Raw genomic sequence first — 57671 nt, 5'->3', positions numbered from 1 at the left:
CGGAACGGCAGCCCCATGGCCAAGAGGAGCGTGAGCGTGGGCAGCAGCACGAGCCAGGGATGTTTCATCACCCACCGGGCCAACGCGTGCCACAGGCCGCTGCGCCCCGTGGCGCGTCCGAAGGGCAGCCGGCCCTTGTCCACCCGGGGCCCGAGCCACGAGAGCAGCGCGGGCAGCACGGTGAGGGCGAAGAGCACCGCGAAGGCCACGACGAGCGCGCCGCCCAGGCCCATGGCGCTCAGATATGAGCCGCGAAAGAAGAGCAGCCCCGCCAGGCCCACCGTGACGGCCAGGCCGGAGAACGCCACCGCGCGCCCCGCGGTGTCCAGAGTGCGCGTCAGGGCCTGCTCCGTCGACAGGCCTTGCGCCAGCTCGCCCCGGAAGCGGCTCACGATGAAGAGTGAGTAGTCGATGGCCACGCCCAGCCCGATGAGCGACACCACGTTGAGCGTGTACTGCGCCATGTTGGTGACGCGCGAGAGCAGCAGCACCCCCGCCACGCCGCAGAGCACGGCGAGCCCGCCCACCACCAGCGGCAGCATGGCGGCCACCACCGTGCGGAACACCCAGAGCAACACCAGCAGCGCCAGCGGGAAGGAGATGAGCTCCGCGCGCAGCAGGTCGTGCTCCAGCAGCTGGTTGAGCGCGGCGAGGAAGGCCACCTTGCCCGTCAGCGTGGTGTCGAGTCGCGGGTCCTCCAGGGCGGCGCTCACGGCGGGAAACGCGGCGGTGGCCTCTCGCTCGCCGCCCTTCAGGCGCACCAGGGCCAGCAGGTCGTGGCCCGTGCGAGACACGAAGCGGGCGCGGAACTCCGCGGGCGCGTCCACCGGCGACACCACGGCTTCGACCTCCGGCAGTCTCCGCACACGTGCGAGCACGTCCGCCACGGCCTGGGTGAAGCGCGGCTCGTCCGTCTTCCAGGTGTCGTGGTGGAAGATGACCGCCAGCGTCTGGTCCGTCGAGCCCGCGGCGGCGGGCCGGGCCAGCGCCTCCGCGCGCGCGGCCTCGATTCCGTCGATGGTGCCGGTGGTGAGGTGTCCTCCCTGGAGCAGCACCCAGATGGCCAGGGCCAGGAACACGACGGCGCCCCCCAGCACCCTGCTCCGGTGCCGATGCACGCCCCGGGCGAGCCGGGCGAACAGGGAGGGTGACGCCGTCGCGTTGCTCATGGCGCGGGGACTTCCTGGAAGGATGCGAGGATTTCCCGCGCCGTATCGACCTTGACGTTGCCGCGCTCCACCAGCAGCAGCGCCACCCGCTCCACGTCCACGCCGCGCGCGCCCGCCGTCACCGCGACACAGCGGGCATGCAGCGCCATGTGCCCCTTCTGGATGCCCACCGAGCCCAGCGCGCGCACCGCCGCGAAGTTCTGCGCCAGCCCCACCGCCGCGAACACCATGGCCAGTTGGCGCACGTTGTCGACGTGCAGGAGCTTGAGCCCGAGCTGCGCGCCGGGATGTATCTTGATGGGGCCGCCCACCAGGCCCAGCGCGAGCGGCAGCTCGATGCGGCCCACCAGGTGCCCCTGCTCCAGCGTCCAGCGGGACAGCGGCCCGTAGCGACCATGCCGGCAGGCGTACGCGTGCGCGCCGGCTTCAATCGCGCGCCAGTCCTGGCCCGTGGCGATGGCCACCGCGTCGATTCCATTCATCACGCCCTTGTTGTGCGTGGCCGCGCGGTAGGGGTCCGCCTCCGCGAAGCGGCTCGTCTGGAGGATGCCCTCGGCGATGTCCTCGCCGGGCAGGCCGAAGTCCGCCAGCGCCTCCAGGGGAATGCGGCAGGAGGCCCGAGCCAGTCGCTGGTCGGCGAGGTTGGACAGGATGCGCGCGAAGACCCGTCCCCCCGTGAGCTGCTCGATGAGCGGCGCGATGCCCTCCGCCATGGTGTTGATGAGGTTGGCGCCCATGGCCTCCTGCGTGTCCACCAGCAGGTGGACGACGAAGACGGGCTCACCGTGGGGCCCTTCCGGCGCGGGGAGGATGCGCACCTGCACGTCGCGAGCTCCTCCGCCCCGCTGCTCCAGCGCGGGGTGGAAGCTGTTGGCGAGCGTGAGGATCTGCTCCCGGCCCGCCAGCACTCGCGAGCGGGCGACCTCCGGCTTGCCGTAGCGGGTGAGCTGCACCTGTCCAATCATCATCGAGGCATCCGCGTCCGCGGTGAACCCGCCGGCCTCGCGCACCAGCTTCGCGGCGAAGGACACCGCGGCCACGACGGACGGCTCCTCCACGACCATGGGCACCAGGTGGTCACGCCCGTTGACGGTGAGGTTCAACCCCAGGCCCAGCGGCAGGGAGAACACGCCCACCGCGTTTTCGATCATCTGGTTGACGATGTCGAAGGTCGGTGCGCCCTGCGGCGTGAGCGCCCGCAGCTCCTCCGCCGTGACGTCTCCGCGCAGCGCCAGCTCCATCCAGCGCTCTTCCACCCTGCGGCGGTGGAACCCTGGCATGCGGGAGCACCGGGTGCCCGGCTCGAATTGAGAAAAGCCCTCGTCCACCCCTTCCGACATGCACGCCCCCCATGACTCCGCTCATCAATCACCATGGGAACTGGTGACGACGGACGGAGTTGGGCAGGGGCCCTGGGGCTTTCGGCCCGGGCGGGGTCCACGAGCGGACGGCGCGGACCGAGACCGTGGACCTCCGGAACATTCCGCCGCGTGCCCGCCCCTCCCTCGGGTACGAGCGGCGTGCTCAGTGGGCGAGCATCAGCCACAGGCCCACCAGCAGCATCCAGCCGAACACGAGCGCCTCCACCGTTCGCTGAATCAGCCCGCGCACGGGGGACTCGAAGGACAGCGCGACCATGCCCAGGAGGACGAGCTTGCCCACCGCGCCCGTCGGTGTGGAGAGGGACGCCAGCGCGGGCAGGTCCTCGAACACGCGCTGCAGCTCGGTGAGGCCGCCGCCCGCGCCGAAGTAGCCCAGGCCGGCGACCAGGTTGTGCATCTGGTTCTTCCACGTGCCCCAGAATGGCGCGCCCTCGTCGCAGGGGAACACCGCCGCGCCCACGTAGCTGACGCCCAGGAGCGACAGCAGCACCAGCCCGGTGATGGATTCACCCTCCGACGCGAGCCGCGCGTTCAGCACGGCGGCGAAGCCCATGACAGCGAGCCCCGCGGGCGCGAAGCCGAGCCACGCCACCCGCTTCGCCTCGGGGGCCCCTGACGCGCCCAGCTCGCTGATGGTGTGGCGCAGGTGGCTGTAGCCGGGACGGCGTCGCGCGAACCACCACGGCGGCACGGCGGTGAGCGTCGCGGCGAGCAGCGCCGTGAGAAAGACCTGAGGGCCCATGAATCTATTCCAAGGGGGCTGGGGGCCCGGTGAAAGGGGATTCGAGCCCTGGGGGTAGACCGATGCTCGGGACATCGTCAGATTGCAGGGGCTTTCGTCATGAGGAGGATGTCATGTCGCATCGCAGCCGACTCGCGGGCTTCATCATCGATTGTGAGACCGGGGACGTGCGCACCGCCGCCACCTTCTGGAGCCAGGCGCTGGGCCTTGGCGTGGGCGAGCTCGAGGTCGAGGGCCCCGCCGAATACGTGGGCCTCCAGAACGCTCCCGCGGGGCTGAACATCGAGGTGCAGAAGGTCTCCCACCCCTCGCGTGTCCACCTGGACATCGAGGCGGATGACCAGGACGCGGAGGCCGCGCGCCTGGAAGCGCTGGGCGCCAGGCGCATCGGCTGGGTGAAGCGCTGGTGGGTGATGGAGGCGCCCACGGGCCACCGCTTCTGCATCGTGAAGATGAAGAACCCGGACCAGGGCCCGCCACCCACTGTCTGGGGCTGAGTCGCGTTGGAGCGCTCGGGGACTCAAAGCGTGCCGGCGACACTGGCGCGCAGGCGGCGGAGCCCCTCGTCGATGCCGTCCAACGTGAGCGCGCCGTAGCCCAGCACCCAGCCATGGCGCGTCGGCGTGCCGGCGAAGTAGGGGGAGAGCGCCTCCACGCCAATGCCCGCGGCCCGTGCCTGCCCGGTGAGCGTCCTCTCCAGCCGTGCGCCGCCCCGCGCGAAGGTCGCGCTCACGTGCAGGCCCGCGACGGAGGGCAGCAGGCGCAGCCCGGAGCCGAAGTAACGCGCGAGCCCTTCGGTGAGTCGCGCGTGCCGGAGTTCATACTCGCGTCGCGTCTTGCGCAGGTGACGGGTCAGCATGCCGGTGTCGATGAAGCGCGCGAGGACTGCCTGGGCGGGGAGCTGGCTGTGCGAGTCCGTCACCTGCTTCGCCAGGCCCAGCGCCCGCTGGAGTGAAGGCGGCGCGACGAGGAAGCCCAGGCGCAGCGAGGGGAGCAGCACCTTGGAGAACGAGCCGACGTAGAGCACGCGCCCGGAGCGGTCCAGGGAGTGGAGCGTCTCCAGCGGCCGGCCGCCGAAGCGGAACTCGCTGTCGTAGTCATCCTCGATGACCACCGCGTCTCGCTGGCGGGCCCAGTCGAGCAGGGCCCGTCTTCGCGCCGGTGACATCGCGATACCGAGCGGAAACTGGTGGGACGGCGTGACGTAGACGAGCCGTGCGTCGTCCGGCAGCGCGCCCACGTCGAGCCCCTCCGCGTCGACGGGCACGGGCACGACGCGCGCCCCGAGCGACTGGAACAACAGGCGGGCGGGCGGGTAGCCCGGCTCCTCCACGGCGACGCAGTCCCCGGGCTCCAGCAGGACGCGCCCGATGAGGTCGAGCGCCTGCTGGGCACCGTGGGTGATGAGCACGTCCGTGGCGTCGGCGCGCACGCCTCGGGACACGCCGATGTGGCGCGCTACGGCCTCTCTCAGCTCGGGGTGTCCGGACGGGTCCGCGTAGGCCGCAGTCATCGCCGAGGCACGGAGCTGCCTCGCCATCAGCCGGCGCCAGGCCTCGAAAGGGAACAGCGCGGCGTCGGGGATGCCGACGCGGAAGTCATGGCGGGCAGGGGGCTCGGGCGGGCGAGGGGTGGGCAGCTCGCTCCAGAGGGCGCGAGGGCGAAGCTTCACGCCGGTGGAGGCCCTGCCTCGGGGAGTGCGCTCCCGAGGCGGCGCCTGGACGAAGCTGCCGGCCCGGGTGCGTCCCGCGAGCAGGCCCTCCGCGGTGAGCCACTCGTAGGCGACGCTCACGGTGTTGCGCGACACGCCCAGCCGCCGGGCCAGCTCGCGCGTGGGCGGCATCCGCTCTCCGCCGCGCAGGCGACCGTCGAGCATCTGCGCCCGAAGGCCCCGATATATCTGCCCCGCCAGGTCCCTGCGGTCCTTGAGGTCGACGTGAAGGTCCATGCCAGGGCCGTCCATAGATTGGCCCAATGAGATTCGTCAAACCTGGACCTGTCGGAGGGCCAGGGGTGGAGCACCCTGGGGGCACTTCTCAACCGCGCCCTGGAGCCCCATGAGCCACGCCACGCCGCTGCTTGCTTCCCTCCCCGTCGACCCCGAGCGCATGTCCTGGGTGCCGATGGGCCCGCCCGGCCTCTCCTTCAAGCCGCTGCGCTTCTTCAAGGATGACGCCGGCTGGATGTACCTCTTCCGGCTGGAGCCCGGCACCGTCATTCCCCGCCACCGGCACACGGGAGAGGTGCACGCCTTCAACCTCTCGGGGAAGCGCGAGCTGCTCGACACCGGCGACGTGGTGGGGCCTGGCGGCTACGTCTACGAGCCCGCGGGCAACACCGACAGCTGGCGGGTCATCGGTGAGGAACCGGTGGTGATTCTCATCAACGTGCGGGGCGCGGTCGAGTACCTGGACGCCGAGGGCCGCGTCACCCGGAGCGTCGGCTCCGCGGCCCGGCTGGAGACATACCGACAGTGGTGCGAGGCGAACGGCGCGGAGTTCCTGGCCACCCTGGAGTGAAGCGCTCAGTGGCGGACCTGGGCATTCACCGTGTCCAGCACCTCGCCGCCCTCGCCGGAGAAGACGAGCTTGGTCATCGCCAGGGCGAAGCCCGCCACCTGCTTCGCGGTGATTCGAGGCGGCATGGAGAGCGCGTGCGGGTCCGTGACGACGTCGACCAGGGCGGGCCCCGGGTGGGAGAGGGCGCGCTCGAAGGCGCCGCGCACGTCACCGGGGGCCTCCACGCGCTGTCCCATGACGCCCATGGCCTCCGCCAGCTTCGCGAAGTTCGGGTTCACCAGGTCCGTCTCCGTGTCCGGATAGCCCGACACCTGCATCTCCAGCTTCACCATGCCCAGCGAGCTGTTGTTGAAGATGACGACCTTCACGGGCAGGTCGTACTGCGCCAGGGTGAGGAAGTCGCCCATCAGCATGGAGAAGCCGCCGTCTCCGGACATGGAGATGACCTGCCGGTCCGGGTACAGGAGCTGTGCGCCAATGGCCTGCGGCAGCGCGTTGGCCATGGAGCCGTGCGTGAAGGAGCCGATGATGCGCCGCTCGGCCGTCGCGCGCAGGTAGCGGGCGGACCACACGTTGCACATGCCCGTGTCCACGGTGAAGACGGCGTTGTCGGCGGCCACCTCGTCGAGCATGGCGGCGACGAACTCCGGATGCAGCGGCCGGTGCGAGCCGACGTTGCGCACGTGGGAGTCCAGCTTGTGCCGCGCCTTGGCCAGCTCCTCCAGGGCGTTCTCCAGGTGTCGGCGGTCCTCCTTCTGCTCCAGCCGGGGCAACAGGGCGCGCAGCGTCTCCCGGACGTCGCCGCAGACGCCCAGGTCCAGGCGCGAGCGGCGTCCCAGGTGCTCCGGCCGCACGTCCACCTGGGCAATCTGGGGCTTCACGGGCATGAACGCGTCGTAGGGGAAGTCCGTGCCCAGCAGGAGCAGGACGTCGCACGCGTGCATGGCTTCATACGCGGCGCCGTAGCCGAGCAGGCCCGTCATGCCCACGTCGTAGGGGTTGTCGTACGCCACCCACTCCTTGCCCCGGTATGCATGGCCGACGGGGGCCTGGAGCGCCTTGGCCAGCGCGAGCACCTCCGCGTGGGCGCCCTTGCAGCCGCTGCCGCAGAACACCGTCACCCGCGAGGCGGAGTTGAGCAGCTCGGCGAGCTTGTCCAGCTCCGCGTCGACGGGGCGCACCACGGGGGGCACGGTGGAGAAGGTGGAGGGGACGTCGTCACCGGCGTCGAGCGCCGCGATGTCTCCGGGAAGCACCACGGCGGACACGCCGCCTTTCGCCAGCGCCGTCTGCGCCGCGAGCCGGAACAGGCGAGGGGTCTGCTTCGGGTTGGAGACCATCTCGCAGAAGTGGCTGCACTCGCGGAAGAGCAGCTCCGGGTGCGTCTCCTGGAAGTAGGAGGTGCCAATCTGGTCGCTGGGGATGTGTGAGACGAGCGCCAGCACGGGGGCGTAGCTGCGGTGGGCGTCATAGAGCCCGTTGATGAGGTGCAGGTGGCCCGGGCCGCAGCTCCCCGCACACACCGCGAGCTTGCCGCTGAGCTGCGCTTCGGCGGAGGCGGCGAAGGCCCCGGACTCCTCGTGCCGGACGTGGACCCAGCGCAGCTTGCCCTGGCTGCGGCGCACGGCGTCGGTGATGGGATTGAGGCTGTCGCCGACGACGCCGTAGATGCGCTCGGCACCCGCGTCGATGAGCGTCTGGACGAGCGCATCCGCCACACTGGAGTGACTCATGGGGATGAAGCTGGGCGGCGCCAGGCCTCCAGACAACCCGAGCCAGCGAGGAGGCAGGCGCTCTGCTGGTCGCCCCGGACGCGGGAGGGAAGCCCGCGTCCATACGACGCCAGGGCCTACTCGTAACAGCTGCTCGCGATTTCGCGCAGCTCGACGATGCCCCACTCGCTGGCGGGACACGCGTGGGCATATTCCAGGGCCTCGTCGCGCGTCTTGCAGTTGAGGAGGAAGAAGCCGCCGATGATTTCCTTCGACTCGGTGAAGGGGCCGTCGCTCACCGTGCGCTTGCCGCCGTGGTTCTCGATGCGTACCGCGTTGTCGTCGGACTTGAGCGCCTCGCCCGTGATGAGCACGCCCTGGGTCCGGAGCTTCTCCTGGAAGGCCATCATCCGAGCGTAGGCGGCCTGGCCCTCTTCCAGTGGCCGGGCCTGGCGCTTCCCCGGGGCCTCCATCATCAGCAGCATGAATGACATCGCGCTCCCTCCTTTTGAGAGCCGCGACTCTACGCCAGCCCCGTGACATGCCGTCGAGCCACCGCGGGGGGGGTTGCTCGCTCTCCAGCGCTTCGCCGCCAGTCGCACGGTGCGTTTTTCATTCGGGCGGACCGGCCCGCATTTCCTTGTCCGGTATCCGACGGGGGTGGACCGCCGTCGCACCATGGGTGAGAGAAGACCGCGCGACACGCAGGGTGTGCCTCGGTGGTTGACCGCGCGCGTCGGAGAGGGGAGCTTCCGGGGCGATGAGCGCTGGCCCCGACCTCTTCTCCGCCTCCGTCGACGTGAATCGCTTCGCTCCCCTCGCGGAGCGGATGCGGCCACGCACGCCCGATGAGTTCATCGGCCAGTCCCACCTGCTGGGCCCCGGAGGACCGCTGCGGCGGCTGATGGAGCGCAAGCAGATTGTCTCCTCGCTGTTCTGGGGACCGCCCGGCGTGGGCAAGACGACGCTGGCGCGCATGCTGGCCTCCAGCGTCGACGCGGAGCTGGTCATCCTGTCGGCCGTGTCGGACGGCATTCCGCGCATCCGCGAGGTCGTGGCGGAGGCCGAGCGCGCGCGCAACCAGTACTCGCGCCGCACGGTGCTCTTCGTCGACGAAATCCACCGCTGGGCGAAGAACGTTCAGGAGCAGGCGCTGCCGCACGTGGAGAGCGGCCTGTTCGTCCTGCTGGGCGCGACGACGGAGAACGTCAGCTTCGAGGTGCGCCCCGCGCTCGTCAGCCGGTGTCGTGTCTTCCAGCTCCAGGAGCTGACGCTCGCGGACATCCAGGGCGCGCTCCAGCGGGCGCTCACCGACGAGAAGCGCGGGCTGGGCAAGCGCAGGCTGGCGGTGGGCGAGGACGCGCTCGCGCTGCTGGCCCGGGGCGGGGCAGGGGACGTGCGCAAGGCGCTGGGCGCGCTGGAGATGGCCGCGGGGCTGACGGCGGACGGCGGCGAAATCACCCTGGACACCGCGCGCGAGGCGGTGGGCACGGGGCTCTCACGGCACGACAAGGACGGAGACCAGCACTACGACTTGCTGAGCGCGCTCCAGAAGTCCTGCCGGGGCTCCAACGCGCAGGGCGCCATCTTCTGGGCGGCGAAGCTGCTGCAGACCGGAGACGTGGTGTCGCTGTGGCGCAGGCTCAAGGTCATCGCCGTGGAGGACGTGGGCATGGCGATGCCGGAGGCCATCACCATCGTCCGCGCGTGCGAGGAGGGCTTCCACTCCACGGGCATGCCGGAGGGGCGGCTGTTCGTCGCGCATGCCGTCGTCCTGCTGGCCACCGCGCGCAAGAGCAACCGCGCCTATGCCGCGATGAACGCCGCGCTCGCCGCGCTGGAGGAGCACCCCAACGCGGCGCCGCCGTTGCCGTTGCGCAACGCGCCCACGGACCTGATGAAGGAGCTGGGGCACGGCAAGGGCTACACGCCGCCCTGGGACTTCAAGGACCACTACGCCCCGGGGCAGACGTACCTGCCCCCGCCGCTGGAGCGCTCCGTCTTCTACCGCCCGAGCAAGGAGGGCTACGAGGCGGAGATCCACGAGCGCATGAGCCACTGGTGGCGCGAGGACAAGGCCAGCCGGGACGAGTAGTCACCCCACGTGCTTGTCGGACTCGCTCGTCCGCATGTCGGGGCCGGTGGGCGAGGCCGGTCGCAGGCTTGCGGAAGTCAACGGGAAGCTTGTCCGTGTGGGCACCCCTCGCAACCCACGGCACAGTGTGGCCGTTGAGCACCTGTCGGCCCCGTGTGCGTTCTCTTCACGCGGGCGCGGGCTGTCCTTGCATCGCCGGACGAGGGTGCTCTATTCCGCCGCGTGACGGTCTCCGAGAAACATCGTGCCATCGAAGCGGTCTGGCGAATCGAGTCCGCGCGGCTCATCGCCGGTCTGGCGCGCATGGTGCGCGACGTCGGGCTCGCCGAAGAGTTCGCGCAGGACGCGCTGGTCGCCGCGCTGGAGCGCTGGCCCACGGCGGGCATCCCGGACAACCCGGGTGCGTGGTTGATGGCCACCGCCAAGCGGCGCGCCATCGATGAGCTTCGCCGGGGCAAGCGCGTCGAGCGCAAGCACGAGGAGCTGGGCCACGAACTGGAGTCGGACCAGGAGTACGGCGCGCCGGACCTGGACGCGGCGCTCGACAACGAGGTGGGCGACGACCTGCTGCGCCTGATGTTCATCGCCTGCCACCCCATCCTGTCGACGGAGGCTCGCGTCGCGCTCACCTTGCGGCTGCTCGGAGGCCTGACGACAGAGGAGATCGCGCGCGCCTTCCTGGTGCCGTCCACCACCGTCGCCCAGCGCATCGTCCGGGCGAAGCGCACGCTCTCCGAGGAGAAGGTGCCTTTCGAGCTGCCTCGGGGCGAGGAGCTCGCGGTCCGTCTGTCGTCGGTGCTGGAGGTCATCTACCTGGTCTTCAACGAGGGCTACTCCGCGACGGCGGGCGACGACTGGATGCGGCCGGAGCTGTGCGCGGACGCGCTGCGACTGGGGCGCATCCTCGCGGAGCTCGCGTCCCAGGAGCCGGAGGTCCACGGGCTCGTCGCGCTGATGGAGATTCAAGCGTCGCGCTCGCGGGCCCGGGTGGGGCCCAATGGCCAGCCCGTGCTGCTGCTCGAGCAGAACCGCGCGCTCTGGGACCAGCTCCTCATCCGCCGCGGGCTCGCGGCGCTGGAGCGCGCGGAGAAGCTGGGGGGGGCGCAGGGGCCGTATGCGCTGCAGGCCGCTCTCGCCGCGTGTCATGCCCGGGCGCGCCAGCCGGAGGACACGGACTGGGCGCGCATCGCGTCGCTGTACGCGGTGCTCGGGCGGCTCACCCCGTCGCCCATCGTGGAGCTGAACCGCGCGGTGGCGCTGTCGATGGCGTACGGCCCCGCCGCCGGACTGGCGGTGGTGGACACGCTGACCTCGGAGCCCTCGCTCGCCCACTATCACCTGCTGCCCAGCGTGCGCGGAGACCTGCTGCGCAAGCTGGGCCGCTTCGACGAGGCCCGGAAGGAGTTCGAGCGGGCGGCCACGCTCACGCGCAACGCGCGCGAACAGGCCCTGCTCCTGGAGCGCGCCGCCGCCTGCGCTCGCAAGGAGGCGTGAGCGCCAGGACGCGTAGTCTCGCGGCAATCTTCCGCGACACCTGGAGCCGAAGCGTTGACCGGCGTGCGCAAGCCGCCGTGCGTCCCGGGTGATGCCGCTCCAGCGGTGGCTGTCGGGGGAGTTGGACTACCCTGCGCGCATGTGCCGGAACATCAAGCCCCTGTTCAACTTCTCGCCCCCCGCCACGGATGACGACATCCGCGCGGCGGCCTTGCAGTTCGTCCGGAAGATCGCCGGGACGCGCAAGCCGTCCAAGCAGAACGCGGACGCGTTCGAGGTCGCCGTCGAGGACATCTTCCGCAGCTCGAAGCGGATGCTGGACGGGCTGGTGGCGACGACGCCCCCGCGAGACAGGGTGCGGTTCGAGGCACTGAAGAAGCTGCGCTACAAGAAGGCCGACGCCGGCTGAAGTCCCGCGCCGCCTTCGAGCAAGCGCTGACCGACTGTTCCCACGCAGTGCACACGACGCATGCGGCCGAGGCTGGCCCTTGCGTCCTGAGGTCGTCCGATGAAGCGGTCCTCGTGGTGGTCCGTGGTGGTTGTCGCCTCGTTGCTCGAAGTGGGTTGTGGAAGCGGGAGTCCGGAGGCGCCCGACGTTGGCGCGCCCGCGAGTGCCACCGGGGCGCTCGCATGCAACACGCGCATCACCTACGGAGACCGGTGGATTCATTCCGCGGGTCACCCCGGCTATGACGTCGCCGCGGACCTGGTGACGTGGGATGGCGTCTGCGTCAACGAGGGCACCAACTCCTACGCCGTGCTCTCCAACGGCTGGAAGCCGTACTTCACGGGCCACAACGGCTGTGTGATGGCGCTCGACACCACCTGTCCCGGCGCGGGGGCCTGCGCCACGCGCGTCACGTACGGCGCCGCCTGGATGCACCCGGCGAACCACCCCGCGCAGTACGACGACGTCGGGGGCCGCGTGTATTGGGACAGGGCGTGTGTGAACGCGTCCCCCAACTCCTACGCCGTGCTGTCGAACGGCTGGGGGCCCTACTTCGCCGGCGCGAATGCGTGCGGCATGTCCTTCCGCTACACGGGCTGCGGCGGCCTGTACCAGAACCCCGTCGTCGCCGTGGACTGCGCGGACCCGGGCGTCATCCACGACGGCACCCGCTACGTGGCCGCGTGCACGTCCGGCGGCGCGGCCAGCGCCTTCCCGCTGCGCGTCTCCACGGACCTGGTGACGTGGACGGGCGCGGGCTCCATCTTCCCCTCGGGGACTCGGCCGTCATGGGCCACTGGGGACTTCTGGGCGCCGGAGATCCACCGCGTGGGCAGCCGCTTCATCGCCTACTACACGGCGCGCCACTCGGACGGGAAGCTGTCCATCGGCGCCGCCACGTCCAACAGCGCGCTGGGCCCCTTCACCGATTTGGGCAGGCCCCTCATCCACGACGCGGGCATGGGCATGATTGACGCCACGTTCTTCACGGACACCGCCGGGACGGGGTACCTGGTGTGGAAGGCGGACGGGAACGCGGTGGGCCAGCCCACGCCCATCTACGGCCAGGCGCTCTCCGCGGACGGCCTGTCGCTGGTGGGCACGCGCCGCACGCTCATCACCAACAACCTCGGCTGGGAAGGCGGCGTGGTGGAGGCGCCCTGGGTGGTGGCGCGCGGCGGTTACTACTACCTCTTTTACAGTGGTAACGCGTACTACAACAGCACCTACGCCGTGGGAGTCGCCCGGGCCACCAGCCCGCTGGGCCCGTACACCAAGGCGGGCGCGCCCATCCTCGCGACGGGCGGCGGTTGGGTGGGGCCGGGCCACAACTCCGTGGTGAACGGACCGGGCGGCGAAACGGTCATGGTCTACCACGCGTGGAACAGTGCCCACACCGCGCGGGTCATGCTCGTGGACGCCATCTCCTGGCCCAATGGCTGGCCCGCGGTGCCGGAGGCTCCCTCGGCGGGCTCGCGTCCCCGGCCCTAGCCTGGGGGCAGCCTGAGGGGGCACGGTGCACCGTGCCCCCTTTGGGCGTCAGGACATCCCGGCGGAGGTGTTGAGCGAGGCCTCGGGGGCCTCGACCTTCTGGGGCCCCAGGGCGGAGCGCTGCAGCCAGCCCGCGAGGCCCAGCAGCACGAGCCCGGACGTCCGCAGCGTGCGCAGCAGCTCCGCGGCGTATGCCCCGTCACCGGGGAGCAGCGGGGCCAGCCACACGCGCGCGTCATAGAGCAGCCACGTGGCGCCGGACATGCCCACGGCCCACCACACCCAGGCCAGCTTCCCGCCGCGCAGCATGTACGCCACGCTCAGGATGGGGGCGACCAGGAAGATGGTCATCATGTCCGCCAGCGTCGACACCGTGCCGATGACCGCCGAGGGCAGGGAGATGGCGCCGGAGACGAAGTTGCGCACCTCCGTGAGGAGCGAGGGGGTGCCCACCGCCAGCGCGGCGAGGGTCGTCACCGCCCACAGCGCCTTCGTGCGAGGGCTGGACGGAGGCTGGAGGCCGGACTGCCGGTAGGTCATCGCCAGGAGGACGAGCGCGTAGACGGTGGCGTTGTTGGCCAGCACCACGGCGACCATGCGGTAGGGCAAGAGCGGCGACGCCGTGAAGGGGACGTCCGGCACCGTGTGCAGCCAGTAGCTGCGCAGCGCCGCGCTGACCAGGGACAGGGCGGCCCCCGCGGCGAGCCCGCCCCACACCTTGCGCAGGTAGTCCCCGGAGACGAACGCGCTCGCCGCGGCGAACGTGCCGGCGACGGCGAGCAGGCCGCTCACCCAACCCGCGACGTCATGCACCAGCCCCATCCGCTCGGGCGCCGCCGTCGCGACGGCGATGAGGTGGGCCAGCTGGAGCGCGATGACGGCGCCGAACCACGGCGCGACGGAGGAGGAGCGCGCGGTAGAGGAAGCGGGGCTCATCGCGCCTTCTCCAGCGAGGTGGCGATTTCCGCGAGGATGACCTTGGCGTGCAGCGCGCCAATGAAGGTGTTGAGCATCGGCTTGAGGCCTTCGAGCAGTTGCGGGAGTTCCTGGAGGGTGACCTGCTCCGGCGGGCGCTTCAGCGCGCGCAGCGCCGCCGTGTGGATGGCCATCTTCGCGGTGAAGCCTCCGAGCAGGGGTTCGAGGTGACGCACGAGAATGTCGTGCCAGCCAGCGGGGGCGGTCTGGGAGGACGAGGTGATAATCGCGAACACTCCTGGTGAGGACTTCCAGGGTAGAGCGAATCCCCAAGACATACGAGAGGGCCGTCCGAGCCTCCCGTCGATTGGCTCCTGTTGTACCTGGATTGCAGAGAGCACCTGTCTTGAGAGTGACAACAGGTGTAGCGGGTGAGGACGCCGCGTGCTGCGCCCGGCCGCCGGATGTCCAAGCAGGCATCCGGCGGCCAATGTGCGACGGACGGACGGACGGCTCAGGCCTTGATGTAGCGCTCGAAGACGAAGCCGAAGTCCTTCACCCAGTACTTCTGCTGCGCGCCGGCGAGCCAGGCGAAGGCGGCCTGGTTGAGCTCCTTGAAGGACTCGACGATGGGCGCGGGGCCGGCCTGTCCACGGCCGAGCGTGGTGGAGGCGACCTCCAGGCTCGTCTTCGCGTGGCTGAGCGCCAGCTCGTTCTCGTGCATCAGCTCCGAGATGCGGAACAGGGCCTTGTAGAGGTCCTTCACCTGCTCCAGGTGCTTCTTGTGCACGTCGATGGAGAAGTCCCGCGCGCCCAGGCGGAACTTGATTTCGACGTCCATGTCGATGGTGCCCGCCGTCTCCAGCATCACGTTCGAGATGGGGTTGGAGCTGTACGTGAAGCGGCGCAGCATGCGCTTCTTGCTCGCGGCGCTGGTGCCGTCGAGGTGGACGAGCGCCTTGTTGGTGAAGCAGTACTCGTCGGACTTGGACTTGATGATGAAGAAGATCTTCTCCTGGTCCTCGTGCATCACATAGTCGTCGGAGTCCACCTTGTCGTAGTCCGCCGTGGCGATGACGGAACCGATATCACTGAGGCCGAGCGCGTCTGCGGCGAGCTTCCCGAACATGTCGAATCTCCTGGGTGTGGTGTGCAGCGTGGTGGAACCGCGTGGCCCATGTCGGGCCCCGGGCGAGCATAGGGGACGGCCCCGTCACAGGTCGAAGCGGATTCCCTGCGCCAGGGGCAGCGCGTCGGAGTAGTTCAGCGTGTTGGTCTGCCGCCGCATGTATGCCTTCCACGCGTCGGAGCCGGACTCGCGGCCGCCGCCGGTGTCCTTCTCGCCACCGAAGGCGCCGCCAATCTCCGCGCCGGAGGTCCCGATGTTGACGTTGGCGATGCCGCAGTCGGAGCCGGAGGCGGACAGGAACTTCTCCGCGCTCTGCAAATCCCGGGTGAACACGGACGACGACAGGCCTTGGGGCACGCCGTTCTGGAAGGCGATGGCCTCATCCAGCGTCCGGTACGGCATGACGTAGAGGATGGGCGCGAAGGTCTCCGTCTGGACCCACGCATCCGTGGGCTTCACGCCGGTGATGAGCGTGGGCTGCACGAAGTGGCCGGGGCGCTCCAGCGCCTTGCCTCCGCTGACGATGCGGGCCCCGGCCGCGCGCGCCTGCGCAACGGTCGCCTCGAAGCGCTGCACGGCGGCCTTGTCGATGAGCGGGCCCATCAGGGTGCCCGGCTCCAGCGGGTCGCCGATGCGCGTCTCCACCTGGGCATACGCGGCGGTGAGCTTCCCCAGCACGTCGTCGAAGATGGACTCGTGGACGAAGAGCCGGCGCGTGGTGGTGCAGCGCTGGCCCGCGGTGCCCACCGCGCCGAAGACGATGGCGGGAATCGCCAGCTTCAGGTCGGCGGTGGCGTCCACGATGATGGCGTTGTTGCCGCCCAATTCCAGCAGGCTCCGCCCCAGTCGCTGAGCCACGCGCACGCCCACCTGACGTCCGACGGCGGACGAGCCGGTGAAGCTCACCAGCGCGATGCGCGGGTCCTCCACCAGGCGCTCGGCGCGCGCGGTGCCCGCGGCGTTGAGCAGGAAGAAGACCTCCGGGAAGCCGCCGGCCTTCAGCGCGGCGTTGCAGATGCGCGTGGAGGCGATGGCCGTCAGCGGCGTCTTGGGGGAGGGCTTCCAGATGGACACGTCACCGCACACGGCGGCGATGAACGCGTTCCAGGACCAGACGGCGACGGGGAAGTTGAAGGCGCTGATGATGCCGACGAGGCCCAGCGGATGCCATTGCTCGTACATCCGGTGGCCCGGGCGCTCGGAGTGCATCGTCAGGCCATAGAGCATGCGCGACTGGCCCACGGCGAAGTCGGCGATGTCGATCATCTCCTGCACCTCGCCGTCGCCCTCCGCCTTCACCTTGCCCATCTCCAGCGCGACGAGCGAGCCGAGCGCGTCCTTGTGCTTGCGCAGGGCCTCGCCACACAGCCGGATGGCCTCGCCCCGTCGGGGAGCGGGCAGCGCGCGCCACGCCACGAAGGCCTGTGCGGCGGCGTGCATCAGCTTCTCCTGGTCCTCCGCGCTCGCGGACGACACGGTCGCCAGGCGCTGGCCATTGGAGGGATTGAAGACCTCCAGGGCGGGCTCGGAGGCGGAGCCGGCCCACTCGCCGTGACCGAGATAGCTGCCAGGGTTGTGCTCGGTCAGGCCGAGCGCGTCGAGGGTGGGGTGGAGCATGGGCGACTTCCTACAACGTCGGTGGCTTCCTGGCGACCGGTGGCGCGGGGGGGCGCCCCGGCTGCGTGAGCACCCAGTCCACGAAGGTCCGCGCCGCGGCCCGGAGCCGCCGGTGGGACGGGTAGACGACGAAGTAGGAGTAGCGCGTGGGCAGCGGGGGGCCCGGCAGCCGGACGAGGCTCCCGTTGGCGAGGAAGGGCTCGGAGACCTTGTCGCGCGCGAGCGCCGCGCCCAGTCCGCGCGCGGAGGCGAGCAGCGCGTTGGTGGTGTCGCTGAACTCGTGGCGGACGTCGAGCCGCGCGCCGTGCACCCCGGCGGCGCGGAACCAGTCCTGCCACGACTGCCGCGCCAGGTCTCCCACGAGCGGCAGCTTCTGGATGTCCGCCGGGGCCGACACCTGCTCGACGCCGGGCAGGTCCGGGGAGGCCACCGGGAACATGGCGTCCGGCATCAGGTGATGGGCGGTCATTCCCGGCCAGTGGCCCAGGCCATAGCGGATGCCCAGGTCGGGCCCTCCCTCGTCGAAGCGCGTCAGCGCCATCTCCGTGTCGACGCGGATGCGCACGTGCGGGTGGGCCGACGCGAAGTCCGGCAGGCGCGGCAGGAGCCAGGTGTGGGCCAGCGAGTGCATGGTGGTGAGGCGCACGCGGTGGCGCTCCTCCCGGGTGTTGCCCAACTCCCGCACCACGTCGTCGATGTCCGCCAGCGCGCCCCCCGCGGCGTCGGCGAGCTGACGGCCTTCTATCGTCAGGGACACGCCGCGCGCATGCCGCTCGAAGAGGGTGACGCCGAGCAGTCCCTCCAGCTTGCGCACGTGGTGGCTGACCGCGCTGGCCGTCAGGTGCAGCTCCTCCGCCGCATGGGCGAAGTTCTGGTGGCGCGCGGCCGCCTCGAAGGCCGCAAGGGCCGGGAGCCAGGCCGAGGGAAGGGGCATGTGAGCCTCAAATCATACTTGTGGCTGCCCTCAAAACCATGAGGTTGCGGCAGGAGGGGGCCGAGAGCAGAAAGAGGGCAGACCGGCGTCAGACTCGTGCCTTGCGTCACCACCTGGTGGACCGTCCCATGAATTCTCCCACTCTTGTCCGTCCCGTCGTTCCCACCCTGTCCGGCGCCTGGCTCACCCCGCTGGAGCTGGGGTTGCTGGGGGCCATCTGGGGCTCCTCCTTCATGTTCATGCGCATCGCAGCGCCGGACTTCGGGGCCGTTCCGCTCGTCTCGGTGCGGCTGGTGCTGGGGTCGCTGGTGCTGATGCCGTTCCTCCTGCGCCACCGTGCGGCCTTTGTCCCCTCGCTCTGGCCGAAGCTGGCGCTGGTGGGTGCGCTCAACGCGGCGGTGCCCTTCGCCCTGTTCGCCTTCGCCGCCCAGCGCGCGCCCGCGGGCATCAGCGCCATCGCCAACAGCATGACGGTGCTCTTCACCGCCCTGGTGGCCTTCCTCTTCTACGGCGAGCGCATCGGCGGACGGCGGGCGGTGGCGCTCGTCATGGGGTTCGCCGGCGTGGTGGTGCTCGCCAGCGGTAGAATCGCCGGAAGCAGCCCGGGCCTCGCGGTGGCGGCGGGCGTGTCCGCGGCCTTCTTCTACGGCGTCTCGGCGAACCTGGTGAAGCGGTACCTCACCGGCCTTCCGGCGGGTGCGGTCGCGGCCGCCACGCTGGGCTGCGCGGCGCTGCTGACGTTGCCGTTCGCCGTGGCCGCCTGGCCGTCCCAGCCCATCCGGGGCGTGTCCTGGCTGTCGGCCGTCGCGCTCGGCGTGCTCTGCACGGGGGCGGGGTATGTGCTGTATTACCGGCTCATCCAGCGCATCGGCGCGCCTCGCGCCGTCACCGTGACGTACCTGCTGCCGCTGTTCGGCGTGGCCTGGGCGTGGCTGCTGCTGGACGAGTCGGTGACGCTCACCATGGCCGTCGCGGGCGCGCTCATCCTGGGCAGCGTCGCGCTGAGCCAGCGGAAGCCCTCCTGATGGAAGGGCTCCGCCGGCCCGGTGCGGAGTGGCTCAAGGACAGCCGGAGCTGACCTGGAGCGCGTCGTAGGCCATCCACCCGTTGCGCTTGGTTCCGGTGGTGGCCGCGATGACGTAGCCATACAGGAACTTCATCTCCCCCGACTGCTGACGGTAGCGGCCCGCGCTGTCCTGGACCCAGAGGGGGATGTCGATGGAGGGAACGCCATGCTCCGTGGGCACGTCCAGGCGCTGGAACTTCGTGCCCGCGGGGAAGTGGTCCACCGCCGGCCCGCCCAGCGCCATGCCCGGGACGTTGAAGGCCAGGTTGACCGAGCGCACGCCGTTGGCGCGCACCAGCGGCAGGTAGTCTCCCGCGCGCTCGTGCGTCGCGTCGCTGTCGTAGACGACCTTCTTGAGCTCCAGCACCGGGTCATGCGAGTTGCGCACGGCGTAGCAGCCCAGCTTGTCCAGGCCCGCGCCCAGGGCGGAGACGTGGCCGACCTTCTGCTCGAAGGACGTGCGGCCCAGGATGCTGGAGATGGGCAGCCACCCGGCGCTCGAGTTGGACGTCGACACCGCGAAGGCGTGCAGCTCCCCGGCGAACGTGCGCGTCTGGCCGTAGTTGAAGGCGGCGCTGGTGCGCGTGTTCGTCCCCACCACGGTGCCGTTGCCGTCCCGGATGGGAACCCCTGTCGAAAGGCCCCAGTTGTCGTCCGCCGGGTCGTTGGTGGGGACGCGGTTGCCCCCGCTCACCTGCAGCTTGCAGTTGTAGGGGCTCACCAGGCAGTAGCCGCCATTCACTCCGGAGAAGGCCGCCTGCTCCCGCGTCGCCAGCGCTCCTGCCGTGTCCTCGCCGTCGAGGGAGCTGGCACCTCCGCAGGCGGTCGTCGTACACAGCAGGAATCCGAGACTCGTGAAAATCAGTTTTCGCATATCAACCGGAAATAATGGAAAGTCCGTGTCGTCGTCAATGCGCGCTTCGTCGAGCGCGTACGTCATGCGGAGAAGTCAGACAGTGGACAGGTCGCGCCGTGTTTCATGGGCGCCAGGCTCGACAGGGGTCGGTGTATGGGATTGCGGCGAAGGTGGGGCGCTCTGTCATTGCGCGGGTCCTGGCGCTTCCCGCGCGAGGGGGTAGTCTCGCGGGGAGATGGCCCGCCCCACCGAAGTCCCTGTCCCCCCGCGCCGCTTCCATGACGAGCCGCTCGTCCTCATCCTGCGCCACCTGAGAGAGACGCTCGCGGAAGAGGGCGGGGTGCGCATCGAGGTGCCGGACCCGGACCTGGGCCGGGGCTCCTATCCAGGGGAGCGCGTGGGGCCGGGGCAGGGGCTGGTGCACCGTCCGCTGCGAAGCTGGTGTGACCTGGCGGAGGGCCTGGCGTGTCGCCTGCTCACGCCCCGCGGCGTGGACGCCACGCATGTCTCGCTCACCTTCGAGCCGCTGGGCCCGGAGGCCTCCTGGCACGCAGGCGGGACTCCCGCCGGGGAGGTGTCACTCCAGGAGCGCTACGGCGTGGACTCCGCCTTCGCGCGCGTGCGCAAGCTGGAGGACGCGGGCTTCCTGTTGCCCTGGCTGGAGGTGCTGGGCCGGGTCCGCCTGCCTGACGGCGCACGGGTGCTGGACCTGGGCGTCAATCGCGGAGATGAGCTGGCGGCCTTCGCCTGGCTGGAGGGCGCGCCGGACGTCACCTTCGTGGGGGTGGACCACAGCGCCAGCGCGCTCTCGGAGGCGCGGGCCCGCTTCCCCGACGCGCGTCACTCCTTCCTCGTCGCCGACCTCAACGCGCTTCCGGAGGGGCTGGGCCGCTTCCACCTGGTGGTCTCGGTGGGCACGCTGCAGAGCCCCGGCGTGGATGACCACGCGCTCCTGCGCACGCTGGTGCAGGAGCACCTGGAGCCCGAGGCCACGCTGGTGCTCGGCTTCCCCAACTCCCGCTTCCGCGACGGGGAGGTCATCTACGGCGCCCGCGTGCGCAACCTGCGCGAGCCGGACTTGTCCCTGTTGGTGAAGGACCTCTCGTTCTACCGCCGCTACCTGCACCAGCACGGCTTCCGCACGTTCCTGGGAGGTAAATACGACTTGCTGCTCACGGCGGTGCGCGGCCCGGGTCAATCCTCGGCCTGAACGTCCTCGGGCTGGACGCCCCAGTCCGCCAGCACCTGCGCCTCGTCCTCTTCGCTCTTCGTCTTCTTGAAGCGGGCATCGGACACGCCCTTCACCCGTCGCTCACACGCGGCCCACGTCGAGTGGCGCTTCACGCTGCGGCCCACCTGGCTGAGGTACGAGTGTGCCTTGGCCTTCTTGTCCCGCTCCTCCCGGGGCTTCTCCGGCGGCAGGGACGTGTCCTCGGGCACGTCGTACACGTCCACGTCATAGCCGGCGAGCGGGCCGCTGTAGAGCCGCATGCCCTTGCCGCGCGAGAAGGACACGGCGATGGCGTCCACCCGCTCGTTGCCCGGCACGCCCACGTGCCCGCGGACGTAGTGCCACTCCACGACGGCGGCCTCGCCCGAGTGGGTCTGCTTGCGCTGGGCCAGGAGTGCCATCAGGCGCTTCCAGTAGATTGTGTTGGCCACCTCCTTGCCGTCAGCCGTCTTCCAGCCGCGCTTGCTCCAGCCGAAGGCCCAGCGCGTGGCGCCCTGAATCACATAGGTGGAGTCCGTGTGGATGTGCAGCGGCCCCGGCGTCGCCTCCAGGTGGCGCAGCGCCTTGCCCACGGCCGTCAGCTCCATGCGGTTGTTGGTCGTCTCCGGCTCGTGGCCGCCCAGCTCCGTCACATGGCCGTCGGGCGTGGCGATAATGGTGCCCCAGCCTCCCGGGCCCGGGTTGCCGGAGCAGGCTCCGTCGGCGAAGACGAACGTGGCATTGCTCTTCATGCCACCACCCTAGGCGCCCCCGGGTTCGCCCTGCCAGGAGGACTCGCGCCGCCGGCGTCCTCGGGCTGACACGAAAGTCGTGATTCCGCGCACGGCCGGAGACTCCCTCGCTGGTACTTCGCCCTGGTACATGGCTTGCTCTCGGCCCCCCCGGCTCGGGCCCCATGGGCCGAGGGTGTCCGAGGGAAGGCCCGTCATCGTCATGCAGACCGCGCATCCTGCTTCGCCACCTCCTCCGAGCTCCTCCTGGCCCCATCCGTCGCGTGCCCGTGCGTGGGCCGCGCGCCTGGCCCTGCTGTTGGCGAGCGTCGCCTCGGTGGCCACGTCCATGTCGGGCCCGTCCCCCGTCGTCGTCGAGTCCGAGCCGGGCACGCTCCAATTGTCGGACGCGTCTCCCACCGCCCGCGCGGTCCTCCCGGTGAAGGTGCACGTTCCCAGGGGCTCCACGCAGACGGTCTGGGTGACGATGCGCGCGCCGCTCTTCGCGAAGTGGACCCCGGACGAGGCGGGCGCTCAGGAGCAGCCCGTCATCGAGGCGAGGCTCGTCTTCGGTCCGCGCGCCGTCACCCTGGCCACCTCCGCGCCCATGGCCGCTGGAGAGGCGGGCGCGGTGCGCTTCGAGGCCTTGTCGGATGGGGATGTCTGCCGGCTGGAAGAGCCGTGTGAGTGGGAGGCGGCGCTGGAGCTGACCCTGCAGGGCGCGGCCGAGAAGGACATCCGGGGCACCGTGGACGTGGAGTGGCGGGTGGTGGCCGAGGTGAGCATCGACGACACGGAAGACTCGGCGCCGGATGGGCTCGAGGTCATCCTGGGGCCCCGCTGAGCGGTGACTGTCTCCATCCCCACCGCCAGGACAGCGCGGCCCGTGCCGGGCGACACGCTCCTGCATCCGCTCGTGTTCGGCGCGGTGCTGGTGCTGGTGCTCAATGACCACGTGCTCAAGGCCCGCTGGCCGTCGTGGTGGACGGGGAAGCTGTCGGACGTCGCCGGGCTGGCCATGTTCCCGCTCCTGCTCCAGGGGCTCTGGGAGCAGTCCCGCTCGCGTGGGGGCCTGTCGTTCCAACCCTCGCGCGCGGTGCTGACCACGTGCGTGGTGATGACGGCGCTGGTCTTCACCGCCATCAAGGTGTCCGAGCCCGCCGGTGACTGCTGGCGCTGGGGGCTGGGCACGTTGCAGTGGCCGGTGCGCGCGGCGTGGGCCTGGCTGTCCGGGCGGGTGATTCCAGGCGTCGCGCCGGTGGCTCACACCATGGATGTCACGGACCTGCTGGCGCTGCCCGCGCTGTCACTCTCCCTGTGGCTGGGGCTGCGACGCGTGAAGCACCTTCGCTGAAGCGGAAGGTCAGAGTGAGCCGAGGAACGTGAGCAGGGCCTCCCGGTCCTCCAGCAGGAGCCGCGTGTAGCGCTCCTGCGCGGGCGCGGCCTCTCCGCCATGCCACAGCACGGCCTCCTCGAGGTTCCGGGCCCGGCCGTCATGCAGGAAGCGCGTGTGGCCGCTCACCGTCTGCGTCAGGCCGATGCCCCACAGGGGAGGGGTGCGCCACTCCTGGCCGGTGGCGAGCCCGTCAGGACGTCCATCCGAGAGGCCTTCTCCCATGTCGTGCAACAGCAGGTCCGAGTACGGGAAGATGCGCTGGCGCGACAGCTCCGGGAAGCCGGGGACCTCCTCGGTCTCCAGGGGCCGGTCCACGTGGCAGGAGGCGCAGCCGATGGCGCGGAACACCGCCTTGCCGCGCAGCACGCCGGGCGTGTCCCACTCCCTTCGCTTCGGCACGGCCAATAGCCGCGTGTAGAAGACGAGCCGCTCCAAATCGTAGTCCTTCACGTCGGGCAGGGTGGCGCCCGCGGGTGTGCCCCCGGGCTCCTGGGCGCGGGGATACACCTCGTTCGTCAGTCCCATGTCCGCCACCAGCGCGTGCGTCACCTGCTGGAGCAGCGTGGGCTGATTGGCCTTCCACCCGAAGCGGCCCATCCGCGTGCGGCGCTCCTTCACGTCCTCCACCTGGTTGGCGCGCCCGGAGATGCCGTCGCCGTCGCGGTCCTCGGGGTCCGCCAGCGCCAGCAGCGTCTCTTCGGGAATGGCCTCCAGCAACCCCAGCCCGAAGTTGGCCGGAGCCACGCGGGGCGAGAACGGTGTGCCGTCCTCCAGCGGGCCGCGCGTCAGGTCCTTGAAGCGGTAGCGGGGGCGCAGAAGGGAGTAGGGCTCTCCGGTGGAGAACGTGCCGCTCAGCTCCTCGTGGCCGACTTCGACGGTGCCCTCACCACGAGGCTGGCCGAGCTGATGGAGGTCGAGCTGCTCGCCGTACACCGGATGAGGTCCGGGGCCCGTGGGGGAGCCGAGCTGGAAGGCCATCGACACCAGGGGCTCGGAGGGCGACAGGGGAGGGCGTCCGCGCCCGTCCTTCACGTGGCAGCCCATGCAGGAGTTGGAGCTGAAGAGCGGGCCCAGTCCGGGGCCATGGCCGGGGTCGCTCCAGTCGCGGTCGAAGACCCTCTTGCCCAGGTGGAACTCCGGCCACCGGGAGCGGTCCATGTTCGGCGGCGAGCGGCCAAAGGCATTGCGTCCCGCGTCCGTCACCGTGGCGGCGCCACCGGGCAGCTCCTCGTCCGGCTCCAAGGCCAGGTCTAGCTGTCCCAGGACGAGGGGCGGGGGCAGGGGACGACGTCCCGTCTGCGCCCACACCGCGGTGAGCAGCAGGGCTCCAAGAGGGATGCCCAACAGGTACAGCCGCCGGCTCATCGGGGTGTCTCCAGGGAGGCGGGAAACGACACCGGGCGGGACAGGACGGCTCCCGCCCGGTGGGGCGCCCGTGCTCAAGGCACGGGCGGGACGACTACTTCGCCGCGGGCTTGAAGCCCTCGCTCAGGATGTTCATCCCCTGCGCGGTCGCCTTCACGTCGATGCCCGTGAAGCCGTTGTACGGGTAGTGGCCGTCCTCGATCTCCTCGATGAACTCCACGGAGTCGCCGGTGAGGACCTTGCCGTCATCCAGCGCCACCGAGAAGGTGGAGCCGTCGGTGCGCAGACGCCAGCCGCACGCGCCCACGTTGGCCGGCGCGGTGGGCGCCTCGCCGGTCTTGTTCCAGATGATGTCCAGCTCGAAGAAGTCCGCGTACGCAATCAGGAAGCGGATGAAGTCCCGCCAGTTGGTGAAGATGATCATCCGGTTGGCCGTGTTGGTGGACGTGCCCTGGAGCACACCCTCGCGGTACACGTTCATCCGGTAGTTGGAGCCGCCCGGCGCGCCGCTGAACGTCGGGGTGATGAACGCGCTGTTCGCCTCACGACCCGGCGTCACGCGCAGCGTGCTGACCACCTGGTCGCCCGAGCGCGCGTCCAGCTGCAGCACGCCCGAGGTGCTGCCGAACTTGATCTCCGACGCCTGCGTCCAGCTCGCCGCGCGGGCGAAGGTGCTGGAGACACCGTCCGTCTTCGCGCTGCGCAGGTTCGTCACGGCCAGGCCCTGCTCCGTCGACGCCAGCCGGGCATTGCCCAGCGCGCAGCTGTTGATACCGTCGAAGCGCTGCGTGCACTTCGACTCCGCACCAGCCTCCTGAGTGGCCACGTCACCGTCCGCCGTCGTGGGCTCCTCGCCCTGACAACCCGACATCACGCTCAGAAGCGCCGCCGCGAAAAAATGGCCCATCATCTTCAACCGCATGGATTTACCTACCTCTTGAATAGGGGGGTCTTCTCCGCCAGGAGATCGCTGCATCCGGTGCCGGCCCAGCCCGAATGCTCTCCTTCTGGCGGCGAGCCATCCCCTTGCACCCCGCAGGCCAGCGCCTGTCGGCATGTCTCGCCTCCTCTGTATCAGCAAGGAATTGAGCCATGCGCCCGCGCCCCTCTGTAACGTGTGCAGTCACAGCTCCGAGTTGAATGTATCGTTTCATGCTACAGCGTATTGACCGAGCGTGACATTGACACATCCCATGCGTGTGGTGCGTTCCCGGGCATGTCTTGGTATGGGGTGATTCCGATTCCAAGAATCATTGTCAAGATGGTGGAGGCCGCGAATTTGGACAAGTCGCGCCATCGGGCTTTGTGCGCCCTCCTTGCTAGGTCTGTTCTCCCGGCCAAGGGCGGACAACGCTGCTTTTACGTTGAGACTGGAAGGTGGGCCCTGGGTCGAGGCCGCCTGGACAGGAATAATGCGGAGCCGGTATAAAACTATCTGTCAGACCGGAGACACAGGTGATTCCACCAACCTCATACAGGTCCTGACGCTCTGAGAAGGGGGCATTCCCATGGCTCGTTCGTCGTTGTCCCGCGGTGTCCGTCTGCTCAATCGCGGCCTTTTCTCGTCTGTTCTCGCGGTATCCCTCTCGGCATGTGAGCCGGCGGGACAGGCCGAGCCTCTCAAGCCCGCTCCTGTGGAAACGGAAGAGGTGGGCGTCGACGCGAAGGCGCTGCTCGACCGCGTGGCGGCGTCCTCGCTGCGGCCGCTGTCCCATGAGCCGGTGCCGCAGGTGGTGGGCAGCCGCATCATCAACAAGGCCGCGGCCATCCGTCTGGGCAAGGTCTTCTTCTGGGATATCCAGACGAGCGGCGACGGCCAGACGGCGTGCGCGAGCTGTCACTTCGCCGGCGGCGCGGATGACCGTCGCGTCAACACCGTGCACCCGGGCGTCGACAACGTCTTCGACAGCATCTCCGGCCCCGGCGAGACGTTCACCCTGGCGAAGATCACCAGCGATGACCGCATCGGCTCCCAGGGTCCGCTGCGCGCGCTGTTCCTGGGGCTGAACCCGGACCCCTCCGTCGCGGCGGACTCCTGTCTGTTGCTGCCCGACGTCCCGTTCCACGAGCACCGGCTGGTGGGCCCGCGTCACAGCCCGACCGTCCTGGGCTCCGGCTTCTACCGCAACCAGTTCTGGGGCGGCGAGGCCAACCACTTCTTCAACGGCGTGAACATCTGGGGCTTCACCGGCAACAACACCCAGGGCTTCCTGGCGCGCATGGAGAACGCGTCGCTCGCGTCCCAGGCCACCGGCCCCGTGACGAACTTCTCCGAGCAGTCGTGCTCGGGCCGCAACCTGCTCGGCCCCGGCAGCCTGGGCGCCAAGCTGGCCGTGCGCCAGCCGATGCAGCACCAGCGCGTCTCCACCACGGACAGCGTGCTGGGTCACCTGGCCAACCCCACCGGTCCGGGCCTCCTCTGCAACGGCGCGCCGTGCACGTATGACCAGCTCATCCGCGAGGCCTTCGGCGACGCGCTGGCCAACATCTCCGTCAACGCCTTCTCGCTCATCTGGGGCGAGGCGCTCCAGGCCTACCAGGCCACGCTCATCCCGGACCAGACGCCCTTCGACAGCTTCCTGCAGGGCAACCTGGGCGCGCTGACGAACAAGCAGCTCAAGGGCCTCAACGTCTTCGTCGGCAAGGGCGAATGCGTCAACTGCCACACCGGCGCCATGCTGTCCGACGCCACCATGAGCTGGTACGAAATCGCCGGTCCGCTCAACCGCGACGGCGGCGACACGGGCTTCCACAACATCGGCGTGCGCCCCACCGACGACGACCTGGCGCGCGGCGACCTGGGCATCTTCGGCGGCGTGCCCAACTCCATCAGCCAGTCCCCGTTCGACATGGGCGCGTTCAAGACGCCCACCCTGCGCAACGTGGGCCTGACGGCGCCGTACTTCCACAACGGCGGCTACCCCACGCTCGACGACGTGGTGGACTTCTACGCGCGCGGGGGTGACTTCAACAACCCGGAGAAGTCGCTCGACATCAAGGAGCGCGTCTTCAGCGCGAGCGACCGTTCCGCGCTGGTGGACTTCCTCTCCAACGCGCTCACCGACTGCCGCGTCTACACGTACCGCGCGCCGTTCGACCACCCGGAGCTGCCGTTCCCCAACCGCGAGACGCTGCCCGCCACGGGCCGCGGTGGCCGCGGCGCCTGCCGCTAGGCCCGGCTCCACGCTGGTGCTGAATCAGAGCCACCCGAGGGGCACGTCAAGCCCCCCAGGTGGCTCTGTCCTTTTGCGCGGGATGTCAGGGCTCGCGCGAGAATGGATGGAAGTCTCGGCTCCCGGGGCTCGCTTGATGGTCCGGGGGCCCCGTGGAAGAGTTCCTGGCCTCGGTGTCAGGTCTGAACAACAGGTTCCTCCCAGGAGTTGTCGCATGAGTGAGCAAGCCGTGCCCATCGACCCGCATGAGACGCTGTACCTGCCCATGCGGCGCCGCTTCATGAGTGAGTACGTCCAGACGCCCGAGGGCACGAACGAGCTGCGCATCTATTACGGGCTCAAGGAGATCTCCATCGAGGAGGCGGACCTGCACTCCTTCGGTGAGAACCTGCTCAAGCAGGACCAGTTCATGGCGGCCATGGCCACGCGCTGGAGCAACGGCGAGCCGTATCCCTGGGAGCGCATCAAGGAGCTGCTCGAGCAGCTGCTCGCGGAGAACATCCTGTCGCGCGAGGCGCCGAAGCTGTCGCAGGAGACCGACTACCACAAGATGGTGATGGAGTCGGAGGCCCGCAGGCCCGCGCCCACGGAGGCCCTGTGGTGGAACCCCGACACGGAAGGGGTGCTGCAGAAGCTGGTGGGCCGGCCCATGGAGTTCGGCTTCCTGGAGGCGATGCTGCCCGTGCACCGCGCGGCGCACGCGGCGCTGGATGCCGAGGGGCGGCACATCGGCGAGAACAACGTCTTCCCGGACTCCATGCGCATGCGGATGGAGACGGAGTGGCGCATGTGCCCGTACCCAGGCAGCCGCTTCAAGGACGACGCGCTGATGAACGTGACGGCGCTGAAGTCCATGTCCAAGCACTGGAAGCCCACGCTCCAGGCGATGCTCATCCTGCGCGACGCGTTCCTGAAGCGCTATCCGCTGCTGCCGGACGGCCAGTGGCGCATCGGTGACTTGCACGCGTTCAGCTGCGCGGTGCTGGCGTTGCCGTCGTCGATGCTGCTGCGCGGCAAGGACCCCATCCCCAACGGGACGCTGGACCCGGTGCTGTCCTCGGTGTTCCGCGTCACCGACGGCGTGCGCATGGTGAGCATCTACCTGATGTTCCTGCCCGAGCAGCCCATGCCGTACGAGACGCCCATCAACCCGGCGTCGCTGCTGCACCTGACGGAGCGCGACAACCACTTCCTGTCCACGCGTGGCGTCTGCGCGGGCCCGCCGCACATGGTCGACGAGTTCTTCGCGACGATGCTGGACGGCAAGCCCATGGCGGGCGAGCCGCTGCCGGAGCCGTCGTGGCTGGAGGCGATTCCCGCCGCCATCGACTACGGCCTGCGCGGGCTGCAGCTCTACTCGCTCCAGTTCACCCTGTGGGCTCACATGTGCGCCACCTACGAGCGCATCCGTGACGCGGTGCTGCAGGCCGAAGCCCCGGCGGACAGTGGCTGGGGTCGGCTGCGCCAGCGCATCGAGAAGGACTGGAAGGTCATCCTCCCCACCCGGCAGAACACGTTGGTGCAGCGGGAGTGGGCCAAGGCCCGCTACGTGGAGATGTATGACCGCGCCCAGCGCGGCCTGCGTGGCTTCAGCGAGGAGAAGCTGCAGAACATCAGCGACGTCTTCTCTCCGCCGAAGGACGCGATGCACGCCCAGACGGTGGAAGCGCTGCGCACGCTGTTCCGCGAGCGCGCGCCGGTGCCCGAGGGCTCACGTCCCGAGCTCATCGACGCCGTCGTCGAGGCGCTGGCTGACTACCTCACCATCGAACGCTCCGCCCTGGGCACGCTGGAGAACGTCCAGCGCGAGGTGAACGCGCTGCTCCAGCGAGAGCATCCGGACCGGCACTTCACCAACCTGGACCTCTCCATCCACCACCGGCTGCGTTTCGCCACCATTGGCGTGCTGCCCTACCTGCTGGATGTCTTTCGCGAGGAGCTGGGGGTGGGCATCGAAAGCAATGTGTCGGCCGTCAAAATCACGCCCGGAACGCCCCGCGCTGTCGCTGCTTGAAATGACGCAACGTTTCACTCCCGGGCCTGGGAACATTCATCCATGTTTCAGGTCCGGGTAGCTTGACTCACTTGTTTCACCGACTTATATCGGTGAGCGCCGATGCGGCAGTTGTCGTGACTGTCGCATCTGGTGTCGCTGTCCCGAAAACCAGGAGCGAGCACATGCAGATCAAGACCAAGGTTCGTGGCGGTCCCCGTGCCTGCGGTGGCGTCCTCGCCGTCTGAGAAGTCTCGTAGCTGAAAATCTCAACATCACACCAGGAGCAAGCACATGAAGATCAAGACCAAGATTCGTGGTGGTCCTCGCGGATGTGGCCCCGGTGGTGTCAGCTACGAAGTGCTGGAGTAGTTCTCCCTGACGCAGCTTCACGACTCACACCAGGAGCAAGCACATGAAGATCAAGACCAAGGTTCGTGGCGGTCCCCGTGGTTGCGGTCCCGGCGGCATCAGCATCGAGTACGCCGAGCTGTGATTCATTGCTGATGGCTGGTCCTTCGGTCGTCAGTGGGCGGAGCTTCCGCCTGCTGGCGACCGTTGTCATTTCCGGGATGTGGCGCGCCGCGACGGCAGCGCCCGCCCGGGGACCTGGACGGCCCCACGGGCGAGGCCTCGCGTCAGGGGTGGGCGATGACGATGAGCGTGGGCGCCCGCGCGTTGACGCAGTTCATCACCTTGCGCATCGTCACCGGGTCCAACGCGCCGAACGCCTCGTCGAGCACCACCACCTGGACGCGCTGGAGCAGGGCGCGCGCGACGAAGATGCGGCTCTGCTCCCCGTGTGAGAGCTGCCAGCCGCGCTCGCCCACCATCTGCAGGATTCCGGCGGGCATGCGCTGCAGCAGGTCCCCGAGCCCCAGCTCCTCGCACAGCTCCCGCGCCAGCTTCATGTCGTCCTGCGTGTGAGGCCAGGAGCGGCCCAGGAGCAGGTTCATGGCCAGCGTGCCGGAGACCACGTGGTTCTCGTGGAACTGGGGCGCGCCCGCTATCTGCGCGCCCCAGCCGTCCGGTGTCCACGTGGACATGTCCAGGCCGCGCAGCAGCACCACGCCGGAGCCCTGGCGCCGCAGGCCCGTGAGGATGGAGGCGAGGGTGGACTTGCCGGAGCCGGACGGCCCCTCCAGCAGCACGCGCTCTCCGGGGCGGATGGACAGCGAGGCCCCCTCCAGCACCGCGCGCGGCGAGGTCGGGTGCTTGAAGTACACGTCGCGCACCTCGAGCAGCGCCTGGCTCTTCGACGGTGCCTCGGTAGAGGCGAGCGGCGCCACCTGGGGCACGCCGTCCTCGCCGTCCTTCGTCGCGCCCACGGCGCCGGCGAGCCGGGCCGCGTCCAACATGGGGCGCACGCCGGTGAACAGCACGCGCGAGCCGATGAGCGCCAGCGCGCCCACCGCCAGGGACATCACCGCGCGCGCCCCCAGCAGCGCCGCGCCCACGCCCACCGCGATGCTCGCGGTGGAGGCGCCGGCCAGCACGTTCGGCAGCGTGGCGATGATGGCCACCGGCAACACACCCCGGCGCGCGAGCGTCATGATTCGCGCGGTGCCCGAGTCCCAGCGCTCGGAGGCATCCGAGTAGCGGGCCACCTCCTGGTCCTCCTCCTCGTGCCAGCGCGACGGCTGCTCCTGCGCCAGCCGGGTGCGGTGGCCGAGCATCCGCTCGATGAGCGCGTGCGTCATCACCACGCGCGCCTCCGTCCAGCCCCGGAACAGCGCCGTCTGCCGGGCGATGAGCACGCCCAGCAGCGCGCAGAACACCAGCAGCGCCGCAAGCCCCAGCCAGCCCGCGGGACCGGACAGGGTGACGCTGGCCGCCAGCGTCAGGTCCACCACCGCGAGCAGGCTGGTGAAGCTGCCGGCCAGCACCATCTGCTCCATGCCAGCGCTCTCGAAGGTCCTCCCCACGTACTCGCCGATGCCGCCCCGGCGCGCCTCGTCCACCGGCAGCGAGAGCGCTCCGGCCAGCAGCCGCCGGCGCAAGAGCGCGGAGAGGTCCAGCGCCAGCGTGCCCTGTGTCCACGCCAGCGCCGCCTGCAGCGGCACCGCCGTCAGGCCCATCAGCGCCCAGGCCCACAGCCAGCCCTGGTCCAGCTGCCCCTCGAAGGCCCCCTGGCCAATCAGCCACCAGCCCGCGAGCACGCAGACCTGGATGAGCACCGCCAGCACCAGGAGGAGCATGATGCGGGGCGGAGCCGACAGCGCCTTCAGGTGGTGGAGCAGCCTGGCTCCGGGTGGCAGGCGCAGCGTGCGCGCGGCGACCAGGTGCGTGTTGGCCAGCTGCGCGCCCAGGAGCGCGCGGCGGGCGAGCGTCCGGTGCGGCTCACGCAGCCCCGTCCCCGCGAGCACCTTGTCCACGGTGTTCCCCTGCGTGCCCTCGACGAGCGCCTGCACGGCGGCGGTCAGCTCGTCCATGGGGACGTCGCGGACCGTCTCGTCGGGCGTGAGCACGCGCGCCGTCGCGCCGGACGCCGACACACGCAGCAGCGCGACGACCTGGATGCCCTCGGGGGTGAAGACGTCCAGCAGCGCGGGCGCGGCGCGCTGGATGGCCTTCGCCACCTCGCCATGACGCGTGTAGTGCAGGTCCAGCTCCAGCCCCTGGGCCTGGGCCGCCGCGTCCAGCCACTCGCCCAGCCGGTTCGGGTCCTCCGGCGCCGCGCCCATCAGCTTCGCCGAGGTGCGCGGCAGGGGCAGGCCCACCCGGCGCGCCAGCGCCTCCAGCGCCTCCGCGCCCCGCTTCATCGGCCAGGCCCGGCCCGCCAGCGGCCCCGCCTTGCTCCGGGTCGACTCCTTCGCCACGCCGCTCACGCCGCCCCCTTCCGCGACGCCTTCGCTTCGCTGGCGGGCTCTTCGTTGAGCAGCCCGTGGTCCAGCACCATGCGCCGCCAGCCGCCGTGGCCCGTCAGGTCCCGACGCATCTGCTCCTCCTCGTCGAGCAGCGAGCGGTACACGGAGTCCTCGCGCTGGGCGAGCCGCTTCGGATGGTCGTCCTCCACCAGCTGCCCGCCCTTGATGACGAGCACCCGGTCGAACGTCAGCGTCTCCGAGATGTCATGCATGATGCACAGCATCGTGGCGCCGGCCAGCTCCGCGCGGGAGCGCTCCAGCAGCGCCGCCCTCCGGTCTCTCTCCAGGCCGCGGAACGGCTCGTCGAAGATGGCCAGCCGCACCCCGGGACGCAGCAGCGCCCGGCCCAGGCGCACCCGCTGCCCCTGGCCGCCGGACAACAGGCTGCCGCCCTCGCCCAGCTTCGTCTGAAGGCCATGGGGGAGCTTGTCCAGGAACTCGATGAGGTCCGCGGAGCGCAGGGCCTGGCCCACGCGAGGCAGCACGTCCGCTGTCTCCACGCCGTACGCCAGGTTGTCCACCAGCGACTTGTTCCACAGCGTCACGTCGGGCTCCACCCAGGCCGTCTGCCGCCGCAGCCGCGCCAGCACCTGGCCCTCCAGCGGCGCGCCGTCCACCTCCACCCGCCCCGACGACGGCCGGTGCCAGCCCAGGAGGATGCCCACCAGGGACGACTTGCCCGCCCCCGAGGGGCCGACGATGGCCACGTGCTCCCCGGGCTTCACCGTCATGTCGATGCCCTGCAGCACCGTGAAGCCCGCGGCCTTCACCTCCACCTGCTGGAGCTTGAAGCCCACGCCTCCCGTCGCGGTCCTGGCGTCCACGTCCGCGGCCGTCTCCAGCCCCGCGCCCACCTCGTCGGGCGTCAGCAATGGCTCCATCAGGCGCGCGGTGAGCGACGACGCGGCGGGGTACTGGCGCAGCGCGTCCGCGAGCTGCTTGCCCAGGGTGGCCACCGCGAGCGCCCAGTAGACGAGCAGCAGCACCGCCCCCGGCTGGATGCCCTGGGACACGGCATGCAGGACGATGGCCACCGAGCCGCCCGTGGCGACCATGGTGGCGATGGTGTCGGTGATGATGCCCCGGCCTAGCAGCGTGCGCGCGGCGCGGACGAACTCGTGCAACGGCTCTTCATGAGCCCGGCGCAGCGTCAGCTCCGCGCGGTGGGCCCGCAGCGCCACCGCCCCGCGCATGGCGTCCAGGTAGAAGCGCGACAGCACGCCGTCGAAGTCGCGCATCCGCCGGTCCGCCTCCAGGAGCGAGCGCTGGGCCAGCAGCGGGACGGCGAGCGCCAGTCCACCGCCGATGATGATGAGCGGGGCGCTTCCAGGGGCCAGCCACGTCAGGCCGGCCAGCGTGACGAGCAGCTCCGAGGTGGCACGCAGCACGCCCACCGCCATGGTCGGCACGCTGCGCACCTGGTGGATGCCGTGGCAGCGCTGCGCCATGTCGGAGACCAGCCGGCTCTTGAAGTAGCGGTCTCCCAGGCGGGGAATCTTGTCGAGGAACGCCAGCCGCAGGCGCACCTCCAGCCGCCGGCCCAGCCGCAGCGTCCCCTGCGACAGGGGCAGCTCCATGGAGAAGAGCATCCCCATCAGCACCAGCAGCGTCACGATGCCCGCCAGCCGCTGCTCCTGGGTGGTGAGGTAGCGCCCCGCGTCGATGATGCCGCGCAGCAGGAGCGCCTCCAGGAAACCGCCCACGGCGGCCGTCAGGGCGATGGCCGCGAGCACGGAGGGCGCCAGCACGCCGTCCTTGCGCATCAGCGCCACCAGCTCCCTCAGCGGCCGTGTTGGAGGCTCGCTCAGGGCCGCCTGGAGCTCCGCGGACAGGGGTGGCTCGTCCTCGCCGCGCTCCGTCTTCTTTCCCCGGGCGAGGATGCCCACCACGCCGCGCAGGGTGACCTCCTCCGCGTCGGCGGGCCCCACCGCCGTCCAGTAGGAGGAGGGGATGACCGTCTCCGCGCGCCCCTCCTCGAGCGCGATGCGCACCTCGCGCAACAGCTGCTCCAGGAAGCGGGAGGAGGCCTCACCCCGCTGGACACCGCCACCGTCCACCAGCGTCTGCACCAGCCGCGTCGCCGCGTCCAGGCAGGCCACGCCCTTCCATGTCTCGTCCGCCAGGGCCTCCGCGAGCAGCCGCTCCGAGAGCGCCTTGTCGGCGAGCGCTCCCAGCCGCAGGCGCATGCCCGCGAGGAACTCCTCCGTGCCGGCCCACTCCCGGAAGCCCTCGGCGGGGACGGGCAGGGCGTGGACATAGAGCCGGTCCATCAGCTCGTTCACGGACACCCAGCGCCGTCCCAGCGCGGGGTCCATGATCTGCACCAGGTTGCCCCACCGTCGCCAGATGACGATGAAGTGCAGGTTGCTGTCGGCCAGGCGCACCACCGCGAGCGCGGGCAGCGCCTTCGTCTCCGGCAGGAGCACCTGGTCCAGGGGGAGGACGACCTGGGTGGCGTCCAGGCCCAGCTTGCCGGCCAGCTCCTCCAGCACGTCGATGGACGTCCCGTCGATGTCCGTCTGGCAGGCCTCGCGCAGACGGCCGTAGCTGACCGACACTCCGAAGCCGTCGAACAGCGCCTTCAGCGCCGCCGGACCGCAGTCCATGGCTGAGGTCTGGATGACCTCGGGAATGAGCAGCTTGCGTGTGCTCGCCATGGCTCAGTTCCCACCCCTCGACATCTCCAGCTCCCGGGGCGTGCGCGGCGGCAGCGGGCGCGAGCGCGCGGGCGCCTCCAGGCCCCGGCCCAGCGCCCGCAGCACCAGCCGCAGCGGCGTGGCCTCCTCCACGGCGATGTCCACCGTGCCCGGCAGCCCGTGCTCCATCGGGATTCCCACCGGCATCTCGTCCACGGACAGCTCCACGCGCACCAGCCCGTCGCGGGCCTCGCTCGCCACCGCCACCACCGTGGCTCGCACCATGCCGAACTCCGTCCAGGAGAAGCCCTCCAGCTTCATCCGCGCCCGCTGGCCGGCGCGCACGCGGCCCAGGGCCGTGGCGGGGGACAGCTGCGCGACGACGCGCACGTCCCCCCCCGCGACGACGGTGGCGATGCGGTCCCCGGCCCTCACCTGCGTGCCGACGCGCACCGAGCTGGTCTCCCCGAGGATGCCGTCCGCGGGCGCCTTCACCACCCGGCGCTCCAGTTCGTCGCGCAGCCGCTCCACGGAGGCGCGCGCCACGTTCTCCCCGGACTCCAGCTCCGCTATCTGCCGCCGCAGCGCCGCGACGCGGATGCGCCGCTCGGTGGTCAGCATGGTGCCGTCCATCTTCACGCGCGCCAGCGCCGCGCGCGTGGCCTGCTCCACCGCCTGCGCCCGCTCCAGCTCCGTGCGCACCCGGCTCCACTCCGACTCGCTCACCAGCTGCCGTGAGAAGAGCTGCTCGGTGCTCGTCTTCTCCTCCAGGGCCCGCCGCGCCAGCGCCTCCGCCTCCGCCAGCCGGGCGCGCGCCTCGTCCACGCCCGCCGCGCCGCGCTCCTGCTGGGACTGCAGCGCGCTCTGCTCGGCGTCCAGCTCCGCGCGCGCCGCCACCAGCTGCGGCCCCACGCCCTGGAGCAAGGCCTCGGCTTCCGCGAGCAGGCGCGCCTCCTGCTCATGCGCCAGCTCGAAGAGCACCTCGCCCGCGGTGACCTGCCGGTGCAGCTCCACCCGCGTCTTCACCAGCCGCCCCTCCACGGGCGCGTCGACGGCGTAGACCTCCCGGTGCACCTCCAGCCGGGCCTGCACGCTGGGCTCGTAGACGGTGATGCGCGCCCTGACGAACCAACTGCCCCAGACGATGAACAACCCCACCGGCAACAACCAGAGCGCCGAGCGCCCTCGTCCCCGTACCAACGCGCGCATGGTGCGCGGGAACATTCCTTCACCAACTCGCATGGACGAAGCCTACCTCATCACCGTTGTTCGACCGACTCCCCGAGCAGCCCCGGCGCGACGCCGGCGACCCGTCGCCCATCATCACCCGGCGGGCTGACGGCCGACTCCCATTCATGCGCACCACCGCGAGCCGGGGCCCTCCCGCCTGGCCTTGCTTTCCTCCACGAATGCACAGCCCTCCCGAACCTGGAGCCCTCTGTCCGGTGACGCGCCGCCCCGGCCAGTCAAGGGTTGTGCCGGTGATTCCAATTCAAGGGATAGGGCAAACCCATGCGTGAAAACATGTTTTAAAGGTATTGCGACGCGCGGCGTGATGCGGCCTCCACGTAGATGGAACCGTGAGCCGCCCGGCGCGTGTCTCACGGCGCCCCGCGTGCCCGGACTCTGTAGAAATACCCGACCTGGGGGATTTCAGGACCCAGGGTCATTCTCTCGTTTCAATAAAATGGGTGAAATCTACAAGTATGCGGATCTAAAGGGGATGACAGGTTTTTCGGATGAAGGCTTGACTCCGATTTTTCATCGATTTTTAATGATTCTACTCCCGGTGTGTATGGGCTCACCCCTGTACGGCCGGGAGAGAACGCGGTCTCAACAGGAGAAAGCACATCATGAAGATCAAGACCAAGGTCCGTGGCGGTCCCCGTGGTTGCGGTCCCGGTGGCATCAGCATCTATTACGACGACGTGCTGACGCAGATCCCGTAGTCCTCATCCGGGCGAAGTCCGCTCGGAATGGACACAAGGTCGCCAGCGGGCGGAACATCGCTCGCTGGCGATTTCTATTTGGAGGGCCCTCTCGCCGTGTGTCGTTGTTTCGCGAGGTTTGAGAGGGGTTGTGGCGTGTCAGGTTACAAAGACTTTCGTCGCAATCTTCGCGGCACGACTTGACTGGCCGATTACACCCGTCTTTAATGATTCTACTCCGGACGCGAAGCGATGAATCGAATCGCATGCAATGGCGGAAGGCTCGCCGCGTAGTTCCGGAGGTCTGGGAATAGCGAGCCGGGCGGAGGGTTTCGAGGGGACGGGTGAGCCCAGGTTCGCGACGGAAATCCAGCGGCGACGTTGAGACAGCGAGCGGCTCGAGGGTTTGAATGTCAGGGGGGTGTGCTTATTGTTCCGCGCGGTCCAGGAAACAAGCACACGCAGATCCCTTTTCAGGTGTCGTCCGTAGGGTCGGTGTTCCATTCTGGAACGCTGGTTTGTCCAAGGAGCTCATCATGCAGATCAAGACCAAGGTTCGTGGCGGTCCCCGTGGTTGTGGTGGCGTTCTGTCTCCCGTCATCGTCCGCACCCTCCCGTAATCGCTCCTGGCTGAAGCCAGGCGGTTCCGGTTGTTCCTTCATCGCGATCACTCACCAGGAGTACACATCATGCAGATCAAGACCAAGGTTCGTGGCGGTCCCCGTGGTTGCGGCGGTTCTCTCCCCGTGCTGACCGGCACGGTTCGCACGCAGATCCCGTAGCCGTCTCTTCCACCCGTTTCACGCTCGGAGAATACCCATGCAGATCAAGACCAAGGTTCGTGGCGGTCCCCGTGGTTGCGGCGGCGGCACCAAGCTCCCCGTGCTGGCCACCCAGCTGCCGTAGTCGTTTCCTTCACCCGTTTCACTCTCGGAGAATACCCATGCAGATCAAGACCAAGGTTCGTGGCGGTCCCCGTGGTTGCGGTGGTGGCGTCATCTCGATTCCCGTGCGCACCACGGGCGGCGTGATCAGCCAGATTCCGTAGTCGTCTCTCTTCAACCCCGTTTCACTCTCGGAGAATACCCATGCAGATCAAGACCAAGGTTCGTGGCGGTCCCCGTGGTTGCGGTGGTGGCGTCATCTCGATTCCCGTGCGCACCACGGACGTCCTCTCGCAGATCCCGTAGTCGACTGGTTTCACCAGACGACTTCGGCGGTTCCTCGTAGATTCCACTCAGTCTTCACCAGGAGCTCATCATGCAGATCAAGACCAAGGTTCGTGGCGGTCCCCGTGGCTGTGGCGGTACCCTGCCGTTCCCCGGCCCCATCCTGACCACGACGGACGTGCTCAACTAGTTCTCGTCGGACGCCTCACGGTGTCCGGATAAGACGTAAGTCGCCGGCGGGGGTTGTGTTCCCGCTGGCGACTGTCATTGCGGGCAATGCCAACCGCCTGGACGCTGCCTCCCGTGGGGGAAGCGCGCTAGGCTGGGCGCATGACCCTCCATGTCCAGTTCTACGCCTGGCAGGCCGCGATTGTCGGCAACGCCCGGCTGCGAGGTCTGGAGCTCCGGGCGCTGATGCTCGAGGACCCGTATGCCGGGGTCTTCCAGCGCGGACAGAAAGAGCCCTTTCGGGGCTTCAAGGTGGAGGGGGGCTTCGAGCCTTCCTTCGATGCCTGGTTCGACTCGATGAAGGCCCGCGGGCTCGTCGCCATCCGCTCGCTCGGGTACCACGAGCCGGCCGACTGGGTCCTCCACTCGCCGCCCCCGCCGCTTCCCAGGCTGCCGGAGCTGGTGCTCGTGTTCCCGGACCGCAACGTCTGGTACCGCCATGTCCACGCGTGGCCGGGACCCGACGGCAAGGTGAAGGAGCCCGAGGAGTGCTTCGAGGCGGTGCCGGAGGAGACGCGCTCCCCGGCCGTGCCGTCGGTGGAGGACGCGGAGCGGGAGCTGCTCGCGGCCACCCGGGCCTACGTCGACTTCGTCGGGCCGCGGGCCCGGTCGGATGACTCGACGGACATGTTCTACGCGACGATGGGGCGCACCGCCCTGGAGCGGCTGCTGGACGATGAGGCCCGGTTCCGCGAGCGCCTGGTCGTCCTGCGGGACGAGCAGAAGCGGGAGTACCAGCGCCGGGCCCGGGACTGGTGGCCGGTGCAGCCCGCGACCAGGGCCATGCGCCCGCTCTACCTGGCGAACGCGGCGAAGAACCTCCAGCTCGACGACTACCTGCGCGTCATGGAAGAGGCGGGGCTGTCCTGGCGGGCCGTCCGGCTGGCCTGTGCCGCCCAGGACCTGGTGCCCCTCAACATGCGCCACGAGCGCACGTCCGAGGAGACGCTGCCGCCCTACGTCAACACGCCGGGCTACGTGCCCATCGCCGAGCGGTTCGCCCTCGCGGCGGGGAACGCGCGCAACGCGGCGGTGAACGCGACGACATAGCCGCCGGACACCTCAATGGGGCAAGTCCCCCGAGGTGCCCGGAGGGGAGGGTGCGGCGCGGGAGAGTGCGTCCGGGAAGGCCCCGGCACGCCGGGTGACGCAGACGTGGAAGCCCTCCACCGTGCCGCAGGTGACGGCGTCCCCCAGGCGCTGGAACGCCTCCAGCCGGGCCGGGTCAACGACGTACACCGTGTCCGAGGTGAGCTGGCTCCGGGCGACGTCGGCCAGGAGCGACTCGCAGACCTCCGTGACGCGCGTCTCGCTGAGCCGGGCCGGGTAGCCGCTGTTGGTCGTCAGGCCCCGCAGGTACGCCAGGTCCCCGAAGCTCACATAGTCGCGCTCCACGAAGGCGCTCTTGACGCACGGCGACTCGGAGAGGTGCACGTAGGGCGGCACGAGGACGAGGTGCCGGTAGGACGCGTCGATGAGGGTCCACTCGGGCGCCTTGAGCCGGGGCCAGGGCGTGGGGGCGAAGTGGTTGCGCGTCCAGAGGTCCATGGTGTCCAGGGCCTGGAGCAGCACCGCGCCCAGGAGCAGGCCCGTGGCCACGGCGGGCCGCTGGCGCCAGCGCCACAGGGTGAAGGCGAGCAGGCCCGTCAGCACCGCGTAGTGCAGGGGCCAGATGAAGCGGCCCGAGGCGCGAAAGGGGCTCAACAGCGGCAGCAGCGGCGCCACGACCTTGCGAATCGACAGCAGCGTCACGCCCGCCACCGTCAGCACGGAGGAGAACGCCAGCAGGGCGAGCAGCGACAGCACGATGACGAGCGGAGCCCGGGCGCGCAGCTCCTCGCGCACCCGGGGAGCCGCGCTCCGAGACTTCCAGAGCGCCGCCACGGCGAGGGCGAGGACCCCCGTGCCCAGGTAGCCGAAGCCCTCGTACTGGCCGGGCCCGGTGGGCAGGCCCGGCAGCACGCGGGACCAGCCCATGGGGTTGACCAGGGTGAGCAGGTCGGAGCTGAAGTAGCCGAAGCCCGCGGAGCCCGAGCGCACGCCCAGGCCCACGTAGCCGAAGGCGACGAACAGCGTCGCCGGCACCGCGCACAGCACGGCCAGCGCCAGGGCCGCCGCGCGCCGCGACAGGTACTTCTCCTTCCATGTCACGGTGGCGAGCAGGGACAGGCCGAGGGCGAAGACCATCACCTCCAGATAGGGGTGGATGCCGGAGGCGAGCGCGTTGAGCAGGAGCGCCCACGCCAGCGACGTCCAGGCGTCGCGCGGGCTCGTGCGCGGGCGCAGGTTCAGCCAGAGCATGCCGGTGAGCAGCCACTGCGCGCACAGCGTGTCGTGCCCCGTCCGGTACAGCAGCACGGGCGCGAGGACGAACAGGGCGCCACCGAGGAAGCGCTGGAGGACGTTGGGCGTGAAGAGGCCCGTCAGCTTCGCGCCCAGCCAGCCCTGGAGCACGAAGCACAGGGCGAGCCACGGGCCGATGAACTGGAAGTCCCGGGGCAGCCAGCCCGAGAAGGGCTTGAGCGCGAGCGACACCCACGGGTTCGAGTCGGAGAGGGCGACCGTCATGGGCAGCGGGCGCAAGAGGCCCGGCGTCTCGCCGAGCGGAAAGCCCCAGGGCGCGTCGCGGAAGTGCATCCAGCCGAGCGCATGCTGCGCGAAGTCTCCGCCCAGCCAGTCCAGGTGGGTGGGATTCAGCGTGGGGCCACCGCCCACCGCCAGGTACCACAGCAGGCCGAAGGCCGCCGCCAGGAGGGGCGCCACCCAGGCCCGGAGGCCCTCCACGTCCGAGCGTGTGTCCGGACTCAAGGGACGCTTCCGCGCGGGGAGGGCGTCACGTCGGGGAGCGCCGAAGTCGGACTGCGAATCGCGGTTGTCACCACCTGCTCGGGGCTCCTGGCGTGCACGGACGGGCCGCCCACTCTAGCGGAGTGGGGGCCGGGTGCTTACCACAGCATGATGGCGGACTCGCCCGCGCGCTCCTCGTAGAACAGCCGCAGCCGGACCACGTACTCGCGCCCCCGGAACAGCTTCAGCTTCAGGGCCGCGTTGGTGCCCAGGCCGCTGTCGTCGTCGCCGGCGAGGAAGCGCAGCCCCGTGGCGCTCTTCTCGAAGAGCACCATCACCGTGTCGGAGACGCCGAACGTGCGCAGCTCGTACGTGCGCGTCTCCTGGGGCGTGAAGGTGAAGTTGCGCTGCTGGCCGGGCTTGAGCTGGAGGCGCACGGACTGGAAGGGCTGGAGCGCCGTGTAGTCCTGCTCGGTCAGGGCCGGGTAGAACGTCCGGGCCCATGCCTTGTCCTGGTCCGACAGCCCGCCCTTCGGGGTGAGGCCGCCGCGGAAGTACTCCAGGGGCTCCTTGATGAGGCCGGGCTGGAAGGGGTACTCCATGACGGAGTCCGGGTCCCAGGTGGAGCCCTCCACCGAGCTGGCGGCAATCTTGCGGATGATGTTGTGGAACGTCGTCTCGCGGCTCCAGCTGTTGGGAGGACGGGCCAGCGCGGCGTAGACGGCCTCTTCGTCCCAGACGATGCCCGCGTGCGGGTTCTGGTGCTCGTGCGGGAAGCCGAGCGTGTGGCCGATTTCATGGATGGCCGTGTCGATTTCGCGCGGGTGCTCCGTGAGGTCCCAGCCGAAGTTCATCGTCCTCGCGTCCGGCCCCTGGGCGAGGATGTCCCGTCCCACGTAGGACCAGGCGCCGTCGTCGCGCATGAAGCCGATGCGCACCTCGGCCTCGTCGCGGGAGGCCACCTCCTGGAACTTCAGGCCCAGGCCCACCTGCGTCCAGCGCTCGAAGGCGGCGCGCACGACGTCCTTCTCGGTGTCCGTGGTCGTCCAGGGCACGAAACGCGTGGTGCCGTTGGCCAGCCGCACCTCCTCACCATCCGTGGCCTTGTCGAAGAAGTAGTAGTGGAGGACCGTGCCATTGGCCCACTTCTGCTCGTTCATGCGGATGAGGCGAAGTCGCCGCGCGTTCAGGTCCGGAGGCAGCGGGCGCTCTGGCACCCGCGGCAGCGCGCAGTACGCGTAGCTCAGGGCCTGGGTGGCCTCGCGAGGTGACTCGCGGCCCGTCCTCCCCGCCGTCCTCGCGCGAGGCGCCGCCTTGCGGCCCCGGCGCACCGAGGGCCCGGACGCCGGCTCCGCCTTCGCCACGCGAGGCTTTGCCCGGTTCCTGCCTCGCGTCGTGCCCGCATTCTGTCTGCGTTTGTCCGTCATCGTGACTCTCCCCGGGCGGAGGGATGCCTTTTTCCGCCCGTGGGAGGGAGTGTCGCGGTGGGACGTGTGACGGCGTGGCGCGGGGGAGGGGGCTCGGCGATGGCTCGGCGCGAGGCACGCCGAGCCAGGGAGCAGCCGTGCGGCCTGGGGCCGTTGCGCCGTCAGCCCGCCTTGGCGAGCAACGCGGCGGCGGTCTGCGGCGGGACGATGTAGCCGGCGGCCATGAGAATCTCGGCGGCGGCCTCGGCGACTCCGGCCTGGACCGCGGTGGCCTGGGTGGGCTTGCAGAACACGCCGATGCCGAGCACGGGCCCATGCACGGTGAACTCCGCCACCTCGACGCCGGGGGCGGGCTTCGCCTGGACCTCCGGCACCAACGCCACGCGCTCCTCGAGCGCTTGCATGAGGCCCCGGATGTCACCGCCGTGCACCAGGGGGACCTTCACGACAATCTTGCGGTGCGGGTGGTGGCTGAAGTTGATGATGTTCTCGCCGAAGAGCCGGCCGTTGCCCACGGAGACGCGCAGGTTGTCGGACGTGTCGATGGTGGTGGCGAACAGGCCAATCTCCTGCACGATGCCCGTCGCGCCTCCGGCGGAAATCTCGTCGCCCACGCGGAAGGGCCGCAGCACGAGCAGGAAGATGCCCGCCGCGAAGTTGGAGAGCAGGCCGGACCAGGCCGTGCCGATGGCGAAGCCCGCGGCGGCCAGCAGCGCGGCGAACGACGTGGTCTCGAACCCCATCATCCCCAGGATGCCCAGCAGCAGGAGGATGGTCAGGGAGCCGGCGAACAGCGATTCGATGTAGCGGATGAGCGTGATGTCGAACTGACGCTTCTGCAGCGTGAGGTTCAGCACGCGTCGGAAGGTGTTGATGACGGCTCGACCCACGAACCACAACACCAGGGCCCCGACCGCCTTGAGGATGAAGGGGAAGGCCTCCGCGAGAGCCAGGGTCTTCAACTGCAGAATGATTTCGTCCATGACGTTCCTGAAGTGACGGGGAGTCCACGTGGGTGGAGCGCCAGCTTCGCGGGTGCACGTGTGCAGTCGCCGGGCCAGCGAAGAATCCGTGAGCAAGTCCGCGAATGTAAAGCCCCGCTCCCGATGAGGGCGCCGCGGACCCAGGGGCTGACACACCCGTGGACGCGTCAGCCGGGGGCGCTGACGCGTCAGCGGGGCGCTGACAGCAGGCGCTCCACCGCGAGCAGCACCGAGGCGGCGCTGGCCGGATTCTTCACGAAAGCCGCGGGGTTGAGGTTGGACAGCCGGCCCATCAGCGAGTCCGGTCCGCTCACGTTGACCATGACGGTGCGCGAGCCCGGGCGGCCCGCGGTGCTGAGCACGTCGAGCGCGGAGCCGGTGTCCACCACGATGATGGGTGCGGGCTTGTCGCTGTCCGTGACGACGCGCAGGCCCTTCTGATGGAACAGCTCCGTGACGAGCGTCATCAGCCGCGTGTCCGACAGCCGCACCAGCACGGGGACGCGCGTGTCCAGCTCCACGGCGGTGGCCGCCTGGGGCGTGGGGCCCTTGCCCAGCTCCCGCACGTCCTTGGTCAACAGCTCCATCACGTCTGTCTTCAGCACGCCGCGCACGCGCTTGAGCAGCGAGTCGTCCTGCGTGAGGAAGGACTTCAACCGGCGCTCGGCGTCCGGGGGGAGCTGGGAGAAGGCCACGCCCATGGCGTCCTCGCGGGACCAGACCACCTGTCCCAGGGCGCGCAGGGCCTGGTGGGGCAAGTCAGGCAGGGAGATGCGCAGCTCCAGGGTGCTGCCCGTCGGCAGCGCGCGCGTCGTCCGGATGGCCAGTCCCCCCGTGCCGATGTTCTTGCTGTACGCGCGCACCACGTCGTCCTGCGTGGCGAACGTCAGCTCCAGCACCGCGTCCGCGCGGGCGGGGCGCGTGGGGAGGGGACTGCCCTCGGGAGGCAGCGCGCCCAGCTCCAGGAGCACGTCGCGCAGCAGCTCCAGACGTTGTTCTTCATCGGGTCCGAGCGGCTGGGTCCGCTGTCTTCCGAGCAGGACCTTGTATTCCTCGAGCGCGTTGACGCGTGGACTTCCCATGGGGCCCCCCTGCCTGCCTGGACTTCCTCGCAGCCTGCCATGTCCACGCGAGGCCGCGCGAGAGGTCGGCTTCCACCCTGTCGTGATGAGTGCACCCTGGTATAGCGGGAGGCATGGATGTTCCCAGCGCAATCCCTCCTCGCCCGGGTCTGCTGACGAGCATGCTGCGCTGGGGCGCGGCGTGCGCCGCGATGCCACCGCTGCTCACCCCCGCGCTCCTCTTGGGGCCCGTGAGTCCGGGCGCGTCGGACGCGCTCATGCGTGCGTGGTGCCTCTGGGCGCGGCGCGTCTTCGGCGTGGAGGTGGAGGTGGTGGACCACAACGCGGGCCGGTACGACGATGCCGCGTATGTCTTCCTTCAACTGAACCAGACCAGCCTGGGCGAGACGTTCGTGACTCCCCCGGCGCTTCCAAGACCCTCTCTCATCTTCATGAACCTGGGGTTCGCATTGCTGCCCTTCGCGGGGTGGGTGCCGCTGGCGCAGGGCTCCACGGTGGTGGTGCGGCGGTGGCACGCGCAGGCGCGGCGCGCGGTGGACCGGGCCCAGGAGGCGCTGCGGCGGGGCGCCAGCTATTACATGTCCATTGAAGGACGGCGCAGCCCCGACGGCGCGCTGGGCGCGTACAAGAAGGGCGCGGCCGTGCTCGCGATTGGCGCGGGGGCCACCATCGTCCCCATGGTCTTCCACGGCGTGCGCGCGGTGCTGCCGCATGGCGAGTGGCGCGTGAGTCCGGGGCGGGTGCGCGTCGAGCTCCTGCCCGCGATTCGCACGGAGGGCCTGCGCTACGAGGACCGGGATGCGCTTGTCGAGCGGCTGAGGGGGCTCGCGGAGGCCCACGGGTTGGGTCGTCCGCCGGGCTGAGCCGCGCACGTCAGGGCCTGGCCGAGTAGGCTGGACGCATGGCCTACCAACGCAATCCAGTGAAGGCGCCCCGCGTGTCGGGGCTGGCGCTCAAGGCATTCGTCAACACCCTGGAGAGTGGGGTCGGCGCGCCCGTGCTGGAGAAGCTGGTGCGGGACAGTGGAATCTCGTCGTGGCGCGAGCTGTCCGCGGGGGACGCGCCGCCGCTCCAGTTTCCGCTGCCGCACGGCACGCCCGCCACGGAAGCCCAGTCCCCTCAAGAGCAGGCCGCGCGCGCCATCGCCGCGCAGGCCGTGACGCCGGAGCGCGAGACGGTGGCCTCTTTCGCTCGCGCCTACCGGGAGGGCGGCGTGGACCCCGTCGCCGTGGCGCGCCGGTTGAACGAGGCCATCGACCGGCTGGAGCGCGGCGAGGCGCGGACGGGCTGGTTCATCGCGCGCAAGCCGGACGAGGTGCTCCGCGCCGCCGAGGCCTCCGCCGAGCGCCTGCGCGCCGGACGTCCACTGAGTGTGCTGGACGGCGTGCCCGTGGTGCTCAAGGACGAGGTGGACCTGGCGGGCTTCCCCACGACGCTGGGCACGCGGTTCCGCAACCAGGTGGCCACGGTGGACTCCACGGTGGCCGCGCGCCTGAGGGCCGCGGGGGCGCTGCTGCTGGGCAAGGCCAACATGAATGAGATTGGCATCAACCCCATCGGGTTGAATCCGCACCACGGCGCCGCGCGCAACCCGTGGAACCGGGGACACATCACCGGAGGCAGCTCCAGTGGCTCCGCCGCCGTCGTCGCCGCGGGGCTGTGTCCGCTGAGCATTGGCGCGGACGGTGGAGGCTCCATCCGAATCCCGGCGGCGCTGTGCGGCATCGTCGGCCTCAAGGCGACGTGGGGTCGCATCCCCGAGACGGGCGTACCGCCGCTGTGTTGGAACGTGGGCCACGTCGGGCCCATGGGGCTCACCGTCGACGACGTCGCGGCGATGTATGCGCTGCTGGCCGGGCCCGATGGCAAGGATCTGGTTGCCCAGACGCAGCCGCCGCATCACCTGTCCGGTTACGAGCGCGCGGACCTGACAGGGGTGCGGCTGGGCATCTGCTGGCCCTACTTCGAGGATGCCTCGCCGGACGTGGTGGCGCGCTGCAAGGAAGCGGTGCGTGCCCTCACCGACGCGGGCGCGACGGTGGTGGAGATTCCCGCGCCGGACTTGAACACGGTGCTGTGGACGCACAGCTGCATCATCCTGAGCGAGATGGCCGAGTCGATGCTGCCGCACTCGCGCGCCAACGCGTCGGACTTCGGGCTCGACTCGCGGACCAACCTGGCCATCGGCCGGCACTTCCGCGCCACGGACCTGATTCATGCGCTGCGCCACCGCCACCGGCTGACGCGTGAGCTGCTGGCGGTCATGGCGGGCGTGGACGTCATCGTCACGCCGTCGACGGCGACCACCGCGCCGCTCATCCCGGAGGGGACGCTGCCAGATGGCGAGTCCAACCTGCCCGTGGTGGATGCGCTGATGCGCTTCGTGCGCGAGGGGAACCTGACGGGCTTCCCGGCGCTGTCCGTCCCGGCCGGCTTCGACCGCGCGGGGCTGCCGGTGGGCGTCCAGCTCATGGGGCGTCCGTATGAGGAGCACCTGCTGCTGCGCCTGGGCCGCGTGGTGGAGCGTGCGACGGAGGCGCGCACTCCCGCCATCCACGTCACTGCCTTGCGCTGAGCTGGAGCGCGGGCTGTGTGTCCGCCTCGCTCGATGGCCCGGGTGAGGCGGCGCGCCGCGTGAGCGAGTGTGACTCCGCGCCGCGTTGCGCTGAGGTGGAGCGCAGGCCGCGTGTGTCTGCCTCGCTTCGTGGCCTGGGCGGCGCGCTGCGTGGGTGCGTGTTACTTCGCGGGCCTGGCGCGTCGGCTCTCCCGCGTCGACATCTCCAGGGTGCCGTCAGCGGTGACGATGATGTCGCCGCCCGCGCAGGAGACGAACAGTCGGCCGTCTTCCATCGTCCCGGCCACCTTGGGAGCACCGGGCAGCGTTCGCCAGGGCTCGGCCACGTAGGAGTCTCCCTTGGGGATGACCCGGTAGAGCATGCCGTGATGACTGGAGAGGTGGGCCAGCCCCGCGACGGCGACGAGCGTGTCGCCGATGCGGTGGAGTGACCGGATGTTCTCCTTCAGCAGCACCGTGGTGGCGCCCTTCGCGGTTTGGTGGACCAGCTCGCCTCCCCACTCTCCCCGGTCCGAGCCCAGCAGGTAGCCGTTGGCGACACGCAAGCCGCAGCCCGCCCCCAGCTTCTGGGTGGACGCGCGCCTGTCCTCGCGGGCGGGAATCTTCATCGTGTACGACAGCGGCTTGAGGGCCTCGGCGGAGAGCTCATCGCTTCCCGGGAAGAAGGGCGGCTCGACTGCGTCAGGTGTGTCGTATTCCGAGTACCGGTAGGCGAGGAACTCCGAGGGGAAGTGTGTCTGCTCGGTGTACGTGGCCTCGCCCCGGATGACCTGGATGGCGTGCAGCGCCGCCTTGCGGACGTAGGGATACCAGTGCGTCTTCGCGACCCGTTCGAGCGGGTCGATGGCTCGCGGCTCCTTGAACCTTCCAAGCGCCTCGACCGAAACGAAGACCCGCCGCCAGTCCTTCGTGTCCTCGAGCAGGGAGATGAGCAGCTCGGTCGCCTCCGTGTACTGGAGGTAGCCCATGGCGCGAACCGCCGCGACGCGAAGCTCCCAGTTGGCGTGGGACTGCAGCTCGACCAGGACCGCGCCGGCCCCGCGTCCGTTTTCACGGAGCGCCGCCAGCTCCCGCAACAGGGGGATGCCAGGTGTGGTGCGCAGGTGCTGGGCGAAGAGCGCCGCCTTCAGCTCGGGGACGATGTTCGTGAGCGCCGCGCCAATGTCGTTGCGCAGGCGGGGTGTCTTGGCGCGGAGTTGCTCCAGCCGTGGCGCCACGGGTTGCGCCATGAAGCCCAGGCATCCCACCAGCCGTACGGCGTGGCCACGGTTCTTGATGTGGGGCTTCGCCGCCTCCGCCACCGCGAGGAGCGGCTCGATGGCGGCACCTGCCTCCTGCTCCATCTCCCGCATAATCTGACAGGCGCTGTCGACGAACGCCGGCTTGCGGGGACTGGCGGCGCGCAGTGACTCCACGAGCGCGAGGGCTCCCTTGCCTCCCGCCATGACGAGGGCGCCGGTGAGCTGATTCCGGGAGGAGGGATATTCATGGAGGGTCTCCACGAGCACGCTCAGGGCGCGCGGTGTCCCCACACGGCCCACGGCCCGTTCAATCCAGCCCGTGCCCCGCTCCCAACCTTCGATGAGCGCATCCAGGTGGTCGTCGGTGAGCCCGTCGATTTCGGACAGGGTGTAGGCCGCCAGCTCCCGCACGGTCTCCTTCTCGCTGGTGAGCATGGCGAGCAGCGGAGGAATGGCGGTGGCGCCATACGCCTGGATGGCCGTGGCCAGGGCCTGCTTGTCCTTGTCAATTCCTGAAGCTTCGCCTTCTTCTTCGTCCGGGCCCGCGACGTCCTGGAAGCGCTCCAGGAGGTCCGCGAGCGGCTCGCGCGCGCCAGTCGCTGGAGCGGTGCCAGTCGCCGGAGCGGTGCCCGGCGCTGGCGCGGTGCCGAGGGCCAGCGTGGTGCTGAGGGCGATGATGAGGGCGACGCTCAAGTCCAGACCTCCGAGACTCGCGGAGGGGTGCCAGGCCCGCCGCGATGGGCGAGGGCAGCCTACACCCGGAGCATGACGCTGGAGAGGCGGGACGGGCCCGCGCACGGCGGGGGCCGGTTAGCATGGCGGCATGTCGGAACGGGGAGACGCGGGGCGCCGGGCAGGGGACGACGGGCCCACGATGGACGGCAGCGAGGCGCTGGAGGAGCACCGCGCGCACGCTCCGGCCCTGGGGACGGCGGAGACGTCGTTGGGCGAGCGCTTCGACTCACTGGAGCTGCTGGGGCGCGGGGGGATGGGGGAGGTCTACAAGGCGAGGGACCGGCGGCTGGGTCGCTTCGTGGCGCTCAAGTTCGTGCGGGAGGCGGACCCGGACCGGACGATGCGCTTCCTCCAGGAGGCCCGAGCGCAGGCGCGCATCGTCCATCCCCATGTCTGCCGGGTGTACGAGGTGGGCCGCGTGGGGGCGCGGGACTTCATCGCGATGCAGCTCGTGGAGGGCACCCGGCTGGACAGCGTGGCGCCCGACATGACGCTGGCCGAGAAGGTCCAGGTGATGCGGGAGGTCGCCTCGGCGATGCACGAGGCGCATCGGCTGGGCGTCATCCACCGCGACCTCAAGCCCGCCAACATCCTGGTGGAGAGGCAAGAGGCGCGGCGCTGGTTCCCGGTGGTGATGGACTTCGGCCTGGCCCATGACGCGGACCTGGAGCAGGGGCTCACGCGGACAGGCGCGGTGCTGGGCACGCCGTCGTACATGGCGCCCGAGCAGGCGCGTGGAGACCGGACCGCCGTCGACCGGCGCACGGATGTCTACGGGCTGGGCGCCACGCTGTACGAGCTGTTGACGGGCGCGCCGCCGTTCCGGGACACCACGTCCGTGGGCACGCTGCACCAGGTGCTGCACGAGGACGTGGCTCCTCCACGCCTGCGCGTGCCGGAGGTGGCGGGGGACCTGGAGACCATCGTCCTGACGTGTCTCAACAAGGACCCTGCGCGCCGATATGCCTCGGCGCGCGCGCTGGCGGAGGACCTGGACCGGTACCTGGATGGGGAGCCCATCCTCGCGCGGCGGCCGGGGCTCGTCGCGCGGTGGCTGCGACGGGCGCGCAAGCACCGGGCGCTCGTCGCCGTCTCCGCCGTGTCGCTGGTGAGCGTGCTCGTCGTGTCCGCCCTGGGCGTGCGCTCGTGGAGTCAGTCCGAGGGACGCGCCCGCCTCGCGGAGCACCTGGGGCAGCAGGTGAAGGACGTGGAGTGGCTGATGCGCGCGGCCTTGATGGCACCGCTGCATGACACGCGTCCGGAGCAGCGACTGGTGCGTGAGCGGATGCTCCAGCTCTCGTCGACACCGCACGCGCTGGGCGCGCATGGCGAGTCGCTGGTGCACTACGCGCGAGGGCGCGGTCATCTGGCGATGGGCGAGCTGGAGCAGGCTCGCGAGGAGCTGACCCGTGCGGCGGGGCTGGGTCTGGACTCCCCCGAGCTGCACCTGGCGCTGGGGAAGACGCTGGGAGGCCTGTACCTGCTGGCGATGGAGACGGCGCGACGCCGGGGCGGGCCGGAGTGGGTGGCCGAGCATGCGCGGACGCTGGACGCGGACCTCCTCCAGCCCGCCCTCCGCGCCCTGGAGCGGGGGCAGGGCGCCGCGGGGGAGTCGCCCCGGCTCCTGGCGGGATGGATGGCGTTCTATCGCCAGGATCTGGATGCGGCGGAGGCCGCCGCGTCGAAGGCGGAGGCCGAGACTCCGTGGATGCTGGAGCCTCGGATGCTCGCGGCGGACGTGGCTCATGCGCGGGCCATGGAGCGGCTGGGACGTGGGGACCATGAGGCCGCGCGCTCGGGCTTCCTGGAAGCGACACGCCGGTACGAGCAGGCTTTGGAGCTGGCGCGCAGCGATGCACGGGGGCACGAGGCGCTCGCGGAAGCCTGGCTCCAACTGGCGGACCTGGACCGGAAGCAGGGTCGCTCGCGGAAGGACTCACTGGAGCGGGCGCTGGCGGCGTGTGAGCGGGCGCTCGTCGCGTCGCCCTTACGTGCGTCCGCGCACACGAAGCGCGCCCTGGTGTTGATGAATGCCTATCGCGCGGCGACTCCCCAGGCGGGGAACGAGGAGCCGAAGCGACTGCTGGGAGAGGCCATTGCTTCCGCCTCGCGTGCCATCGAGCTGGAGCCCCGGGACGTCCTCGCGTACGACACGTTGGGCTTCAGTCTCTTCCTGCGAGGGCTGCTGGTCGCGCGCGAGGGTGGAGACCCGGAAGCGTCGTGGGACGATGCCATGGCTCAGCTCACGCGGGCGCTGGAGCTGGAGCTGGCCTATCCCTGGGGACACAATGACCTGGCGCTCGTGCACCGCTGGAAGGGCAACCATCAGCGCGAGCACGGCCTGGACCCTCGTCCCGAGTACGAGGCCGCGGGGAAGCACCTGCGGCTCGCGCTTCGCACGGACCCCAAGTATCTCTTCGCGCACTCGAACCTGGCGGAGCTGCACAACGCGCTGGCGACGTATGCATTGTCACGAGGCGAGGACCCGGGCCCGGACGTGGAGCGGGCCTTGGAGGCAGGGCAGGGAGCGCTCGCGCTGGATGGTCGTTTCTACTCGGCGCTGAACGAGGTGGCGCTGGCGGAGCTGACCCGCGCCTCGTACCTCATCGAGCTGGGCGGGGACGCAAGTCCCGCGTTGACCCGCGCGCTCGAAGCGCTGGGCCGCTCACTGCGCATCAACGCGACGGCGGGGCGCACCCACTTCCACGTCGCGTCGGTGCACCTGTCGCGGGCGGCCCAGGCGGTGCGCGACGGGCAGTCTCCCGCGACTGCCTTGGGGGAAGGGCGACGGGCCCTGGAGGAAGCGCTGCGCCTGGATTCGCGTTGCGCGGATTGCCACGTGGTGGGCTCGCGGCTGGACTTGATGGACGCGGAGTGGGCCCGTCGGCAGGGCAGGAGCGCGATGGAGGCGCTCCTACGCGCTCGTGCCGAGGCCCGGCGCGCCGTGGAACTCTATCCGTATCATGAGGCCCATGTGTCGCTCGCGCGGGCATCGTGGAAGCTGGCGGAGGCGCAGCCTCCCTTGGAAGCGCGAGCCACCGTGGTCGAGGGGCTGAAACAGGTGGAGCTGGCGATGCGGCTCGACCCGAATCAAGCGCAGGTACAGGCGCTGCGTGCCGGACTGCTGTTCATGGAGGCCCGCGCGAGCTCCACGCAGGCGGAAGGCCTCCGTCAGGCCAACGCCGCGCTCGCGCGAGCCCTGGAGCTCAATCCCTTGCTTCGTCGCGAATACGCCGGGCTGATACGTGCACTGGGGGCCGAGCGGCTGTAGTCCAGCTCAACCCCCTGCGCTCATGTTGAAACCCGCGTCAGCGTCGAGGAGGCAATCCCGTGGAGAGCTTGGCGTTGTCTCGCCAGAGGACCTGCTGTCCCGGTGGTGCCTCACAGCGCTCGATTCGGGGGCCATGCTCGGGATGCAGGGGAATCTCCGGGTGACGCAGGTGCTCGGGATTCAGGCAGACCGCGCCTTTCGGACTCCAGAGGGCCTCCAGGAAGTCGGTGCGCTCGATGCCTCCCTCCGTGTCCCGCCCAAAGCCATACTCGTCGCGCTTGAGGATGCGCGTGCCCGTCAGCGTGTAGCTCTTGAGGTCTCCCTTGCCCACGAAATACGCCGCGCGCTTCGCCTGGAGACAGGACCCATAGACAAACTCGCGCCGAGGGTCGGCCGCCCCCGTCTGGGAGCCCCAGGGGCTGTAACCCCAATCCAGGCACGTGACGATGGCGCCGGACTCACACCCCAGCGTCGTGACCTTGTCGTCAGCGGTGACGGCGGCATTCATGTCATCCACCACCCGGCCCGGCAGGATGCCCACCCTGCCACGAGAAGTCCCTCCGCAGGGATTCGTCCATGCCGGATGATTGCCGTTGGGGTCCCTCAGCCGGTGTCGGACCTCGTACTTCTGGAGCCGGAACGGAGGGAGGAGTTGGTCGGCTTCCACCGGAATGAGCTGCAACTCGAAGTACGTCTCCTCGTCCGGCACGTTCCGGAAGAGCACGTCGAACGTGAAGCCCGCGAGCGCTGCCCCCTGGAGCGTCAGGATGTCCTCCGGCTTGCTGCACTTCACGTGTGAATGACAGTAATTGACGACGAGCTGGTCCCCCTTGCCCTGGATGCTGTGAATCGCCACGAAGCTGGCGGGCGCCCCCTGCGGCGTGCGCTGGAGCTCTCCCGGCAGCACCCCTCGGAGCGTCGGGGTGTAGAAGGACGTGCCCACCAGGCGGTCCCTCCCCTTGAGCACCACGTCTCCGGGCCCGCGGTTGACGAAGGCCTCCGGACAGAATCGGGACTCCGTGCCCTGCTTGAAGCAGAAGTCGCTCCCCTCGACGATGTAGATGCCCTGGCCGTTCGAGTTGTCCGGGATGCACTGCCCCGTCGGGCACTCCATCGGCGCCAGCGATGCCGCGTCAGGCGTCAGCGGCGGACAGTCCTCGCCCTTGCACGGGGTGACGGGCAGCTTCGTCTCCGAGTCCGTCACGTACTTGTCCCCCACGTCGGGCCGCTGGGGGTTCGGGTCCGGAGGGAGCTGGAGGGGCTTGAGGCAGGCACTCGCGCCGAGGAGCGTCAGCGTCGCGAGCAGGATGGGGCCGGTGGTCCGGTGGGTGCCCCGTGCGGGCGCTATGAATTCGTCAGTCATGTTCCTCATGGTGTGGTGTCCCCCTGGTGTCTTGCCGGTGCGGGCGCCCCATAGCGAGCGCCGTGCCATGGTCGAACGGGCCCCCGACATTCCCGTCGTCCTCGGGAGCGCGTCCTCGCCCGGGGCCCACGGCGCTCCAGGGCTGGCACAAACGCTGGCACCGTGTGCCACGGCCTGGGGCGTATGATGGCACGGCATGGAACATGACGGGTCGACGCTCCGGCCGAGTGCTGAAGGAGGAGGGCCGGGGGCCTTGGACGCCGCGCGCGTTCCCGGCCTCGTGCGCCTCTTCGGCGGAGGCACGGCGCTGGCCGTGGCGCTCCGGATACCGCCCGAGGGGCTGGAGCTGGGACGAGGCCCGCGGCTCGGCGAGGTCCAGGACCCGAGGATGTCGCGCCGCCATGCCCAGGTCCGCTTCGATGGGAAGCACTTCCAGGCCGTCGACCTGGGAAGCCAGAACGGGACCTGGGTGGATGGGGAGCCGCTCCCTCCCGGCGCGCCCCGCGAGGTGCGCACAGTGCTGCGGATGGGGGACTCGCTCTTCGTCCCGAGCCTCGACGTGCGACCCCTGGAGGAGCACGGCGTCGTGCTGGTGGACGGCTTTGTGCGGGGCCCCGGTGGGCGGCGCCTGCTCGCGGAGGTGACTCGCGCGGCCGAGCTGGGCTTCTCCCTCCACATCCATGGCGAGAGCGGCGCCGGCAAGGAGGGCCTGGCGCGCGCCTTCCATCAACACGGCCCCCGGCGCGAGGGCCCCTTCGTCGCCGTCAACTGCGCCGCCATTCCCGAGGGCATCGCGGAGCGGCTGCTCTTTGGTGTCCGGCGCGGCGCGTACTCCGGCGCGGAGGCGGATGCCCACGGGTATCTGCAGGCCGCCGATGGCGGCACGCTGTTCCTCGACGAGGTGGTGGAGCTGGACCTGTCCGTCCAGGCCAAGCTGCTGCGGGCCCTGGAGACGCGCGAGGTGCTTCCCCTGGGCGCCTCCAGGGCGAAGACGGTGGACGTGCACCTGTGCTCCGCGAGCAACAAGGACCTGCGCGCCCTGGTGGCTCGAGGGGGCCTTCGAGAGGACCTGTACTTCCGCATGGGCCGCCCGGAGGTGGTGGTGCCGCCCCTGCGCCAGCGTCCCGAGGAACTGCCCCTGCTGCTCCAGCGCGAGGCGGAGCGCGTGGCCCCGGGGCTCGGGCTCCATGTCTCCCTGGTGGAGCAGTGTCTGCTGCGGCCCTGGCCGGGAAACATCCGCGAGTTGCTGGTGGAACTGCGTGGCGCCATCCAGAGCGCGCAGCTCCAGGGGGCCACCCGCGTGGAGGCTCGACACCTGAGCCCCAGCGCGGGGACCGCATTCGGCCCGGGGAGCGCCACCCCTCAGAGCGGCCCCGAGCCCAGGGCGGAGCCGCGCGGGGAGGCGCCCGAGCTTCATGAGCGGGCCCGCCTGGAGGAGGCCCTGCGTCAGCAGGGTGGCAATGTCTCCGCGACGGCGCGCGCACTGGGCCTGCACCGAACCCAGCTTCGTCGGTTGCTGCGCAAGCATGGGCTCGACGGCGCGGAGACGACACCCGAGCCGGAGTAGTGGCGCACGCCGTGCGTGGGTTTCCGTGACGGAGTGTTGGATATTCCCTGGCGTCGCCGCCGAGCGTGGAGGTCTACACTCCGGATGGACGGCGCTGTTTCAGGCTGCTTGCAAATTTTGTCAGTGAATTCAGCGCCGGGGCTTGTGTGTATTTGAGCTGGTAAACCAGGGAAAAACTGGCAGGGTGTCGTGCTTCGCCCAAGGGCCCGGGACACGCCGGTCGTCAATCCCTGTCATCCGGTAGCGGGCAGGAGGAATCCTTTCGTGCAACTGCATCGACAAGTGGGTTGGGTGCTGGTGGCGTCCCTGGTGTCCGCGTGCGGTCCCTCCGCGCGGCCCGAGACGGAGACAGAGACCGAGGGCGTGGTGGCCTCGCCGCTCGCGGAGCTGGTCGTCAATGGCACCTTCAGCGGTGGGACGGTGGCGCCGTGGTGGAGTGGCCCCAATACGCAGTCCGTGGTGGAGAACGGACGGCTGCGCGTCAACGTCACGGGGAGCCCCGCCAATCCCTGGGACGCTCCCATGGGACAGGACAACATCGTCCTGGTGAATGGCCGGGCGTACGCGCTGTCCTTCACCGCGTCCGCGTCGGCGAGCGTGAGGGTGAGGGCGACGGTGCAGTTGGGGGCCGCGCCGTACACCGCTCCGCTGGACCAGTACATCACCCTGGACGGCACGCCGCGCACCTTCACGTTCCCCTTCACGTCCAACGTGGCCACGACGGCGGGGCAGGTGACATTCCAGCTCGGCGGCGTGGGTGCCTTCTCCGCCTACCTGGACAACATCTCGCTCACCACGGAGGACGGGGGCACTGGCTCCGGGCCGGTGGGGATGACGAGCGGCTTCTACGTGGACCCGAACTCGAACTCCGCCAACTGGGTGCGCAACAACGGCGGGGACTCGCGCGCGGCGCGCATCCAGTCGTCCATCGCGAGCAAGCCGGGGGCGCGCTGGTTCGGCAACTGGAGTGGAGACATCGCCTCGGCGGTGTCCGGCTTCGTCACCGCCGCGGACACGGCGGACAAGCTGCCGGTGCTGGTGGCCTACAACATCCCCGGGCGGGATTGCGGCAGCCACTCGGGAGGAGGCGCGGGCAGCCCCGAGGCCTACCGGACGTGGATCTCCGCCTTCGTCACGGGCCTGGGCAGCCGCCCGGCCATCGTCATCATCGAGCCGGATGCGCTCGCCCAGCTCGACTGTCTGCCCAATGAGACGGAGCGGCAGACGCGGCTCGGCCTGTTGCGCTACGCGACGGAGCAGCTGAGGGACCGCGCTCCCAACACGTGGGCCTATATGGATGGAGGCAACGCCAATTGGATTGGCGCCGACACCACGGCGCAGCGACTGGAGTCCGCCGGGGTCCGCAACATCCGGGGCTTCGCGCTGAACGTGTCGAACTTCTACACCACGGCCCAGTCGACGACGTTCGGGGCCTCGGTGAACAGCTCGCTCAACACGCGCTACGGCTACACCAAACCCTTCGTGGTGGACACCAGCCGCAACGGCAACGGCCACAATGGCGAGTGGTGCAACCCCGCGGGCCGCAAGCTGGGCGCGCTGTCGCAGGTGGGCGGGGGCGCGGAGATGCTCTTGTGGGTGAAGGTGCCCGGGGACTCCGACGGGAACTGCGGCATCGCGCCGTCGATTCCGGCGGGCCAGTTCAGCCCCGACCTCGCCACCCGCCTCATCGACGGGACCTGAGTCCACATCGTCGCTCCGGGAGCGTCGCTTGCTCCCGGGGCGGAGCTATACTGTTTCCTCCCGTCGAACCAGAATTTTGCGCGGATCTGCTGCAGTGAAATCCTACAGCAAAGACTGGGAAACCAGCTTGTAAGGGCGAGCTCCTCGGTTTGGGAGCCGTGCCACTTTGGAGGTCATTGCGCAGGCCATTTGCGTTTCCTGCGGACTATCGGCTCACCGGCATTCGGTGCACCACGACTGAGGCACAAGATCGATGTCTTCTGGCTTTAGCCTGCGCCATCCAAAGAATGTGTCGATGTCGCCGACCTTGTTGCATTTGGGGCAACTCGAAATTGGGCCATGGCGTGCGCGAGCGCGGAGCAACTCCTCTTCGGTGAACTTTCCTTCGGAGGTTTTAGGCCTCTGTACTGGTATTGAGAGGGAGACCCCACGCCATGTGTCCGAGTCGAGTTTGCTTACCTCCCCCTGTTCAGCAAGATTACGTAGCGCGATTCGAACAGAGGTCACTGTTCGGTTCGCTCCCACAAGTGCTGAGAGCCTGTTGAAATGGAGCGCTACGCGAGGCGGCGCAGCATGAGGCCGGTCATCGCGATGTGGATGAAGGTTTCGGACGAGTGCTCGTGACGCTCGTAGTCGCGAGCCAGTCGCCGCTGGCGCGTCAGCCACGCGTTGGT

The 57671-nt window shown here is 69.9% G+C and carries 42 protein-coding genes and 1 pseudogene (1 of these 43 running past the window's edge); 18 read left to right on the top strand and 25 right to left on the bottom strand.

Annotated elements, in window-relative coordinates; translation table 11 throughout:
- From LZ199_RS25595 to LZ199_RS25585, 3 genes are all read right to left on the bottom strand, one after another.
- On the bottom strand, positions 1 to 1169 hold the 5' portion of the coding sequence (locus LZ199_RS25595; RefSeq protein WP_253996378.1) for an MMPL family transporter. The gene continues 1105 nt to the left of window position 1, outside the view; only the first 1169 of its 2274 coding nucleotides appear in the window; it begins with the start codon at positions 1167 to 1169; the stop codon falls past the left edge of the window.
- Entirely contained in the window at positions 1166 to 2449 is a 1284-nt protein-coding gene (locus tag LZ199_RS25590) for a hydroxymethylglutaryl-CoA reductase, degradative (protein ID WP_253996377.1), read from the bottom strand. Before LZ199_RS25590 ends, LZ199_RS25595 begins: the two co-directional genes overlap by 4 nt.
- A 244-nt stretch (positions 2450 to 2693) precedes the next feature.
- Positions 2694 to 3293, bottom strand: a complete 600-nt coding sequence (locus LZ199_RS25585) for a DUF998 domain-containing protein (protein ID WP_253996376.1) — start codon at positions 3291 to 3293, stop codon at positions 2694 to 2696.
- Positions 3294 to 3406: 113 nt separating this feature from the next.
- Here LZ199_RS25585 and LZ199_RS25580 point away from each other — a divergent pair, with 113 nt between their 5' ends.
- Entirely contained in the window at positions 3407 to 3790 is a 384-nt protein-coding gene (locus LZ199_RS25580; protein ID WP_253996375.1) for a VOC family protein, read from the top strand.
- A 23-nt stretch (positions 3791 to 3813) separates the two neighbouring features.
- Here the strand turns inward: LZ199_RS25580 and pdxR are convergent, their stop codons facing one another.
- A complete protein-coding gene (pdxR, locus tag LZ199_RS25575) occupies positions 3814 to 5241 on the bottom strand; it encodes a MocR-like pyridoxine biosynthesis transcription factor PdxR (protein ID WP_253996374.1) in 1428 nt (475 codons plus the stop codon).
- 109 nt (positions 5242 to 5350) lie between these two features.
- Between pdxR and LZ199_RS25570 the strand changes: the two genes are divergently transcribed.
- Positions 5351 to 5812 (top strand): 2,4'-dihydroxyacetophenone dioxygenase family protein, encoded by a 462-nt coding sequence (locus LZ199_RS25570; RefSeq protein WP_253996373.1) that lies wholly within the window; start codon positions 5351 to 5353, stop codon positions 5810 to 5812.
- A gap of 5 nt (positions 5813 to 5817) precedes the next feature.
- Here the strand turns inward: LZ199_RS25570 and LZ199_RS25565 are convergent, their stop codons facing one another.
- Positions 5818 to 7545, bottom strand: coding sequence for a pyruvate dehydrogenase (locus LZ199_RS25565; protein WP_253996372.1), 1728 nt, complete (start codon positions 7543 to 7545; stop codon positions 5818 to 5820).
- A 116-nt stretch (positions 7546 to 7661) separates the two neighbouring features.
- The gene (locus LZ199_RS25560) at positions 7662 to 8018 is read right to left on the bottom strand and encodes a YciI family protein (RefSeq protein ID WP_253996371.1); all 357 of its coding nucleotides are present in this window, start codon (positions 8016 to 8018) and stop codon (positions 7662 to 7664) included.
- Between the two features lie 266 nt (positions 8019 to 8284).
- Here LZ199_RS25560 and LZ199_RS25555 point away from each other — a divergent pair, with 266 nt between their 5' ends.
- The 4 genes from LZ199_RS25555 (at position 8285) to LZ199_RS25540 (ending at position 13052) form a co-directional block, all read left to right on the top strand.
- Positions 8285 to 9619 (top strand): replication-associated recombination protein A, encoded by a 1335-nt coding sequence (locus LZ199_RS25555; RefSeq protein ID WP_253996370.1) that lies wholly within the window; start codon positions 8285 to 8287, stop codon positions 9617 to 9619.
- Positions 9620 to 9841: 222 nt separating this feature from the next.
- Positions 9842 to 11113 carry an RNA polymerase sigma factor gene (locus LZ199_RS25550; protein WP_253996369.1) on the top strand — a complete coding sequence of 424 codons (1272 nt, stop codon included), beginning with the start codon at positions 9842 to 9844 and terminating at the stop codon, positions 11111 to 11113.
- 139 nt (positions 11114 to 11252) lie between these two features.
- Entirely contained in the window at positions 11253 to 11522 is a 270-nt protein-coding gene (locus LZ199_RS25545; protein WP_253996368.1) for a DUF2277 domain-containing protein, read from the top strand.
- Positions 11523 to 11621: 99 nt separating this feature from the next.
- Positions 11622 to 13052 carry a glycoside hydrolase family 43 protein gene (locus LZ199_RS25540; RefSeq protein ID WP_253996367.1) on the top strand — a complete coding sequence of 477 codons (1431 nt, stop codon included), beginning with the start codon at positions 11622 to 11624 and terminating at the stop codon, positions 13050 to 13052.
- Positions 13053 to 13100: 48 nt separating this feature from the next.
- On the opposite strand, the gene LZ199_RS25535 is transcribed toward LZ199_RS25540, so the two are convergent.
- The 5 genes from LZ199_RS25535 to LZ199_RS25515 form a co-directional block, all read right to left on the bottom strand.
- Complete coding sequence (locus tag LZ199_RS25535; RefSeq protein ID WP_253996366.1) at positions 13101 to 13988, bottom strand: hypothetical protein; 888 nt, start codon at positions 13986 to 13988, stop codon at positions 13101 to 13103.
- Positions 13985 to 14203 carry a hypothetical protein gene (locus LZ199_RS25530; protein WP_141644684.1) on the bottom strand — a complete coding sequence of 73 codons (219 nt, stop codon included), beginning with the start codon at positions 14201 to 14203 and terminating at the stop codon, positions 13985 to 13987. Before LZ199_RS25530 ends, LZ199_RS25535 begins: the two co-directional genes overlap by 4 nt.
- Positions 14204 to 14481: 278 nt before the next feature.
- A complete protein-coding gene (locus tag LZ199_RS25525) occupies positions 14482 to 15096 on the bottom strand; it encodes a PH domain-containing protein (RefSeq protein WP_163867580.1) in 615 nt (204 codons plus the stop codon).
- A gap of 84 nt (positions 15097 to 15180) precedes the next feature.
- Positions 15181 to 16713 carry an L-piperidine-6-carboxylate dehydrogenase gene (amaB, locus tag LZ199_RS25520; RefSeq protein WP_253996365.1) on the bottom strand — a complete coding sequence of 511 codons (1533 nt, stop codon included), beginning with the start codon at positions 16711 to 16713 and terminating at the stop codon, positions 15181 to 15183.
- Positions 16714 to 16723: 10 nt separating this feature from the next.
- Positions 16724 to 17647 carry a LysR substrate-binding domain-containing protein gene (locus LZ199_RS25515; protein WP_253996364.1) on the bottom strand — a complete coding sequence of 308 codons (924 nt, stop codon included), beginning with the start codon at positions 17645 to 17647 and terminating at the stop codon, positions 16724 to 16726.
- 128 nt (positions 17648 to 17775) lie between these two features.
- Between LZ199_RS25515 and LZ199_RS25510 the strand changes: the two genes are divergently transcribed.
- Positions 17776 to 18672, top strand: a complete 897-nt coding sequence (locus tag LZ199_RS25510) for a DMT family transporter (protein ID WP_253996363.1) — start codon at positions 17776 to 17778, stop codon at positions 18670 to 18672.
- Positions 18673 to 18705: 33 nt separating this feature from the next.
- Here LZ199_RS25510 and LZ199_RS25505 read toward each other — a convergent pair whose 3' ends face one another.
- Positions 18706 to 19587: a hypothetical protein gene (locus tag LZ199_RS25505; RefSeq protein ID WP_253996362.1), complete on the bottom strand. Its 882-nt coding sequence runs from the start codon at positions 19585 to 19587 to the stop codon at positions 18706 to 18708.
- Positions 19588 to 19804: 217 nt separating this feature from the next.
- On the opposite strand from LZ199_RS25505, the gene LZ199_RS25500 reads away from it, so the two are divergent.
- Positions 19805 to 20779, top strand: a complete 975-nt coding sequence (locus tag LZ199_RS25500; RefSeq protein WP_253996361.1) for a class I SAM-dependent methyltransferase — start codon at positions 19805 to 19807, stop codon at positions 20777 to 20779.
- Here LZ199_RS25500 and LZ199_RS25495 read toward each other — a convergent pair.
- Positions 20764 to 21531 carry an RNase H family protein gene (locus LZ199_RS25495; RefSeq protein ID WP_253996360.1) on the bottom strand — a complete coding sequence of 256 codons (768 nt, stop codon included), beginning with the start codon at positions 21529 to 21531 and terminating at the stop codon, positions 20764 to 20766. The genes LZ199_RS25500 and LZ199_RS25495 overlap by 16 nt on opposite strands.
- 202 nt (positions 21532 to 21733) lie before the next feature.
- On the opposite strand from LZ199_RS25495, the gene LZ199_RS25490 reads away from it, so the two are divergent.
- Together LZ199_RS25490 and LZ199_RS25485 are read left to right on the top strand one after the other, a co-directional pair.
- A complete protein-coding gene (locus tag LZ199_RS25490) occupies positions 21734 to 22354 on the top strand; it encodes a hypothetical protein (protein ID WP_253996359.1) in 621 nt (206 codons plus the stop codon).
- A gap of 3 nt (positions 22355 to 22357) precedes the next feature.
- Complete coding sequence (locus tag LZ199_RS25485) at positions 22358 to 22864, top strand: hypothetical protein (RefSeq protein WP_253996358.1); 507 nt, start codon at positions 22358 to 22360, stop codon at positions 22862 to 22864.
- Positions 22865 to 22873: 9 nt separating this feature from the next.
- Here the strand turns inward: LZ199_RS25485 and LZ199_RS25480 are convergent, their stop codons facing one another.
- Both LZ199_RS25480 and LZ199_RS25475 read right to left on the bottom strand, forming a co-directional pair.
- On the bottom strand, positions 22874 to 24271 hold the full coding sequence (locus LZ199_RS25480; protein ID WP_253996357.1) for a di-heme oxidoreductase family protein: 1398 nt from the start codon (positions 24269 to 24271) through the stop codon (positions 22874 to 22876).
- Positions 24272 to 24365: 94 nt separating this feature from the next.
- Complete coding sequence (locus LZ199_RS25475) at positions 24366 to 25193, bottom strand: hypothetical protein (protein ID WP_253996356.1); 828 nt, start codon at positions 25191 to 25193, stop codon at positions 24366 to 24368.
- A 727-nt stretch (positions 25194 to 25920) separates the two neighbouring features.
- Here LZ199_RS25475 and LZ199_RS25470 point away from each other — a divergent pair.
- Positions 25921 to 27444, top strand: a complete 1524-nt coding sequence (locus tag LZ199_RS25470; RefSeq protein WP_253996355.1) for a cytochrome-c peroxidase — start codon at positions 25921 to 25923, stop codon at positions 27442 to 27444.
- Positions 27445 to 27658: 214 nt separating this feature from the next.
- Positions 27659 to 29458, top strand: a complete 1800-nt coding sequence (locus LZ199_RS25465; protein WP_253996354.1) for a hypothetical protein — start codon at positions 27659 to 27661, stop codon at positions 29456 to 29458.
- Positions 29459 to 30075: 617 nt separating this feature from the next.
- On the opposite strand, the gene LZ199_RS46760 is transcribed toward LZ199_RS25465, so the two are convergent.
- From LZ199_RS46760 to LZ199_RS25450, 3 genes are read right to left on the bottom strand one after another with little or no spacing between them, the layout of a single operon-like run.
- Complete coding sequence (locus LZ199_RS46760) at positions 30076 to 32265, bottom strand: ATP-binding cassette domain-containing protein (RefSeq protein ID WP_253996353.1); 2190 nt, start codon at positions 32263 to 32265, stop codon at positions 30076 to 30078.
- Positions 32262 to 34961 carry an ATP-binding cassette domain-containing protein gene (locus tag LZ199_RS25455; protein ID WP_253996352.1) on the bottom strand — a complete coding sequence of 900 codons (2700 nt, stop codon included), beginning with the start codon at positions 34959 to 34961 and terminating at the stop codon, positions 32262 to 32264. Before LZ199_RS25455 ends, LZ199_RS46760 begins: the two co-directional genes overlap by 4 nt.
- Positions 34962 to 34964: 3 nt before the next feature.
- Positions 34965 to 36149: an HlyD family secretion protein gene (locus LZ199_RS25450; RefSeq protein WP_253996351.1), complete on the bottom strand. Its 1185-nt coding sequence runs from the start codon at positions 36147 to 36149 to the stop codon at positions 34965 to 34967.
- A gap of 2218 nt (positions 36150 to 38367) precedes the next feature.
- Here LZ199_RS25450 and LZ199_RS25445 point away from each other — a divergent pair.
- Positions 38368 to 39315, top strand: coding sequence for a hypothetical protein (locus LZ199_RS25445; protein ID WP_253996350.1), 948 nt, complete (start codon positions 38368 to 38370; stop codon positions 39313 to 39315).
- A gap of 12 nt (positions 39316 to 39327) precedes the next feature.
- On the opposite strand, the gene LZ199_RS25440 is transcribed toward LZ199_RS25445, so the two are convergent.
- The 4 genes from LZ199_RS25440 to LZ199_RS25425 form a co-directional block, all read right to left on the bottom strand.
- The gene (locus LZ199_RS25440) at positions 39328 to 41073 is read right to left on the bottom strand and encodes a DUF6311 domain-containing protein (protein WP_253996349.1); all 1746 of its coding nucleotides are present in this window, start codon (positions 41071 to 41073) and stop codon (positions 39328 to 39330) included.
- Positions 41074 to 41210: 137 nt separating this feature from the next.
- Positions 41211 to 42479 carry a M12 family metallopeptidase gene (locus LZ199_RS25435; protein WP_253996348.1) on the bottom strand — a complete coding sequence of 423 codons (1269 nt, stop codon included), beginning with the start codon at positions 42477 to 42479 and terminating at the stop codon, positions 41211 to 41213.
- 161 nt (positions 42480 to 42640) lie between these two features.
- Complete coding sequence (locus tag LZ199_RS25430) at positions 42641 to 43462, bottom strand: mechanosensitive ion channel family protein (protein WP_253996347.1); 822 nt, start codon at positions 43460 to 43462, stop codon at positions 42641 to 42643.
- Positions 43463 to 43650: 188 nt separating this feature from the next.
- Complete coding sequence (locus LZ199_RS25425) at positions 43651 to 44544, bottom strand: PilZ domain-containing protein (protein WP_253996346.1); 894 nt, start codon at positions 44542 to 44544, stop codon at positions 43651 to 43653.
- A gap of 113 nt (positions 44545 to 44657) precedes the next feature.
- Here LZ199_RS25425 and LZ199_RS25420 point away from each other — a divergent pair, with 113 nt between their 5' ends.
- Both LZ199_RS25420 and LZ199_RS25415 read left to right on the top strand, forming a co-directional pair.
- Positions 44658 to 45407 (top strand): lysophospholipid acyltransferase family protein, encoded by a 750-nt coding sequence (locus LZ199_RS25420; protein ID WP_253996345.1) that lies wholly within the window; start codon positions 44658 to 44660, stop codon positions 45405 to 45407.
- Positions 45408 to 45445: 38 nt separating this feature from the next.
- Positions 45446 to 47119 (top strand): amidase, encoded by a 1674-nt coding sequence (locus LZ199_RS25415; RefSeq protein ID WP_253996344.1) that lies wholly within the window; start codon positions 45446 to 45448, stop codon positions 47117 to 47119.
- 161 nt (positions 47120 to 47280) lie between these two features.
- On the opposite strand, the gene LZ199_RS25410 is transcribed toward LZ199_RS25415, so the two are convergent.
- Positions 47281 to 49053 (bottom strand): HEAT repeat domain-containing protein, encoded by a 1773-nt coding sequence (locus LZ199_RS25410; RefSeq protein WP_253996343.1) that lies wholly within the window; start codon positions 49051 to 49053, stop codon positions 47281 to 47283.
- Positions 49054 to 49183: 130 nt separating this feature from the next.
- Between LZ199_RS25410 and LZ199_RS25405 the strand changes: the two genes are divergently transcribed.
- Complete coding sequence (locus LZ199_RS25405) at positions 49184 to 52366, top strand: serine/threonine-protein kinase (protein WP_253996342.1); 3183 nt, start codon at positions 49184 to 49186, stop codon at positions 52364 to 52366.
- 37 nt (positions 52367 to 52403) lie between these two features.
- Here the strand turns inward: LZ199_RS25405 and LZ199_RS25400 are convergent, their stop codons facing one another.
- Positions 52404 to 53729, bottom strand: a complete 1326-nt coding sequence (locus tag LZ199_RS25400) for an ADYC domain-containing protein (RefSeq protein WP_253996341.1) — start codon at positions 53727 to 53729, stop codon at positions 52404 to 52406.
- 253 nt (positions 53730 to 53982) lie between these two features.
- Between LZ199_RS25400 and LZ199_RS25395 the strand changes: the two genes are divergently transcribed.
- Positions 53983 to 55296 (top strand): sigma 54-interacting transcriptional regulator, encoded by a 1314-nt coding sequence (locus tag LZ199_RS25395; RefSeq protein WP_253996340.1) that lies wholly within the window; start codon positions 53983 to 53985, stop codon positions 55294 to 55296.
- A gap of 264 nt (positions 55297 to 55560) precedes the next feature.
- Positions 55561 to 56997, top strand: coding sequence for a glycoside hydrolase family 6 protein (locus tag LZ199_RS25390; RefSeq protein ID WP_253996339.1), 1437 nt, complete (start codon positions 55561 to 55563; stop codon positions 56995 to 56997).
- A 560-nt stretch (positions 56998 to 57557) separates the two neighbouring features.
- Here LZ199_RS25390 and LZ199_RS25385 read toward each other — a convergent pair.
- Positions 57558 to 57671: pseudogene (locus LZ199_RS25385) on the bottom strand (IS5-like element ISRso1 family transposase); the annotation flags it as partial.

The sequence above is a fragment of the Myxococcus qinghaiensis genome (assembly GCF_024198215.1).
Taxonomy (GTDB): Bacteria; Myxococcota; Myxococcia; order Myxococcales; family Myxococcaceae; genus Myxococcus; species Myxococcus qinghaiensis.
The sequence above is the reverse complement of the archived record's forward strand: the minus strand, read 5'-3'. Positions and strand labels throughout refer to the sequence as shown.

Excerpts from the sequence above, each read along its gene's own strand:
- LZ199_RS25590 (WP_253996377.1), bottom strand. The coding sequence starts at position 2,449 with ATGCCAGGGTTCCACCGCCGCAGGGTGGAAGAGCGCTGGATGGAGCTG.
- LZ199_RS25585 (WP_253996376.1), bottom strand. The coding sequence starts at position 3,293 with ATGGGCCCTCAGGTCTTTCTCACGGCGCTGCTCGCCGCGACGCTCACC.
- LZ199_RS25580 (WP_253996375.1), top strand. The coding sequence starts at position 3,407 with ATGTCGCATCGCAGCCGACTCGCGGGCTTCATCATCGATTGTGAGACC.
- pdxR (WP_253996374.1), bottom strand. The coding sequence starts at position 5,241 with ATGGACCTTCACGTCGACCTCAAGGACCGCAGGGACCTGGCGGGGCAG.
- LZ199_RS25570 (WP_253996373.1), top strand. The coding sequence starts at position 5,351 with ATGAGCCACGCCACGCCGCTGCTTGCTTCCCTCCCCGTCGACCCCGAG.
- LZ199_RS25565 (WP_253996372.1), bottom strand. The coding sequence starts at position 7,545 with ATGAGTCACTCCAGTGTGGCGGATGCGCTCGTCCAGACGCTCATCGAC.
- LZ199_RS25560 (WP_253996371.1), bottom strand. The coding sequence starts at position 8,018 with ATGTCATTCATGCTGCTGATGATGGAGGCCCCGGGGAAGCGCCAGGCC.
- LZ199_RS25555 (WP_253996370.1), top strand. The coding sequence starts at position 8,285 with ATGAGCGCTGGCCCCGACCTCTTCTCCGCCTCCGTCGACGTGAATCGC.
- LZ199_RS25545 (WP_253996368.1), top strand. The coding sequence starts at position 11,253 with ATGTGCCGGAACATCAAGCCCCTGTTCAACTTCTCGCCCCCCGCCACG.
- LZ199_RS25540 (WP_253996367.1), top strand. The coding sequence starts at position 11,622 with ATGAAGCGGTCCTCGTGGTGGTCCGTGGTGGTTGTCGCCTCGTTGCTC.
- LZ199_RS25535 (WP_253996366.1), bottom strand. The coding sequence starts at position 13,988 with ATGAGCCCCGCTTCCTCTACCGCGCGCTCCTCCTCCGTCGCGCCGTGG.
- LZ199_RS25525 (WP_163867580.1), bottom strand. The coding sequence starts at position 15,096 with ATGTTCGGGAAGCTCGCCGCAGACGCGCTCGGCCTCAGTGATATCGGT.
- amaB (WP_253996365.1), bottom strand. The coding sequence starts at position 16,713 with ATGCTCCACCCCACCCTCGACGCGCTCGGCCTGACCGAGCACAACCCT.
- LZ199_RS25515 (WP_253996364.1), bottom strand. The coding sequence starts at position 17,647 with ATGCCCCTTCCCTCGGCCTGGCTCCCGGCCCTTGCGGCCTTCGAGGCG.
- LZ199_RS25510 (WP_253996363.1), top strand. The coding sequence starts at position 17,776 with ATGAATTCTCCCACTCTTGTCCGTCCCGTCGTTCCCACCCTGTCCGGC.
- LZ199_RS25505 (WP_253996362.1), bottom strand. The coding sequence starts at position 19,587 with ATGCGAAAACTGATTTTCACGAGTCTCGGATTCCTGCTGTGTACGACG.
- LZ199_RS25500 (WP_253996361.1), top strand. The coding sequence starts at position 19,805 with ATGGCCCGCCCCACCGAAGTCCCTGTCCCCCCGCGCCGCTTCCATGAC.
- LZ199_RS25495 (WP_253996360.1), bottom strand. The coding sequence starts at position 21,531 with ATGAAGAGCAATGCCACGTTCGTCTTCGCCGACGGAGCCTGCTCCGGC.
- LZ199_RS25490 (WP_253996359.1), top strand. The coding sequence starts at position 21,734 with ATGCAGACCGCGCATCCTGCTTCGCCACCTCCTCCGAGCTCCTCCTGG.
- LZ199_RS25480 (WP_253996357.1), bottom strand. The coding sequence starts at position 24,271 with ATGAGCCGGCGGCTGTACCTGTTGGGCATCCCTCTTGGAGCCCTGCTG.
- LZ199_RS25475 (WP_253996356.1), bottom strand. The coding sequence starts at position 25,193 with ATGCGGTTGAAGATGATGGGCCATTTTTTCGCGGCGGCGCTTCTGAGC.
- LZ199_RS25465 (WP_253996354.1), top strand. The coding sequence starts at position 27,659 with ATGAGTGAGCAAGCCGTGCCCATCGACCCGCATGAGACGCTGTACCTG.
- LZ199_RS25455 (WP_253996352.1), bottom strand. The coding sequence starts at position 34,961 with ATGGCGAGCACACGCAAGCTGCTCATTCCCGAGGTCATCCAGACCTCA.
- LZ199_RS25450 (WP_253996351.1), bottom strand. The coding sequence starts at position 36,149 with ATGCGCGCGTTGGTACGGGGACGAGGGCGCTCGGCGCTCTGGTTGTTG.
- LZ199_RS25445 (WP_253996350.1), top strand. The coding sequence starts at position 38,368 with ATGACCCTCCATGTCCAGTTCTACGCCTGGCAGGCCGCGATTGTCGGC.
- LZ199_RS25435 (WP_253996348.1), bottom strand. The coding sequence starts at position 42,479 with ATGACGGACAAACGCAGACAGAATGCGGGCACGACGCGAGGCAGGAAC.
- LZ199_RS25430 (WP_253996347.1), bottom strand. The coding sequence starts at position 43,462 with ATGGACGAAATCATTCTGCAGTTGAAGACCCTGGCTCTCGCGGAGGCC.
- LZ199_RS25425 (WP_253996346.1), bottom strand. The coding sequence starts at position 44,544 with ATGGGAAGTCCACGCGTCAACGCGCTCGAGGAATACAAGGTCCTGCTC.
- LZ199_RS25420 (WP_253996345.1), top strand. The coding sequence starts at position 44,658 with ATGGATGTTCCCAGCGCAATCCCTCCTCGCCCGGGTCTGCTGACGAGC.
- LZ199_RS25415 (WP_253996344.1), top strand. The coding sequence starts at position 45,446 with ATGGCCTACCAACGCAATCCAGTGAAGGCGCCCCGCGTGTCGGGGCTG.
- LZ199_RS25405 (WP_253996342.1), top strand. The coding sequence starts at position 49,184 with ATGTCGGAACGGGGAGACGCGGGGCGCCGGGCAGGGGACGACGGGCCC.
- LZ199_RS25400 (WP_253996341.1), bottom strand. The coding sequence starts at position 53,729 with ATGACTGACGAATTCATAGCGCCCGCACGGGGCACCCACCGGACCACC.